The sequence below is a fragment of the Janthinobacterium sp. SUN176 genome, assembly GCF_030587335.1.
GTDB lineage: Bacteria > Pseudomonadota > Gammaproteobacteria > Burkholderiales > Burkholderiaceae_D > Janthinobacterium > Janthinobacterium kumbetense.
This window is the reverse complement of the sequence record NZ_JAPWIA010000001.1, coordinates 397,433-453,794: the sequence shown is the minus strand read 5'-3', so window position 1 is coordinate 453,794 and position 56,362 is coordinate 397,433. Positions and strand designations below refer to the sequence as shown.

At 63.4% G+C, this 56,362-nt stretch carries 50 protein-coding genes and 10 tRNA genes (2 of these 60 cut by a window edge); 24 read left to right on the top strand and 36 right to left on the bottom strand.

Going from position 1 to position 56,362, the window contains the following annotated elements; all coding sequences use genetic code 11:
* Positions 1 to 952: the 3' end of a TonB-dependent receptor domain-containing protein gene (locus O3299_RS02190; RefSeq protein WP_305061391.1), read on the top strand. 1,193 nt of this gene lie to the left of the window's left edge; the window shows 952 of its 2,145 coding nt (coding positions 1,194-2,145); its start codon lies beyond the left edge, outside the window; its stop codon occupies positions 950 to 952.
* A 61-nt stretch (positions 953 to 1,013) separates the two neighbouring features.
* On the opposite strand, the gene O3299_RS02185 is transcribed toward O3299_RS02190, so the two are convergent.
* A complete protein-coding gene (locus tag O3299_RS02185; protein WP_099664720.1) occupies positions 1,014 to 1,682 on the bottom strand; it encodes a response regulator in 669 nt (222 codons plus the stop codon).
* Between the two features lie 23 nt (positions 1,683 to 1,705).
* On the bottom strand, positions 1,706 to 2,077 hold the full coding sequence (locus tag O3299_RS02180) for a YajD family HNH nuclease (protein WP_034755042.1): 372 nt from the start codon (positions 2,075 to 2,077) through the stop codon (positions 1,706 to 1,708).
* 282 nt (positions 2,078 to 2,359) lie between these two features.
* On the opposite strand from O3299_RS02180, the gene O3299_RS02175 reads away from it, so the two are divergent.
* The 3 genes from O3299_RS02175 to O3299_RS02165 all read left to right on the top strand — a co-directional run bounded on the left by O3299_RS02175 (position 2,360) and on the right by O3299_RS02165 (position 10,464).
* On the top strand, positions 2,360 to 5,380 hold the full coding sequence (locus tag O3299_RS02175) for a PAS domain-containing protein (RefSeq protein WP_305061390.1): 3,021 nt from the start codon (positions 2,360 to 2,362) through the stop codon (positions 5,378 to 5,380).
* Positions 5,381 to 5,462: 82 nt separating this feature from the next.
* Complete coding sequence (locus O3299_RS02170; protein ID WP_305061389.1) at positions 5,463 to 6,689, top strand: exonuclease SbcCD subunit D C-terminal domain-containing protein; 1,227 nt, start codon at positions 5,463 to 5,465, stop codon at positions 6,687 to 6,689.
* A gap of 16 nt (positions 6,690 to 6,705) precedes the next feature.
* A complete protein-coding gene (locus O3299_RS02165; protein ID WP_305061388.1) occupies positions 6,706 to 10,464 on the top strand; it encodes an AAA family ATPase in 3,759 nt (1,252 codons plus the stop codon).
* Between the two features lie 177 nt (positions 10,465 to 10,641).
* On the opposite strand, the gene O3299_RS02160 is transcribed toward O3299_RS02165, so the two are convergent.
* A complete protein-coding gene (locus tag O3299_RS02160) occupies positions 10,642 to 10,809 on the bottom strand; it encodes a hypothetical protein (RefSeq protein WP_305053374.1) in 168 nt (55 codons plus the stop codon).
* Positions 10,810 to 10,987: 178 nt separating this feature from the next.
* Here O3299_RS02160 and O3299_RS02155 point away from each other — a divergent pair, with 178 nt between their 5' ends.
* From O3299_RS02155 to O3299_RS02135, 5 genes are all read left to right on the top strand, one after another.
* A complete protein-coding gene (locus tag O3299_RS02155; protein ID WP_034755039.1) occupies positions 10,988 to 11,197 on the top strand; it encodes a hypothetical protein in 210 nt (69 codons plus the stop codon).
* Positions 11,198 to 11,257: 60 nt separating this feature from the next.
* Positions 11,258 to 12,133 carry a hypothetical protein gene (locus O3299_RS02150; RefSeq protein ID WP_305061387.1) on the top strand — a complete coding sequence of 292 codons (876 nt, stop codon included), beginning with the start codon at positions 11,258 to 11,260 and terminating at the stop codon, positions 12,131 to 12,133.
* A 58-nt stretch (positions 12,134 to 12,191) separates the two neighbouring features.
* Entirely contained in the window at positions 12,192 to 13,370 is a 1,179-nt protein-coding gene (locus tag O3299_RS02145) for a class I SAM-dependent methyltransferase (protein WP_305053376.1), read from the top strand.
* A gap of 56 nt (positions 13,371 to 13,426) precedes the next feature.
* Positions 13,427 to 13,503, top strand: a tRNA-Met gene (locus O3299_RS02140).
* A 143-nt stretch (positions 13,504 to 13,646) separates the two neighbouring features.
* Positions 13,647 to 13,723, top strand: a tRNA-Met gene (locus O3299_RS02135).
* A gap of 64 nt (positions 13,724 to 13,787) precedes the next feature.
* Here O3299_RS02135 and O3299_RS02130 read toward each other — a convergent pair.
* Positions 13,788 to 14,456 carry a hypothetical protein gene (locus tag O3299_RS02130; RefSeq protein WP_305061386.1) on the bottom strand — a complete coding sequence of 223 codons (669 nt, stop codon included), beginning with the start codon at positions 14,454 to 14,456 and terminating at the stop codon, positions 13,788 to 13,790.
* Positions 14,457 to 14,673: 217 nt separating this feature from the next.
* On the opposite strand from O3299_RS02130, the gene O3299_RS02125 reads away from it, so the two are divergent.
* The 6 genes from O3299_RS02125 (at position 14,674) to dbpA (ending at position 22,546) form a co-directional block, all read left to right on the top strand.
* Entirely contained in the window at positions 14,674 to 15,192 is a 519-nt protein-coding gene (locus O3299_RS02125; RefSeq protein ID WP_305061385.1) for a sigma-70 family RNA polymerase sigma factor, read from the top strand.
* 1 nt (position 15,193) lies between these two features.
* Positions 15,194 to 16,201: a FecR domain-containing protein gene (locus O3299_RS02120; protein WP_305061384.1), complete on the top strand. Its 1,008-nt coding sequence runs from the start codon at positions 15,194 to 15,196 to the stop codon at positions 16,199 to 16,201.
* Positions 16,202 to 16,302: 101 nt separating this feature from the next.
* Positions 16,303 to 18,798, top strand: a complete 2,496-nt coding sequence (locus O3299_RS02115; protein ID WP_305061383.1) for a TonB-dependent receptor — start codon at positions 16,303 to 16,305, stop codon at positions 18,796 to 18,798.
* Between the two features lie 75 nt (positions 18,799 to 18,873).
* The gene (locus O3299_RS02110) at positions 18,874 to 20,565 is read left to right on the top strand and encodes an acid phosphatase (RefSeq protein ID WP_257218671.1); all 1,692 of its coding nucleotides are present in this window, start codon (positions 18,874 to 18,876) and stop codon (positions 20,563 to 20,565) included.
* A gap of 205 nt (positions 20,566 to 20,770) precedes the next feature.
* Complete coding sequence (locus O3299_RS02105; RefSeq protein WP_077402076.1) at positions 20,771 to 21,007, top strand: hypothetical protein; 237 nt, start codon at positions 20,771 to 20,773, stop codon at positions 21,005 to 21,007.
* Positions 21,008 to 21,118: 111 nt separating this feature from the next.
* Positions 21,119 to 22,546 (top strand): ATP-dependent RNA helicase DbpA, encoded by a 1,428-nt coding sequence (gene dbpA / locus O3299_RS02100; protein ID WP_099664730.1) that lies wholly within the window; start codon positions 21,119 to 21,121, stop codon positions 22,544 to 22,546.
* On the opposite strand, the gene O3299_RS02095 is transcribed toward dbpA, so the two are convergent.
* The 4 genes from O3299_RS02095 to O3299_RS02080 form a co-directional block, all read right to left on the bottom strand.
* Positions 22,533 to 23,075 carry a hypothetical protein gene (locus O3299_RS02095; RefSeq protein ID WP_305061382.1) on the bottom strand — a complete coding sequence of 181 codons (543 nt, stop codon included), beginning with the start codon at positions 23,073 to 23,075 and terminating at the stop codon, positions 22,533 to 22,535. The two genes, dbpA and O3299_RS02095, sit on opposite strands and share 14 nt — an antisense overlap.
* Complete coding sequence (locus tag O3299_RS02090; protein WP_305061381.1) at positions 23,068 to 23,601, bottom strand: hypothetical protein; 534 nt, start codon at positions 23,599 to 23,601, stop codon at positions 23,068 to 23,070. The genes O3299_RS02095 and O3299_RS02090 overlap by 8 nt, the downstream gene beginning before the upstream one ends.
* Positions 23,602 to 23,682: 81 nt before the next feature.
* Positions 23,683 to 25,059, bottom strand: coding sequence for a cysteine--tRNA ligase (cysS, locus tag O3299_RS02085; RefSeq protein WP_305061380.1), 1,377 nt, complete (start codon positions 25,057 to 25,059; stop codon positions 23,683 to 23,685).
* A 240-nt stretch (positions 25,060 to 25,299) separates the two neighbouring features.
* Positions 25,300 to 26,541, bottom strand: a complete 1,242-nt coding sequence (locus O3299_RS02080; RefSeq protein ID WP_370385263.1) for an MFS transporter — start codon at positions 26,539 to 26,541, stop codon at positions 25,300 to 25,302.
* Positions 26,542 to 26,668: 127 nt separating this feature from the next.
* Here O3299_RS02080 and O3299_RS02075 point away from each other — a divergent pair, with 127 nt between their 5' ends.
* On the top strand, positions 26,669 to 27,499 hold the full coding sequence (locus O3299_RS02075) for a helix-turn-helix domain-containing protein (RefSeq protein WP_305061379.1): 831 nt from the start codon (positions 26,669 to 26,671) through the stop codon (positions 27,497 to 27,499).
* A 37-nt stretch (positions 27,500 to 27,536) separates the two neighbouring features.
* Here O3299_RS02075 and aqpZ read toward each other — a convergent pair whose 3' ends face one another.
* The 18 genes from aqpZ to O3299_RS01985 all read right to left on the bottom strand — a co-directional run bounded on the left by aqpZ (position 27,537) and on the right by O3299_RS01985 (position 38,399).
* Positions 27,537 to 28,232 (bottom strand): aquaporin Z, encoded by a 696-nt coding sequence (gene aqpZ / locus O3299_RS02070; protein WP_289899133.1) that lies wholly within the window; start codon positions 28,230 to 28,232, stop codon positions 27,537 to 27,539.
* A 224-nt stretch (positions 28,233 to 28,456) separates the two neighbouring features.
* Entirely contained in the window at positions 28,457 to 28,867 is a 411-nt protein-coding gene (locus O3299_RS02065; RefSeq protein WP_251351827.1) for a GNAT family N-acetyltransferase, read from the bottom strand.
* The gene (locus O3299_RS02060; protein ID WP_180278591.1) at positions 28,867 to 29,325 is read right to left on the bottom strand and encodes an Ivy family c-type lysozyme inhibitor; all 459 of its coding nucleotides are present in this window, start codon (positions 29,323 to 29,325) and stop codon (positions 28,867 to 28,869) included. Before O3299_RS02060 ends, O3299_RS02065 begins: the two co-directional genes overlap by 1 nt.
* A 65-nt stretch (positions 29,326 to 29,390) precedes the next feature.
* The gene (locus O3299_RS02055; protein WP_143451341.1) at positions 29,391 to 29,801 is read right to left on the bottom strand and encodes a hypothetical protein; all 411 of its coding nucleotides are present in this window, start codon (positions 29,799 to 29,801) and stop codon (positions 29,391 to 29,393) included.
* Positions 29,802 to 29,830: 29 nt separating this feature from the next.
* Entirely contained in the window at positions 29,831 to 30,979 is a 1,149-nt protein-coding gene (locus O3299_RS02050; protein WP_305053385.1) for an amidase family protein, read from the bottom strand.
* A gap of 206 nt (positions 30,980 to 31,185) precedes the next feature.
* Positions 31,186 to 31,761 (bottom strand): elongation factor P, encoded by a 576-nt coding sequence (locus O3299_RS02045; protein ID WP_034758247.1) that lies wholly within the window; start codon positions 31,759 to 31,761, stop codon positions 31,186 to 31,188.
* Positions 31,762 to 31,896: 135 nt separating this feature from the next.
* A complete protein-coding gene (gene earP / locus O3299_RS02040; protein WP_305061378.1) occupies positions 31,897 to 33,066 on the bottom strand; it encodes an elongation factor P maturation arginine rhamnosyltransferase EarP in 1,170 nt (389 codons plus the stop codon).
* Positions 33,067 to 33,161: 95 nt separating this feature from the next.
* Positions 33,162 to 33,237 (bottom strand) — tRNA-Glu (locus O3299_RS02035).
* 57 nt (positions 33,238 to 33,294) lie between these two features.
* A tRNA-Glu gene (locus O3299_RS02030) sits at positions 33,295 to 33,370 on the bottom strand.
* A 123-nt stretch (positions 33,371 to 33,493) separates the two neighbouring features.
* Positions 33,494 to 33,569: transfer RNA gene (locus O3299_RS02025), tRNA-Glu, on the bottom strand.
* 241 nt (positions 33,570 to 33,810) lie between these two features.
* Entirely contained in the window at positions 33,811 to 34,848 is a 1,038-nt protein-coding gene (locus tag O3299_RS02020; protein ID WP_305061377.1) for a DUF5694 domain-containing protein, read from the bottom strand.
* Between the two features lie 369 nt (positions 34,849 to 35,217).
* Positions 35,218 to 35,293, bottom strand: a tRNA-Ala gene (locus O3299_RS02015).
* 50 nt (positions 35,294 to 35,343) lie between these two features.
* Positions 35,344 to 35,419 (bottom strand) — tRNA-Glu (locus O3299_RS02010).
* A 38-nt stretch (positions 35,420 to 35,457) separates the two neighbouring features.
* Positions 35,458 to 35,533: transfer RNA gene (locus tag O3299_RS02005), tRNA-Ala, on the bottom strand.
* A 134-nt stretch (positions 35,534 to 35,667) separates the two neighbouring features.
* A tRNA-Glu gene (locus tag O3299_RS02000) sits at positions 35,668 to 35,743 on the bottom strand.
* A gap of 67 nt (positions 35,744 to 35,810) precedes the next feature.
* Positions 35,811 to 35,886, bottom strand: a tRNA-Ala gene (locus O3299_RS01995).
* A 124-nt stretch (positions 35,887 to 36,010) separates the two neighbouring features.
* On the bottom strand, positions 36,011 to 37,417 hold the full coding sequence (gene gltX, locus O3299_RS01990; protein WP_305061376.1) for a glutamate--tRNA ligase: 1,407 nt from the start codon (positions 37,415 to 37,417) through the stop codon (positions 36,011 to 36,013).
* Positions 37,418 to 37,487: 70 nt separating this feature from the next.
* Positions 37,488 to 38,399, bottom strand: coding sequence for a LysR family transcriptional regulator (locus O3299_RS01985; RefSeq protein ID WP_251351870.1), 912 nt, complete (start codon positions 38,397 to 38,399; stop codon positions 37,488 to 37,490).
* A 101-nt stretch (positions 38,400 to 38,500) separates the two neighbouring features.
* Here O3299_RS01985 and lysA point away from each other — a divergent pair, with 101 nt between their 5' ends.
* Together lysA and O3299_RS01975 are read left to right on the top strand one after the other, a co-directional pair.
* Entirely contained in the window at positions 38,501 to 39,739 is a 1,239-nt protein-coding gene (lysA, locus tag O3299_RS01980; RefSeq protein ID WP_305061375.1) for a diaminopimelate decarboxylase, read from the top strand.
* 62 nt (positions 39,740 to 39,801) lie between these two features.
* Entirely contained in the window at positions 39,802 to 41,367 is a 1,566-nt protein-coding gene (locus tag O3299_RS01975) for a phospholipase D family protein (RefSeq protein ID WP_305061374.1), read from the top strand.
* A 15-nt stretch (positions 41,368 to 41,382) separates the two neighbouring features.
* On the opposite strand, the gene O3299_RS01970 is transcribed toward O3299_RS01975, so the two are convergent.
* From O3299_RS01970 to apbC, 4 genes are all read right to left on the bottom strand, one after another.
* Positions 41,383 to 42,345 carry a hypothetical protein gene (locus O3299_RS01970; protein WP_305053391.1) on the bottom strand — a complete coding sequence of 321 codons (963 nt, stop codon included), beginning with the start codon at positions 42,343 to 42,345 and terminating at the stop codon, positions 41,383 to 41,385.
* Between the two features lie 161 nt (positions 42,346 to 42,506).
* A complete protein-coding gene (locus O3299_RS01965) occupies positions 42,507 to 44,192 on the bottom strand; it encodes an alkaline phosphatase family protein (RefSeq protein ID WP_305061373.1) in 1,686 nt (561 codons plus the stop codon).
* Positions 44,193 to 44,357: 165 nt separating this feature from the next.
* Positions 44,358 to 44,765, bottom strand: coding sequence for a DUF4399 domain-containing protein (locus O3299_RS01960; RefSeq protein WP_034778045.1), 408 nt, complete (start codon positions 44,763 to 44,765; stop codon positions 44,358 to 44,360).
* 87 nt (positions 44,766 to 44,852) lie between these two features.
* A complete protein-coding gene (gene apbC / locus O3299_RS01955) occupies positions 44,853 to 45,941 on the bottom strand; it encodes an iron-sulfur cluster carrier protein ApbC (protein WP_034758315.1) in 1,089 nt (362 codons plus the stop codon).
* A 160-nt stretch (positions 45,942 to 46,101) separates the two neighbouring features.
* Here apbC and metG point away from each other — a divergent pair, with 160 nt between their 5' ends.
* From metG to panC, 5 genes are all read left to right on the top strand, one after another.
* A complete protein-coding gene (gene metG, locus O3299_RS01950; RefSeq protein WP_289906587.1) occupies positions 46,102 to 48,258 on the top strand; it encodes a methionine--tRNA ligase in 2,157 nt (718 codons plus the stop codon).
* 19 nt (positions 48,259 to 48,277) lie between these two features.
* Positions 48,278 to 48,757, top strand: a complete 480-nt coding sequence (locus tag O3299_RS01945) for a GNAT family N-acetyltransferase (RefSeq protein ID WP_305062941.1) — start codon at positions 48,278 to 48,280, stop codon at positions 48,755 to 48,757.
* A gap of 107 nt (positions 48,758 to 48,864) precedes the next feature.
* Positions 48,865 to 49,074 carry a DUF3460 family protein gene (locus O3299_RS01940; RefSeq protein ID WP_034778041.1) on the top strand — a complete coding sequence of 70 codons (210 nt, stop codon included), beginning with the start codon at positions 48,865 to 48,867 and terminating at the stop codon, positions 49,072 to 49,074.
* A gap of 17 nt (positions 49,075 to 49,091) precedes the next feature.
* Positions 49,092 to 50,024, top strand: a complete 933-nt coding sequence (locus O3299_RS01935; protein WP_077402012.1) for a ScpA family protein — start codon at positions 49,092 to 49,094, stop codon at positions 50,022 to 50,024.
* 54 nt (positions 50,025 to 50,078) lie between these two features.
* On the top strand, positions 50,079 to 50,918 hold the full coding sequence (gene panC, locus O3299_RS01930; RefSeq protein ID WP_099664747.1) for a pantoate--beta-alanine ligase: 840 nt from the start codon (positions 50,079 to 50,081) through the stop codon (positions 50,916 to 50,918).
* A gap of 65 nt (positions 50,919 to 50,983) precedes the next feature.
* On the opposite strand, the gene O3299_RS01925 is transcribed toward panC, so the two are convergent.
* A complete protein-coding gene (locus tag O3299_RS01925) occupies positions 50,984 to 51,436 on the bottom strand; it encodes a hypothetical protein (protein ID WP_099664748.1) in 453 nt (150 codons plus the stop codon).
* Positions 51,437 to 51,730: 294 nt separating this feature from the next.
* Between O3299_RS01925 and O3299_RS01920 the strand changes: the two genes are divergently transcribed.
* Positions 51,731 to 52,483, top strand: a complete 753-nt coding sequence (locus O3299_RS01920; protein ID WP_305061372.1) for an SDR family oxidoreductase — start codon at positions 51,731 to 51,733, stop codon at positions 52,481 to 52,483.
* Between the two features lie 73 nt (positions 52,484 to 52,556).
* Here O3299_RS01920 and cheY read toward each other — a convergent pair whose 3' ends face one another.
* The 5 genes from cheY to O3299_RS01895 form a co-directional block, all read right to left on the bottom strand.
* Positions 52,557 to 52,955 (bottom strand): chemotaxis response regulator CheY, encoded by a 399-nt coding sequence (cheY, locus tag O3299_RS01915; protein WP_010396677.1) that lies wholly within the window; start codon positions 52,953 to 52,955, stop codon positions 52,557 to 52,559.
* A 147-nt stretch (positions 52,956 to 53,102) separates the two neighbouring features.
* Positions 53,103 to 54,173 carry a chemotaxis response regulator protein-glutamate methylesterase gene (locus tag O3299_RS01910; RefSeq protein WP_034778028.1) on the bottom strand — a complete coding sequence of 357 codons (1,071 nt, stop codon included), beginning with the start codon at positions 54,171 to 54,173 and terminating at the stop codon, positions 53,103 to 53,105.
* A 109-nt stretch (positions 54,174 to 54,282) separates the two neighbouring features.
* Complete coding sequence (gene cheD, locus O3299_RS01905; protein ID WP_034758343.1) at positions 54,283 to 54,891, bottom strand: chemoreceptor glutamine deamidase CheD; 609 nt, start codon at positions 54,889 to 54,891, stop codon at positions 54,283 to 54,285.
* Positions 54,892 to 54,900: 9 nt separating this feature from the next.
* Positions 54,901 to 55,773: a CheR family methyltransferase gene (locus O3299_RS01900; protein WP_251351875.1), complete on the bottom strand. Its 873-nt coding sequence runs from the start codon at positions 55,771 to 55,773 to the stop codon at positions 54,901 to 54,903.
* A 71-nt stretch (positions 55,774 to 55,844) separates the two neighbouring features.
* Positions 55,845 to 56,362: the 3' end of a methyl-accepting chemotaxis protein gene (locus tag O3299_RS01895; protein WP_305053395.1), read on the bottom strand. The gene runs 1,204 nt beyond the window's last position; only the last 518 of its 1,722 coding nucleotides appear in the window; its start codon lies beyond the right edge, outside the window; it ends in the stop codon at positions 55,845 to 55,847.

The window sequence follows — 56,362 nt, the reverse complement described above, 5'->3', positions numbered from 1 at the left end:
CGTGGAAGACGAATGGCAGGTGCTGGAGAATGTCGCGCTGACCTTCGGCGCCCGCTATGACGATCACAGCATCTTCGGCGGCCAGACCAGCCCCCGTGCGTATGCCGTGTGGAACGCCAACCCGAGCTGGACCGTCAAGGGCGGCGTCAGCAAGGGCTACAAGACGCCGCGCGTGGAACAATTGTCGCCAGGAATCAACGGTTTCGGCGGCCAGGGCACGATTCCCCTCGTCGGCAGCCCGAACCTGAAGCCGGAAACGAGCACGACGACGGAAATCGGCGCGTATTTCGACAACCTGGCCGGCTGGACCGCCAGCGGCTCCCTGTTCAACAATCAATTCAAGGACAAGATCACGACGGGCACGGGCCTCGTCAACTGCGATTACCGTCCGTCGCCAAACCGTCCCGGCTGCGTCAGCTTCGGCAACTGGCCCAACGTCGATGCGTTCGGCCAGTCGGTCAACGTGGATGAGGCCGTCACGCGCGGCGTCGAGCTGAATACGCGCTTCCCGCTGGGCAAGACCTTGTCGGCCAGCGCCAACTACACGTACACGGAAAGCGAACAGAAGAGTGGCAGCAACGCGGGCAAGCCCCTGAGCGACACGCCCAAGCACGCCGTCAACGCGCGCCTGAGCTGGGATATCTCGCGCGAATGGAACGGCTGGCTGCGCGCAGAGTACCGCAGCGAGCGCTTCCGCGATCCGGGCACCTCCGCTTCCACGCGCGCCGCCAAGGCCGCGCTGGGCGACTACAAGGGCTACACCATGTTGCACCTGGGCAGCAGCTACCAGCTGAACAAGCGCGTCACCCTGAACGCGGCCGTGTACAACCTGCTCAACAAGGACTTCGTCGACTACCAGCCTTACCGCGCGCCAACGTTGACCTACGCCAACCGCTATGTCAACAGCCTGGACGGCCGCCGTCTGTGGCTGTCGGCCACCGTCGATTTCTGATGCGCTAATCCATCCGCATCATCGATGCCAACGGGCTGCCTCAGGGTAGCCCGTTTTTTCATCAGGCCGCTTGCGCTTTATCAATGCAATAGCCGATCGCATGCACGGTGCGTATCAAGTCCCGCCCCAGCTTCTTGCGCAGGTGGTGGATATGCACTTGCACGGCATTGCTTTCCACTTCATCGCCCCAGCTGTACAGGTTTTTCTCCAGCTGTTCCCGGCTCAGCACCCGGCCGCCGTGTTCCAGCAACAATTGCAGGATGCGAAACTCCTTCATCGTGAGCATCACGGGCAATCCCCCTTGCGTCACCTGCCGGTCCGCGATATCGAGCACCAGGTCGCCATGCACGAGGTGCTCGCGCAGGCGGCCCGCGGCGCGCCGGCAGGCGCTGCGGATGCGCGCGGCCAGCTCGTCGAGGTCGAACGGTTTCACGATGAAGTCGTCGGCGCCCGCGTCGAGCCCGGCGATGCGCTCGCCCACCTGGTCGCGCGCCGTGACGACCAGCACGGCGCCGCTGTAGCCATTGTCGCGCAGCACGCCCAGCGCCTGCATGCCATCCTGTCCCGGCAAGCCCAGGTCCAGCAAAATGCAGCCATAGTCGTGCAGGCGCACGGCCGTGTGCGCATGTTCGGCGCTCGTGACCCAGTCGACGGCGTGGCCGGCCTGTTCCAGGCCGATCTGCGTGGCGCGGCCCAGCTGCGGGTCGTCTTCGGTCAGCAAGATGCGCATGGGGTGGGAGGCGGACGGGCCGCTCAGTCCTTTTTCTTGATCAGGCCAGCGAGCGCGGCGAACGGATTGTGCGTGGCGGGCGCCACCTCGGCCGACAGCAGGCCGGCGCCACGGTCCGCTTCCAGGTAGCGCGAGTGCTCATTGTCGTGGCAATACAGGCACAGCAGTTCCCAGTTGCTGCCATCGGGCGGATTGTTGTCGTGGTTGTGGTCGCGGTGGTGCACCGTCAGCTGCTGCACGTTGGCGCGCGTGAATTCGCGCATGCAGCGGCCGCAGACCCACGGGTACATCTTCAGCGAACGCTCGCGGTAGCCGCTCTCGCGCTGGTCGGCGGCGCGGCGCGCTTCAGCCACGATCTTGTCCAGTCTTGCCGCGTCGGGCTTTTTACTCTGCATGACAACTTTCGATATGGGAGGAAGAAGCATCCATTTTAATGAGGATGGGGGCGCAATTGTACTTTTTCTGCCACGGCGCCAGCCCGTGTCGCCGCCGGCGTGCTTTTTTTAGCGTGCGCGGCACCACGGCTACTTGATTTAAAGCAAAATAAGGCCAGCGACAGACCGCGAACAGACGATGGCAGCGGCGGCAACACGCTGACGCGCAAGGCGGCCGATTTCGGCTATCATGCGCGCCACGCCGCCCCTCCCCTTTTCCATGAATATAGCCTGCAAGCGCCCGTGATAGCGATAACAAGACCCCTGCAACGCCTTGCCCGCCGCCTGTACCGTCTCAGCCTGGTGCCCCTGTTCGCGCTCATCCTGCTGCTGGCGCTGTGGGCGGCCGTCTTTTACCAGGTGGGCCAGGAGCGGGCCAGCGCCGTGCGCGACGCCGTGGCCGTCAGCCAGTCGCTGGCGCGCACCCTGGCCGACCATACCAGTTTCACCTTGCGCCAGACGGATCACGCCACGCAATTGTTCAAGCTCAAATACGAGGAAACGGACGGCGGCCTGCGCCTGAATGAATTCACGCGCCGCCAGGGCTTGCTCGACAGCGTGCTGCCGTCGAAACTGGCATTACCGATCGCCCTCGTCGATGCGCAGGGCAATGTGCTCGACAGCGCCAACGCCTACCTGCCGGAAAACCTGGCCGGCCAGGCATTTTTCAAGGCGCTGGCCGCGAATGCGTCCGACACGGTCCTGGTCGACACGCCCATGCTCGACGCGGGCGGCAAGCACTGGACCATCCGCCTGGCGCGCCGCCTGAACGATGCGCAAGGCCGCTTTGCCGGCGCCATCGTCATCCTCGTCGACCCCACGTATTTTGTCGACGACTACGACCGCCTGAACCTCGATGAACAGGGCGCGCTGATGCTGGTGGCGCGCGACAGCGGCTTGACGGCGGGGCGCATCGGCGAACAACTGATCCTCAGCGACCGCATCGACTTCCGCATGCCGGGACCGCCGCAGCACGCCGCCGAAGAACTGCTGATCGAGCCGCCCGTCGACGCGACGTCCCGCATCTACAGCTACCACGAGCTGCCGCGCTACCCGCTGCTGGCCGTGGTGGGCGTGAGCCGCGCCGTAGCTCTGACGCGCTTCGAACACCGCCGCCTGATATATGTCGGCGCGCTGCTCGCCGCCAGCGTGCTCATTGCCGGCTTTACGACCCTGCTGATGCGCCAGAGCGCGCGCCTGCGCCGCAGCATCCGCCAGGCCACGGAAACGCAAGCCTTGCTGCGCGCGGCGCACCAGGGCAGCCTCGATGCCGTGCTGCTGCTGAAAGCCTGGCGCGCCGCGCCGGGCAAGCCGGTGGAAGACTTCACCTTTGCCGACATCAACGAACGCGCCGCCGACATGCTGGGCAAGCCGCGCTCCGAACTGCTGGGCCAGCGCGTGCTGCCGCTGATACCGCTGCTGCGCGGCGAGCGTTTCTTCAAGCGCTTCGTGCTGGTGATGGAAACGGGCCAGCCGCTGGAAGATGAATTCGAACTGCCGCTGGCCTCGGGCGGCACGCGCTGGCTGCGCCACCAGGTGGTGCCGATCGCCGACGGCGTGGCCGTCACCTCGCGCGACATCAGCGCGCGCAAGCACGACGAACTGGCGCTGCAGGACAACCGCAGCTTCCTGCAGTCGCTGATCGACCATTTGCCCGTGCTGGTCTACGTAAAAAGCGCGCGCCCGGAAAATTTCGGCCAGATGGAAGTGTGGAACAAGGCGGCCGAGGACATCACCGGCCACCTGGCCGCCGACGTCATCGGCAAGACCGATTGCCAGGCCTTCCCGCCCGACTTCGGCCTGCACGACGCCGAGGACGACCGCGCCATCCTGGCCGAGCGGGGCGTCATCGACCATACGGAAAAGCCGTTGCGCCTGTTCGATGGCAGCCTGCGCTACCTGCGCGCCGTCTCCGTGCCCGTGTTCGACGAGCGCCAGCAGATCGAACATATCCTGTGCATCGCCGAGGATATCTCGCAGCGCCGCCAGCAGGAACTGGAACTGCGCCAGAAACAGGCCGAACTGGCCGCCGTCAACGACGCTTCCCCGCTCGGCCTGGTGCGCCTGGACCGCCAGCGCCGCTGCACCTACGTCAACCGCACCTTCGAATCGATCACGGGCTTGCCGCGCGCGGCCGCCCTGGGCGCCGGCTGGACCAGCGCCCTGCACCCGGACGACTATCCGCTGATGCACGTGGCGCTGGAACAGCTCACGCGCAGCCATGCGCCATTCCAGTCCACCCTGCGCTGCCTGCACCGCGACGGCAGGCTGGTCTGGGTCTCCGTCAAAATTGCCCCCATCCTCATCGACGGCCGGATCGAAGGCTACGTGGGCAGCCTGGACGACATCACCATCCTGCGCGAATCGGAAGTGGCGCTGCTGGAAAGCGAAGCGCGCCTGCGCACCATCGCCGACACCCTGCCGGCCATGATCGCCTACATCGACGCCGACCAGGTCTACCGCTTCCTGAACATCGCCTATGAACGCGAATTCGGCCTGACGGGCCGGCAAGCGCTGGGCAAGAGCGTGCGCGACACGGTGGGCGAGGCGCGCTACCGCACGGTGGCGCCGTACATCGAAAGAGTGCTGGCGGGCGAAACCCTGAGCTTCGAGGAAGAAGACGACAAGGAAGGCATCGAGCGCTGCCTGGAAGTGATCTACATCCCGCAGATCGGCGAAGACAAGCTGCAGGTGGTGGGCTTTCACGTGATGCGCCAGGATATCACCGTGCAAAAGCGCGAAAAACAGCGCCTGCTGAAACTGGCCCAGGTCGATGCGCTGACGGGTTTGTCGAACCGCGCCGGATTCCAGCAAAAACTCAGCGACGCCATGCACGCAAGCCGCCAGCATCAGCACCTGATGGCCGTCATGTACATGGATATCGACCGTTTCAAGCCCGTCAACGACACGCACGGCCATGGCACCGGCGACGCGCTGCTGCGCGCCTTCGCCCAGCGCCTGACGCAGACCATGCGCGTCACCGACATCGTCGCTCGCCTGGGCGGCGACGAATTCACCATCATCATGGAACAGATCACCCGGCCCGAGGACGCGGCCGTGCTGGCGGAAAAAATCGTCGCCGCCATGCAGCAGCCGTTCGAACTCGATGGCATCACCGTGCGCATTTCCGCCAGCATCGGCCTGACTTTCTACCGCGACGAAGACATTTCCCCCGCCGTGCTGCTGCAGCGGGCCGACGTGCTGCTGTACAAGGCCAAGCAGGATGGCCGGAATACCTATCGCGCCGGGATGCTGACCACTTGATATGGCCGCTGGCGCCTGGCGCGGGTCTGACCCCTATCATTCCTGCTATATTGGCGCCTGTCTTCCCTACCCTTGGCCCACCATGCGCCTGCTGCACACTTCCGACTGGCATCTGGGCCAGACCCTGCACAATTACGAGCGGGGCTACGAGCACCAGCGCTTCCTCGACTGGCTGCTCGACACGCTCGTGGCCGAAAAGGTCGACGTGCTGCTAGTGGCCGGCGACGTGTTCGACAACGCCAACCCGTCGGCCGCCTCGCAAAAGCAGCTGTACGTCTTCCTGCAGCAGGCGCGCGCGCGCCTGCCCGCGCTGCAGCTGGTCGTCGTCGCCGGCAACCACGATTCGGCCGGCCGGCTCGAAGCGCCCGGCCCCCTGCTGGCCGCGCACGGCACGCACGTGATCGGCCATCTGCTGCGCGACGAAGATGGCCAGATCGACCTGGAGCGCCTGCTGCTGCCTTTGACGGGCGCCGATGGGCAAGTGCAAGCCTGGTGCCTGGCCGTGCCCTTCCTGCGTCCCGGCGACGTGCCGAAACTGCCGGCCGGCGATACCCAGGACGCCTACCTGGGCGGCATCGCCCTGCTGTACCGGCAATTGACAGACCTGGCGCTGGCGCGCCGCCAGCCCGGGCAAGCCATCCTAGCCATGGGCCACTGCCACATGGTGGGCGGCGAAATGTCGAACGATTCCGAGCGCCGCATCGTCATCGGCGGCACGGAAATGCTGCCCTCGGGGATTTTCGATACGGCCATCGCCTATGCGGCGCTGGGCCATCTGCACAAGGCGCAGGCCGTGGGCGGCCAGGAGCATATCCGCTATTGCGGCAGCCCGATTCCCCTGTCGTTTGCGGAAGTGCACTACCGCCACCAGGTGCTGTGCCTGGACATCGACGGCGAACAGTTGAAGGACGTGCGCACCATCGAGGTGCCGCGCGCCGTGCCCCTCTTGCGCGTGCCCGCCACACCGGCGCCGATCGACGAGGTGCTGGCGCAGCTGGCCGCCCTCGACGTACCCGCCGCCGCACCGGAAGCGCAGCCCTTCCTGGAAGTGCGCGTGCGCCTCGATGCGCCGGAACCGGGCCTGCGCACGCGCATCGAAACGGCGCTCGACGGCAAGCCCGTGCGCCTGGCGAAGATCGAAACGTCGAGCGCCGCGCGCAGCAGCGCGCCCGACAACATGACGCTGGACCAATTGAGCCAGCTGCAGCCCGACGACATCTTCCGCCGCCTGTACCTGCAAAAATACGGCAAGGAAGCGCCGCCCGAACAATTGTCGGCCCTGGCCGAACTGCTGCTGCCCGGCGCCTGAGTGCACCTGAAGAACCATGAAAATACTGAAAATCAGCGGCAAGAACCTGGCCTCGCTGGCCGGCGAATTTGAAGTCGACTTCCAGCAGGAACCGCTCGCGTCTTCCGGCCTGTTCGCCATCAGCGGCCCCACGGGCGCGGGCAAGAGCACCCTGCTCGACGCCCTGTGCCTGGCCCTGTACGACGCCACGCCGCGCCTGCTGAAGGTGCTGGGCCGGGGCAGCGCCCTGCCCGACGTGGGCAAGGAAACCGTCAACGCCCAGGATACGCGCACCCTGCTGCGCCGTGGCACGCCGGACGGTTACGCGCAAGTGGACTTCGTCGGCAACGACGGTGCCAGCTATCGCGCGCGCTGGAGCGTGCGCCGCTCGCGCACCCGGGCCGAAGGGGCGCTGCAGGCGACCGCCATGAGCTTGCACCAGCTGCCAGCGCTGCAGCCCATCGGCGGCACCAAGACGGAAGTCAAGGAAGAGATCGAAAAGCGCATCGGCCTGTCGTTCGACCAGTTTACGCGCGCCGTGCTGCTGGCGCAGAACGAGTTTTCCACCTTCCTCAAGACGGAAGACAATGAACGGGGAGAATTGCTGGAAACCCTGACGGGCAGCAGCATCTACACCGACATTTCCATGCGCGCCTTCGAGCGGGCAAAAAAGGAAAAGCAGGTCCTCGAACGCCTGGGCGAAAAACTGGCCGACCAGCGGCCCCTGTCGCCGGAAGAACGGGCCGAGACCGAGGCGCTGTGCGGCGCGGCCGACACCGCCCTGCAAACCATCGACTTGCGCAAGGCGGTGCTGGAGCTGCAGCAGCGCTGGCACCAGGAGACGCACAAGCTGCAAAGCCAGATAACGGCGGCGCAAGAGACGCTCGATAGCGCGGACACCGAACGCACCGCGTCCGAAGGACGCCGCGCGGCGCTGGCGCAGTGGGAATTGCTGCAGCCGGCGCGGCCCCTCATCGACGACGTGGCGCGCCTGGCGAACGACATCGCCGGCACCGGTGCCGCGCTGGAAGCGTCGCGCGCGCAGGCGGCGCAAGCCGTGACCAGCGAAACGCAGCTGACCGCCAGCGTGCAACTGGCGGCGGCAGCCTTGCAAGCCAGGGAAACGGCGCAACGCGACGCGGCGCCCCGGCTCGATCAAGCCAAGGCGCTCGATGCCGGCATTGCGGCACACTTGCCCGCGCACCAGCAGGCCAGGGAGGGTGCGCTGGCGGCCGACCGGGCCAACGAGACGGCGCGCGCCACCTTACACGAGCTGCAGCAGCACCAGCACGCCATGCAGGCGGAGCAGGAAACGGGCCGCCTGTGGCTGGCGTCGCACCAGCACTGGCAAGCGCTGGCCGCGTCATGGCAATTGTCGGACCAGCTGTTCGCCCAGGCCGGCCAGGCGGCCGCGCAAGCCGATGCGGCCGACGCCAGGGCGGCCGACGCAGCGCAGCTGGTACGCGCGGCAGGCGTCGCGGGCCAGGAGGCACAGGCCGCGTTGACGGCGGCCGCCGCCACGCTCGCCGCACACGATGCGCAGCGGCGCGAGGCGCAGTGCGCCGTGCAAGCCATCGATGGTCAGCTGCTGCAGCAACAGCGCGGCCAGCTGGAAGACCATGCGCGCCAGTTGAATGCGGCGGAAAAGACGTGGACGGAACTGGCGCGCAAGCAGCAGGAGCTGGCGCACGGACAAGCGAGGGCGGCGCAACTGGCGCAAGCCGCGCAAACGGAAACGACGGCCCTGGCGGCACAGGCGGCACAAACGGCGCTGCTGGAAGCGGGCCTGGCGCAGGCGGAAAAATCCTTGAAAAGGGCGGAAGCGGCATGCGCGGCCAGCGTGGAGCAACTGCGCGCCACCTTGCAGGACGACCAGCCCTGCCCCGTGTGCGGCGCGCTGGAACACCCGTACACCCACGCCGACGACGCTTTGCAGGCAATGCTGGCCAGCTTGCAGGACGAAGTGCTGGCCTGCCGCACGCAGGTGCGCAGCAATCTGGAGCAGCTGGCCACGCACAAGGCGGCGCTGGCCGCGACCGCGCGCGAACAGGCGCAGACGGATGCGGAACTGGCCATCCTGCCGCCCGCCATCGATAGCTTGAACACGCAATGGCAGCCGCATGCGGACACCCTGCACCTGCCGCCGGCAAACCAGCGCGCGGACTGGTTCGCGCAGCAGCTGGCGGCCAATGCGGCAGCCCTGCAAGCGCTGGCGCAGCAGGAGGCGGCGCTGCGCCAGGCCGGCGCGCGGCGTGAGCAAGCGCAGGCGGCGCACGAACTGGCCGGCGCCGAACATGCGCGCTGCACAAGCGCCGTCGCCGAAACGCAGACGCGTCTGGCGCAATTGCAGGCACAGCAGGCGGCCAGTCTGGACAAGGCGGAAACGTCGCGCGGCGCGCTTGACGGCTTGCTGGCGCAGCTCGATGCCGCGTTTGCCGACGTGGAAGGCGCCGAAGGCTGGAAAGACAGCTGGCGCGCCGGCCCCGCCGCCTTCCGCGCGGCGCGCGAAACGGAAAGCCGGCAGTGGCTGAAACAGCAGGCGGACCAGGACCAGCGCGGCCACGCGCTGGCGACCCTGGCCGCGCAGCTGGAAGCGGCGCAGCTGGCCGCCGGCAAGGCACGGCAAACGGCGCAGGAATCCCACGCCGCCTTTGCCGCCGCCGACAAACAGCGCACGGCACTGCAAACGGAGCGCAACGCGCTGTGGCAGGGCCAGAGCGTGGGCGAGGTGGAACGCAGCCTGGCGGCGGCCATCGCGCAGGCCAAAGACCAGCTGGCGCAGCAGCAGGCGGCGGCCCACGCGGCCAGCGCGCAGCGCACGCGCCTCGACGAAGCGTGCGCGCAGCTGGCGCAGCGCCTGGCCGCCCTGCGCGAACAGGAGCACGGCGCCACCGTCGCCCTGCACGACTGGCTGCAGCAATTCCGGCAGCGTCACTCCGGCCACGCGCCCGACACGCTCGACGAGCTGCGCGCGCGCTTGGCCATCTCCATGGACGCCATGCGCGCCGAGCGCGACGCCCTGCAAGTAATCGCCGACCGCCACACGGCGGCCGTTTCCGTGCTGGCCGAGCGCCGGCAGCAACTGGCCGCGCACGTGCAGCAGCCGCCGGAAGCGCTGGAAATGGACGAGGCCGTACTGCAGGCGGCGCTGGACGCGCTGGGCGCCGAACGCCAGGCGGCCAACCAGGAAGCGACGCGACTGCGCCTGGCCATCGCGCAGGACGACGCCAGGCGCCACAGCGCGCAAGCGATGCTGGCGCAGATCGAGGCGCAAGCCGTGATCGAACGGCGCTGGGCCAGCCTGAATGAATTGATCGGCTCGGCCGACGGCAAGAAATTCCGCAACTACGCGCAGCAATTCACGCTGGAAGTGCTGCTCGGCTATGCCAACGCGCACCTGAACCACCTGGCGCGCCGCTACCAGCTGGAACGCATCGACAACCCGAACAACCCGTCGCTGGGCCTGATGGTGCGCGACCAGGACATGGGCGGTGAGCTGCGCTCCGTGCACTCGCTGTCGGGCGGCGAATCGTTCCTCGTTTCGCTGGCCCTGGCGCTGGGCCTGGCCTCGCTATCCTCGAACCGGGTGCGCGTGGAATCGCTGTTCATCGACGAGGGCTTCGGCAGCCTGGACACGGAAACCCTGCGCGTGGCCATGGATGCGCTCGACGGCTTGCAAGCGATGGGACGCAAGGTGGGCGTCATCTCGCACGTGCAGGAAATGACGGAGCGCATCGCCACCCGCATCCTCGTGCAGCCTGGGTCCGGCGGCAAGAGCGTGGTGACGGTGCGCTAAGAGCTTATCCCGGTAGGGAGCGTCTTCTGCTGGCAGCGCATCAGGAGCGCGGACAAGGCGTGAGGAGGACGCGTGGCGAGCCACGCGACGACGAGCAACGCAGTCCCCGCTTCTGAGGGGCGCCAGCAGGGGATGTATTCATCTACCGGGATAGGCTCTAAGGGCGTGGCAAAGGCGTCATCGAGGTAGCGGTTCGCGTCCCAGCCTGAGCAGATCCCAGCCCAGTTCGCGGCGGATCTGCTCGGGGTCGGGCGGGGGCCGGCGCTGTTCCAGCTCCGCTTTCAACCATTTTCTCACCAGCTCCTTGGCGGGCTGTACAGGCTTTTCCTTGTCACGCTTGTCCATGGTGCTACCTCTTCAATGGCGGTCAGACGACCTCCTATATACGTTCAACGTCACGGCGCGGATTCAGTTGACGTGCGCGTGGCGCAGATGCAACAACGTGTAACGGTGGCCGGAGTGCGTTAAAATCGCCGCCTTCGCGTAGACGAACTCTACGCCCCGCAACAGTTCAAGGAACCCCATGAAAGCCGCCCGCAGCCTCACCTTCAAGTGCGTAAAATGTCACAAATCCATGCAGGTTTACCTGCAAAAAGTCTCCGCCTGCTCGCATATCCAGCCGTATCAGGGCATTTGCGCATGCGGCGAACTCAAGCGTCACGCCACGGGCCAGGCCGATGCCGTCAAGTCCTACCTGGAATCGGCAGACGGTAGCTGGTCGCACCACCACTAATGGTTAAAGAATGGGGCGATATTGCCGTTAATTCGCCTATCTTCCCCATTTGAACCGACCATGTCCCAGCTCCCCGCCCTCCTTTCCGGCTCGCGCCAGCCCGCCGCCAATCCCCTGGCAGGACAGGCGCCGCCAAAAGCAGGCGCTGGCGCGTCCGGCCTGGCCGCTTCGCCCCTGATGCAGCGCACGGCGCAAGACGTGGTGGCGCTGTCGAAAAATGGCCTGGACCTGTCTGCCAAGGGATTGTCGCAACGGACCGATGCGCTGGGCAACGCCACCGTCGATGTGGCGCAGGATTTTCTCTCCACCATGACGCGCCAGCTGTTCGGCGACGGCGCCACGGTTGCCTTCGATTCCGTCGACCTACAGGCCGGTTCCAGCTTCAGCAGTGGCAGCGCCAGCGTCTCGGGCGCCAACGGCAGCAGCCACGCAGCCGCCTTCAGCCTCGATGAAAACGCGCATTTCATCGGCAAGGGCAAGATCACGACGGCCGATGGTCAGACCTTCGACTTCGAAGTGGAAGTGCAATATCAATCGAACATCAGCGCGGGCGTCCTTGAGCAAACGCAAGAAACAGACGAAGAAGCCGACGAAAAAGCCAGCTCCGCCGACGACGCCAGCCCGCCCGCCAGGGAGTTGCCCGCCACGCACTTCAGCGGCAACCTGCATGACCTGTTCAAGCTGCTGGGCCAGCAATTGCAAAGCAATCTCTATCAGGGCACATCCGATGGCGCCAGCGCCAGCGGCAAGGATGGCGACCTGGCGGGCAGCCTGAGCTTGCGTTTGCTCAAGCTGGTGCAGCCGGAGCATGCCACCGAGACCGCCAAAGTCGACAGGAAAGCCGTGGAAACCACGCCGGAAGAGCAGGCGCGCGCCCGCGCGCTGGCACTCGCCTATGGCACGGACACGGCAAACAGCACGGCCGTCGACGTATAATGGAAGACGGCCTGCGCAGGCGACCATGCCGCGCGCCCCCTTCTATCGATTGAATCCCATGTCCGACACATCTTCACCTACCGTCCACCCGCAGATCCACTGGAGCGAAAACGGCGCCGAGCATTCGGCCCGCTGGCGCTCGGAAAGCGGCATGCCGCCGCCCAAGCGCGTCGTCATCGCCGACGACCGCACGACGGCCGACCAGGCTTACCGCCTGGCCTGCGAAGGCACGGCCATGCTGTGGCGCGGCGACTTCCAGAACGCGCGCCAGTTGCTGCAGGCGCTGGCGCGGCGCGCCGACCACAAGAACGACAAGCCGAGCAAGAAGGCCAAGGCCGCCAAGCTGGCGAAACCCGAACCGACCGCCACGGAAGCCTTCCATTTGCACCGCCAGGCCCAGTCGCAGCGCGCCCGCACCCTGGCCATGCTGCTGCTGCCCTTCGACGCCGACTACACGATCCCGCTGCGCCGCGCGCCGGACGTGAAACTGGCTTGCAATGAAGCGTATGGCCGCGGCGAAGAGCCGTTCGTCGCCTCCTTGCGCGAGTTGCTGGGCCTGATCGGCGCGCACGAATGGCGCCGCACGGGCGTGGAACTGCCGGCCCTGGGCCAACGCATCCATCCGCATTACGGCGTGTTCGCGCCCATCCGCGGCGAGTACGTGGGCCTGGTGGCCGATGCACCGCTGCCCGCGCGCGCCAAGCTGGCCTTCGATATCGGCACGGGCACGGGCGTGCTGGCCGCCGTGCTGGCGCAGCGCGGCATCGAACGCATCGTCGCCACCGACCAGGACCCGCGCGCCCTGTCCTGCGCGCGCGAGAACCTGGCCCGCCTCGATTTGCAGGGCAAGGTCGACGTCGTGCAGGCCGACCTGTTCCCCGCCGGCCGCGCGCCGCTGGTCGTGTGCAATCCGCCCTGGCTGCCGGCCCGTCCCAGCTCGCCGATCGAATACGCCGTCTACGATCCGGACAGCCGCATGCTGCGCGGTTTCCTCGCCGGCCTGGCCGACCACCTGGAGCCCAGCGGCGAAGGCTGGCTGATTTTGTCCGACCTGGCCGAGCACCTGGGCCTGCGCCCGCGCGCGCAATTGCTCGAATGGATAGCGCAAGCGGGCTTGAAAGTCGTCGACCGCCTGGACGTGAAACCCACGCACCCGCGCGCGCAGGATGCGACGGACAGCCTGCACGCGGCCCGCTCGAAGGAAGTCACGTCGCTGTGGCGCCTGGCGGCGGCATAATCGAGGGTCTGAAACCCGGCCATTGCGCATTGCAGCAAACCCCGCTATAATTCGCCTGCGGGGTGGAGCAGTCTGGCAGCTCGTCGGGCTCATAACCCGAAGGTCACAGGTTCAAATCCTGTCCCCGCAACCAATATTTGAAAGCCGCTGATTCTTGCAAAGGGATCGGCGGCTTTTTCCATGGCGGCGCGGTATGCCAATGCCCCTCATGCAAGCCAAATGCCCCCGGTTGCGATCCGCTCTTTCGCAATGCAACAAACTCGGTTATAATTCGCCTGCGGGGTGGAGCAGTCTGGCAGCTCGTCGGGCTCATAACCCGAAGGTCACAGGTTCAAATCCTGTCCCCGCAACCAATACATAAAAACCGCTGACTCCTGCAAGGGATTCAGCGGTTTTTTCATTCCAGGCCTGGCCCGCTCACGCGGCGACGCTGGCCCTGATCTGCCTGGCCGCCGCATGCAGGCTGGCCGCCACCCGTTCCAGCTTGTCGGCACCCGCCGTTTCGGCCAGCGCGGCAAAGGCGCTGATATGAAACGTGGCCACCATCGCCGGCGACACTTCCAGTTCCAGCGCGGTCTTGCTCAATTCCGTCGACGCTTCGAGGTAAGGCTCGCTGCCCGCCTCGAACGCCTGCTTCGTTTCCAGCAATTCCTGGCCGCCTTCCGCCTTGGCCAGGCACGCATCGACCTTTTGCTGGAAGGCCGGCAAGGTATCGCGCACGGGGCCGGCGTCCGGCGCCGCGTCGGGTTCCAGCTCCGCAGGTGCAGGCGCGGCCGCGGCCGGCTTGTCCGCCGGCGGCATGTCGCGCAGGGTCAGCCAGCGTTCGACGGCGAGGAAATCGGCAAACGGCTCGGCCACCTTGGGATTCATCAGCCAGACCTCGCCCGTGCGCCAGTCGATCCGGGCGCCGCGCTCATTTCTCGCCAACAGAATATCCTTGCCGCCATCGGCATTCGACACCCGGCCGATGTCGAGCCAGTTCATCAGTTCCGCCTGGCGCGACATCGCGTTGACCCGGTGGAAAAAGGCCAACCATAAGAATCGGGCGACCAGGAGAACCAGGGCACCGCCAACCATCCACATCATTTTTCGCTCCGCACCACATCGACAGCCCGCATTTTCTCACATGAAAGCTTGCGCCAAGGAAACTTTTACATCTGCCGTGCGCGGGCGCAAATCCACCGCCGCACACGACTTGGCGCGCAGTCGCATTTCAGCAACGCCGCGTTTTCCCGATTGCCTGGCGGACGCCGCTACGCTATTATGAGAACAATTCTCATTTAGATTAAGCCATCCCGTACGCATGCTGTCCGCCCCTTCCCCGCCGTCCGATTTCCAGTCGCTGTATGCCGAGCACCACTCCTGGCTGCTGCATTGGCTGAAGCGCCGCCTGCACGATGCCGGGCTGGCGGGCGACCTGGCGCAGGATACCTTCCTGAATATCTTCGTTGCGCGCAGCAGTGCCGGGATCGCGCAGCCGCGCCCTTTCCTGGCTACCATCGCCAAACGCCTGCTGGCCAACCACTGCCGGCGCGAAGCGCTCGAACGGGCCTACCTCGACGCCCTGCTGCACCAGCCGCATGCCTGCACGCCGTCGCCGGAAGCGATGTCCCTCCTGCTCGAATCGCTGCAACTGGTCGACCGCGCGCTGGACCAGCTTTCCGCCAAGGCCAGGGCCGCCTTCCTGCTGGCCCACCTGGACGGCATGACCTATGCCGAGATCGCCGCCGAACTGGATACCACCACGCATTCCGTCAAAAAATACCTGAGCAAGGCCAACCTGCTGTGCTTTTTTGCCGTGCCCGATTTTGCCGTGCCCTGAGATGCGCGGCGCCACCGTCTACGCCCAGGGCCAGCCCATCGACCTGGCCATCGCCATGCAGGCGGCCGAATGGCTGGCCACCCTGATGAGCGGTGCCACCACGCCGGCGGAAAAAACGGCCTGGCAGCAGTGGCGCCAGGCGCACCCCGACCATGAGCGCGCGTGGCAGCACATCGAAAGCGTCAGCGGCAGCTTGCGGGAACTCGATGCGCAGGCCAGCCGCAAGGCGCTGCTGCAACGTCCCACCGCGCTCCCGGTCTCGCGGCGCAGCAGCCTGCGGTTGCTGGCGTGGGCATCGACCATCGGCCTCACGGGCTGGTTCGGCGCGTGCTCGGAATACGCGCCCGACTTTACCCGCGCCGCGCTGGCCGACCTGTCCACTGGCGTGGGCGAACGCCGCGAGCTGACCCTGCCCGACGGCACCCGCTTGCACCTGAACAGCGGCAGCGCCGTCAACATCCGCTACACGGTCACGCAGCGCCTGCTGCAGCTGGTGCAGGGCGAAGTCTTCATCGCCACCGCCCGCGAAACGGGCATGCCCTACCGCCCCTTCCTCGTCGAAACGGCGCACGGCCGCGCGCAGGCGCTGGGCACGCGCTACTCGGTGCGCCAGGCGGACGGCAGCACCGAGGTCGCCGTCGAAGAAGGCGCCGTCCGGCTGCTGCCGCGCCAGGGCGATGGCAATCTGCTCCTCCGCGCTGGCCAGGGCGGCGGCATGACGGCGCAACAGGTCTTGCCCGCGCACGCCGTTTCGCCCGACATCTGGGCCTGGCGCCAGGGCTTGCTGCTGGCCGACGCCATGCCGCTGCGCGACTTCCTGCATGAACTGAGCCGCTACCGCCACGGCTTGCTGGGCTGCGACGACGCCGTCGCCGGCCTGCGCATTTCTGGCGTCTTCCCGCTGGCCGACCTGGACGCCGTGCTGCTGTCGCTGCCCGACTCCCTGCCGGTGGACGTGCGCCTGCGCACGCGCTACTGGGTGCAGGTGGAAGCGCGCCAGCAGCGCTGACCATTTATTTTGAGGCCGACGCAAAAAAAGGTACCCGTTTCCGTTTCTCGCGTGACCTGTGTAGGCAACGTCCTTTTTGACGACTACACCACAAGGTAACCATGTCTCTTGCCATTCACTCCAAGCCGCGCATCAAGCGCATGGCGTATGCCATCCAACTCGTCTTCATCGGTTCGGCCCTGCTGCTGAACGCCCAGGCGCCAGCCCTGGCGCAGGAAAGCGCAGCAGCGCCAGCGGCCAGCCTCGACTTCCAGGTGCCGGCCGGCGACCTGGCGACGGCGCTGCGCCAGGTCGCCAGCCAGTCGCGGGTCATCCTCAGCTTCACGCCGGAGCAGACGCGCGGCAAGACGTCGGCCGGCTTGAGCGGCCGCCACGACGTGCTGGCCGCCCTGAACGGCGTGCTGCGCGGCACGGGCCTGAAGGCCGAGCGCAGCGCCAACGGCAGCTATGTGCTGCGCCCGGCCGATGCCGCGGCGGGTGGCGAAGCGCTGTCGATGATGCCGGAAGTGTCGGTCAAGGCGCAGCAGGATGCCACCGAAGGCTCGGGCGCGTATGTCTCCACCCTGCCGATCGCCACGGCCACGCCACTGGGCCTGTCGATCCGGGAAACGCCGCAGTCGGTCAGCGTCATCACGCAGCAGCGCATGCAGGACCAGGGCTTGAGCACGATCGCGCAAGTGATGGCGCAAACGCCGGGCATCACGCTGTATTCGCTGGGCAGCGAACGCACGGGCTTTACTTCGCGCGGCTATTCGATCACCAATTACCAGCTCGATGGCGTCAGCACGCATTCGGAAAACCTGGGCCTCGATGCAATACCGTCGCAAAGCCTGGCCGACATGGCGCTGTACGACCGCATCGAAGTGCTGCGCGGCGCCTCGGGCCTGATGACGGGCGCGGGCGATGCCTCGGGCGCCATCAACATGGTGCGCAAGAAGCCGACGGCGCAATTCCAGGCCTCCGTCGAGGGCGAGCTGGGTTCCCACGATGAGCGGCGCGCCATGGCCGACGTTGCCGGCCCGCTCAACGACGCGGGCACGGTGCGCGGCCGCCTGGTGACAGTGTACGAGGAAGGCGACAGCATCGTCGACGGCTACAGCCGCGACAAGAAAGTGGTCTACGGCGTGCTCGAGGCGGACCTGTCCGCCGACACGAAACTGACGGCCGGCGTCACGCACCAGCGCAAGCGCTCGAACGGATCCCTGTCCTACCTGGGCTTTCCCCTGTTCTACAGCAATGGCAGCATGACGAACCTGCCCCGCTCCTTCAGCCCGGCGGCCACGTCGAATCGCTTCGACACCAATTCGACCGACGTCTTCGCCACTGTGGAACACACGCTGGCGAACGACTGGAAGCTGAAAATCTCGGCCAACCGCGTGCAGTCGTCGCAGGAAGAGCGCTCCGTCTACCTGAACGTCAGCGGCGGCTTGCCCGACCAGACCACGGGCGATGGCCTGCGCCTGAACGCCGACTACCGCGACTACCAGCTCCAGGTCAACAGCGTGGACGTCAACGTGCGCGGCCCGTTCAGCGCATTCGGCCGCCAGCACGAACTGGTGCTGGGCATGGACTACAACGAATTTCAAAGCACGACGGATGCACGTTTCGACAATGGCATCGAGCGTACGCCTGTCAACCTGTACCGCTGGAATCGCACGGCGACGCCCGTGTTTGGCAGCACCAGCACTCCCTACGACAGCACGCGCCGCCAGGCCAGCGCGTATGCCGCCACGCGCCTCAATCTCTCCGAGCGCCTGAAACTGATCGCTGGCGCCAAGGTGCTGCGCTACAGCGAGAATTACATTTTTGGCGTGCCTTCCGACCAGTTTTACAGTACATCGCCAGCCTCGGAGAGCCGCGTCTTCACGCCATATGGCGGCCTGGTGTTCGACATCGACGGCACGCACAGCGCCTACGCCAGTTATTCCACCATCTATCAGCCGCAAGCATCGCAGGACCGCTACGGCAAGCTGCTGGCGCCGCGCGAAGGCAAGACCCTGGAAGCGGGCGTCAAGAGCGGCTGGCTCGATGGCCGCCTGAACACGGCTGCCGCGCTGTACCAGATCCGCCAGGACAACCTGGCCGAATCGGATCCGGGTTATTACGTGCCTGGCACAAAGATTTCCGCCAACCGCGCCATCAAGGGCGCCAGAACCCAGGGCGTGGATCTGGAAGCGACGGGCGCCCTGACGCCGGACTGGAACATCTCGGCCTCGTGGTCGTACAGCCAGACGGAAGACAATACGGGCAAGACCATCCTGGCCACCTTCCCGCGCCACCTGGTGAAACTGTGGACCACTTACCGCCTGCCCGGCGCATTCAAGCGCCTGACGGTGGGCGGCGGCATGAACTGGCAAAGCCGCGTGTATTCCGACATCGATGCGTGGCAGGTCGAGCGCACCCTGCATTGGGAACAGAAGGCGTACTCGGTGGCCAGCCTGATGGCGCGCTACGACGTCAGCGACAAGCTGTCGGCCACCGTCAACGTGGCCAACCTGTTCGACAAGCAGTACACGGCTTCCGTGTCGGACTGGTGGTTGTCGGGCATGCATGGTCCGGCGCGCAAGGTGGCGTTGACCGTGCGCTACCAGTTCTGATGCGCTGAAGGGGGGCGAATATTTCACACTATCGAGGGGCCGGTGATACAATTTTCCGCTTCACGGGCACAGACCATGGCCCGTGCCACCCAAGGAGAATGTGTGAAGGACCTCGCCCCCGCCCTGCCAGCCGATCCGGCCGACCAACCCGCCAATCCCTCGCGCCGGCGCATTTTCCAGGCCGCTTCCGCAGTCGGCCTGGCCGCCAGCCTGCCCGCGCTGGCCGACGCCGCGCCAGCCAGGAAGACCATCGCCAAGGGTTCGCTCGACGCGAAACTCAAGGCGCACGTCAAGAACGTGGTCGTGATCTACCTGGAAAACCGCAGTTTCAACAACCTGTTCGCCAACTTCCCCGGCACCAGCGCGCCCCTGTCCGCCGTCACGGCGGAACAGGCGCAGCAGCTGGACCGCGACGGCAAGCCGCTGGCCACCCTGCCGAAGATCTGGGGCGGCCTGGTGCCGAACCAGCAGAATATCGGCGGCATCGATTACCTGATCAAGGAAGACCAGATTTCCGGCCTGCCCAACGCGCCCTACAAATTGAGCGACGCGGCCGGCAAGCCCCTGCCCGAGAGCATCATCACGCGCGACCTCGTGCACCGTTTCTATAACAATCAGATGCAGATCAACGGCGGCAAGAACGACGGCTTTGCCGCGTGGGCCGACAGCGGCGGCCTGGTGATGGGCCACTACGGCGAAACGTCGAAAAACCTGAACCTGTGGCAGATCGCCGAACAGTACACCTTGTGCGACAACTTCTTCATGGCGGCCTTCGGCGGCTCCTACATGAACCATCAGTTCCTCGTCACGGGCCGCGCCAACGAATATTTCAATGCTTCCGAGACGGCGGCGAAGAAAAAGATCGCCGTGCTGTCCGACGGCCCGCAAGGCGTGCGCCTGGCCATCTCGCCCGACTGCCCCGCCTCGGCGCTGGACGGCAAGCCGAAATACGTCAACGACGGCGCCCTCACGCCGGATGGCTATGCCGTCAACACCATGGCGCCGCCATATCAACCGAGCTACATCCGCCCGGCCTTCGACGGCGACCCGCTGCATGCCGACCCGGCCGACGCGAATACCCTGCCGCCGCAAACCTACGACACCATCGGCGACCTGCTGTCGCGCAAGGGCGTCAGCTGGGCGTGGTATGGCGGCGGCTGGCAAGCGGCGCTCGACCACAAGGGCGGCGGCAGCAAGCCGAACTTCCAGTTCCACCACCAGCCGCTGAACTACTTCAAGCAGTTCGCCCCCGGCACCGCCGCGCGCGCCGAACACCTGCGCGACGGCGGCACGGGCGACAGCCCGATCTCGAACAAATTCCTCGCCGCGGCCGTGGCGGGCAAGCTGCCGGCTGTGACCTTCTACAAGCCGCAGGGCAACCTGAACCTGCACGCCGGTTATTCGGACATCGAATCGGGCGACCAGCACGTGGCCAACGTCATCCAGCATCTGAAGGAATCGCCGCAGTGGAAAGACATGATCGTGGTGATCACGTTCGATGAAAACGGCGGCTGGTGGGACCACGTGGCGCCGCCGAAGGGCGACCGCTGGGGGCCGGGCACGCGCATTCCCGCCATCGTCGTCTCGCCGTACGCGAAGAAAGGCGCCGTCGACCACAGTTTTTATGACACGACGTCGATCCTGCGCCTGATCACGCGCCTGCACGACTTGCCGCTGCTCGAAGGCTTGAAAGTGCGCAACGACGCATTCGCGTCACGCGGCGCGCTGCCGCCAGGCGACCTGACGGGTGCGTTGAGCTTCCGCTAAGCCCCACACAGTGCGGCACGCCTGTGATACACTGCGTGCCGCACTTAAATCCGCAGGACAAGTTTTCCTGCAGGTTATCCCAACAATGAGCCCGACTCCAGTAGCCGGGCTTTTGTTTTGTGGATGAAGTTAAAGCGTATAGACATAGGCGGGCAGCACCTTGCCCGCCCCCTGGCCATCGCAAGCCAGGGACAGAGGTTAGCAAATGAGAGATAAAAAAGACAACGCCACCATCGACTTGCCCGGCTTCGGCCCGCCGCCAGCGCCCGAGGCGCCAGAGCCGGCGCCGGAACCGCAGCGCCGCGCGCGCGCGCGCAAGGTGGCCTTGAAGCAGGTGCAGCTCGAATTGCTGGAGCCGACCGATGCCACGGGCCTGCCCGTGTGGACGCGCGACGCCGGCCTCGATCTGACCGGCTTGCCCATCTGGGCACCCGACAATTAACACCCCATGCCGGCGGCCGTTTGCCGCCGGCTTCCACACCACCATCCGCACAAGGGCGTAGAACGCCTGTAGACTGTGCCCATCCACCCGCTTTTTACCGGCTCCGCCCCTATGAACACCACCACTGACACCACCACTTCCTTTTCCAGCCTGCCGCTGACGCCCGCCTTTTTGGCCAACCTGGACTCGCTCGGCTACCACGAGATGACCACCATCCAGGCGCAAAGCCTGCCGGCGGTGCTCGATGGCCGCGACCTGATCGCCCAGGCGAAAACGGGCAGCGGCAAGACGGCCGCCTTCGGCATCGGCATCCTGCACAAGCTCAATCCGGCCTGGTTTGCCGTGCAAGGCCTGGTGCTGTGCCCGACGCGCGAACTGGCCGACCAGGTGGCCAATGAATTGCGGCGCCTGGCCCGCGCGGCCGGCAACATCAAGATCCTGACCCTGACGGGCGGCGCGCCGATGCGCCCGCAAATCGCCTCGCTGGAACACGGCGCCCACATCGTCGTCGGCACGCCGGGCCGCCTGCGCGACCACCTGGGCCGCGGCACCATCAACCTGAATCACGTGCAGACGCTGGTGCTCGATGAAGCGGACCGCATGACGGACATGGGCTTTTACGAGGAAATCGCCGGCATCGTCAGCGCCTGCCCGGCGCGCCGCCAGACCCTGCTGTTCTCGGCCACGTATCCGGAAGACATCCGCCGCGCCACGGCCTCTTTCCTCGTCAATCCGCTGGAAGTGACGGTCGAAGCGCAGCACGACAACGACAAGATCGAGCAACGCTTCTATGAAATCGGCTTCGACGAGCGCAACAGCGCCGTCGGCAAGCTGTTGAAGCACTTCAAGCCGGAATCGACCCTGGCCTTCTGCAACACCAAGGTGCATTGCCGCGAACTGGCCGAAGAACTGCGCCAGCAGGGCTTTTCCGCGCTGGCACTGTACGGCGAGCTGGAACAGCGCGAGCGCGATGAAATCCTGGTGCTGTTCGCCAACCGCAGCTGCTCCGTGCTGGTGGCCACCGACGTCGCCGCGCGCGGCCTCGATATTTCCGACCTGGGCGCCGTGATCAACGTCGACGTGTCGAAGGACACGGAAGTGCACATCCACCGCATCGGCCGCACGGGCCGCGGCAGCAAAAAGGGCCTGGCCCTGTCGCTGTGCGCGCCGAACGAGAAAAAATGGGTCAAGCTGATCGAGCAGTACCAGAACAGCGCCGCCGAATGGCACGACCTGAAGGAACTGGCGGAAGATGACGGGATGGAGGCGCTGCCGGCGCCGATGGTCACCCTGTGCATCATGGGCGGCAAGAAGGACAAGCTGCGCCCGGGCGACCTGCTGGGCGCGCTGACGGGCGACGCGGGCCTCACCAAGGAGCAAGTGGGCAAGATCAACGTGTTCGAGTTCATGACCTACGTGGCGCTCGACCGCAAGGTGGCCGAAGCGGCCTTCAAGCGCCTGAACGCAGGCAATACGCTGGGCCGCGACTTCGGCAACATCAAGGGCCGCAGCTTCAAGATGCGCTTTATCGAGGCGTAAGCCGCTGTAATGCCCGCAGGGCCGCCATGGCCCTGCACCCCGGATAATCGTCCCACGCGGGATATTGATGGCGGTAGTAGCAGCTCCAGTAACTGACGGCGCGCCGCTGCAGCGTATCCACATACGCGGGGTTCTCCCGCAGGTAGCACGCCAGCGCCTGCGCATTCCAGGCCGGCAGCGCCGCCCCGATTCTCTCGACGATCTCCAGCACGTATTCACCGCACAGGTGCACGACGAACGGCACCGTCCACGCCCGCTCCTGCAGCAACAGCTGTTTTAAACACGCTTCGCGCAGATGGCCATCGTGATGGCGCGTGCCCAGGCACAGGGCGATCACGCCCGCGTCGCCGGGCAGCTGCGTACAGGCCAGCAATCGCTGGCGGTCGTAATACGTGCGCGTCGGGATCAGCAAGGCCTCGCCATCCTGGCATACGGCAAATGGCGGGTGTGCCTGGCTGCTCCCCAGCGCGGGCAGCAGCTGCGCCACAGTGCCGGCCAATGCCGCCGGAAAGGCGCCTGCTTCAAGCATCGCGCTCCTCCTGGCACACTTTGCGCACGCCCAGCGCAGGTTTATCCACCTTTTCAAAGATCACATTCGAATACCATGCGGCCGGGTCGCCTTCGGTGGGCTTGCCCAGCGAAATATAGTAAGCGCCGTAGGTGAACAGGGCCGTGGTTTCCTTGCCTGGCCTGGCCCCCTGCAGGAAGGCCGGCCAGGCCGCCTTGTCGACTTGATTAAAACGCGCGGCCAGCAGCGCCAGCAGGCGCGCGTGCGAGGCCGGCGCATACGGGAACAGATACAGGTATTCGACCAGTTCGCCGCCGTCAGCCAGGCGCGTGACGGCGGCCGTCGCCGCCTCGACCTCACCACCAAAACTGCACAGCACTCCGCCGCTGTAGGCGAAATCGATGACGGTCGCCGGCGCACACGCCTGCCGTTCGCGGTCGACGCCGACGGGCGGCAGTGCGCGCACTTGCGCCAGCAGCGCCTCGCTCGATGTAGCCAGCGCGGGAAAACCGGGGCAGGCGCTGGCCGCCTGGACGGAGTTAGACAAGGCAAGGCAACAACTCAATAGCAGCAAACGACGCTTCACGGCATCTCCAGTTTCATCAGGCGGCCATTATGCAGGACATCTTCACAAAGGCCGCGCCTGTTGCCCCTGCGGCGTATCGTCGATCTCATAGCCGGCCGCGCGCGCCAGTGCGCGCAAACGGTCCGCCTCGGCCCACTGGCGCTCCAGGCGGGCGGCAGCCCGTTCCGCCATCCACGCCTGCACCTGCTGCGGCACTTCCACCTGCGCCGGCTGCCAGGCCAGCAGATCGAGCCCCAGGACCGTATCGAAGCGGGCCATCGTGGCCTTTTTCACGGCGTCGGGCAGCTCGCTTTTCAGCAGCTCCCAGGCCACGGCCAGCGCGCGCGGATAGTTCAGGTCGTCGTTGACGCAGGCCGCAAAACGCGCCAGCCACGCGGGGTCGGCCTCGCCATCCGCCTGGCCCAGGCCGTGCACGGCCACGCGCAAGCGCGCCAGGCCGCTGGCAGCAGCGCGCAAGGCGTCGTCCGTGAAATTGAGGCTGCTGCGGTAATGGGCGCCCAGGCACAGGTAGCGGTAAGCCAGCGGATCGACGCCCTGCTCCACCAGGCTGTGCAAACGTAAAAAGTCACCCGACGACTTCGACATCTTCGCATCCTGCGTTTTCAGGAAAGCGCCATGCAGCCAGAAGTTGGCCAGGCGCGTGCCATGGCGCGCTTCCGTCTGCGCGATCTCGTTGCTGTGATGGACGGCCACATGGTCTTCGCCGCCGCAATGGATGTCGAAATAGCTGCCCAGGTGTTTTTCCGCCATGGCCGAGCATTCGATATGCCAACCAGGGAAACCCAGGCCCCACGGACTGTCCCACTCCATTTGCCGCAGGCCCGGCACGCCGCTGAACTTCCACAGCGCGAAGTCGCAGATGTCGCGCTTCTCGCCCAGGTCTACCCTCTTCCCTGCCTGCAGGCCGTCGCGGTTCAGGCGCGCCAGCTTGCCATAACCGTCCTGGCGCGTCGTGTCGAAATAGATACCGTCATCCGTGCGGTAGGTGTAACCCTTCGCTTCCAGGTCGCGGATGAATGCGATCTGCTCCGCGATATGGTCCGTGGCGCGGCACCAGACGGTGGGCGGCAGGATATTCAACTGGCGCAGATCGCCCTCGAACGCGCGCGTAAATTCGGCGGCGATATCCCAGGCGGACTTGCCGCTGCGGGCGCTGCGGGCCTCGATCTTGTCGTCGCCGCTGTCCGCATCCGACGTCAGATGGCCCACGTCCGTGATGTTCATCACGTGGCGCACCTGCAGGCCACTGAACTCGAGCGCACGGCGCAAGCCGTCGACAAACAGATAGGTGCGCAGGTTGCCGATGTGCGCGTAGTCATAGACGGTGGGACCGCAGGCATACAGGCCCGCCTGGCCCGGGGCGAGAGGGTCGAAGGGGCGCAGGCTGCGGCTATACGTATCGTACAAATGAAGTGTCATGCGGGGCTTTCATGCGCGTTGCGGAAAAAGAAAATGGCCACAGGTTTTTCAACACTGTGGCCATCGGAATGAGGAGTAAAAGTTTAACGGCGCCGGGCCGCTTCCTCACGAAGCCAGGTACACGGACACAGCGCAGCGGCGGCGCGGCGGTATGCAAGGACTGGATGGAAGATGGAGGAAATCATGATGAGAATATCGCATGCACGCGGGCGGGCCGTCAAGCCCTCCCGCAATGCGCGCTTATTTTTTCGCCTGCTCGATATGCGGCAGCAGCACCGTCAGGATGCCCAGCAGCGGCAGGTAGGAGCAGATTTTATACACATAGGCGATGCCCGACACGTCGGCCAGGTGGCCCATGGCGGCGGCGGCGATGCCGGAGACGCCGAACATCAGGCCAAAGAATATCCCCGCGATCATGCCCACCTTGCCCGGCACCAGCTCTTGCGCAAACACAACGATGGCGGAAAACGCGGAAGAAATGACGAAACCGATGATCACCGTCAATACAGCCGTCCAGAACAGGTCGACATACGGCAGCAGCAGGGTAAATGGCGCGGCGCCCAGGATGGAAATCCAGATCACGCGCTTGCGGCCGATGCGGTCGCCGATGGGACCGCCCATGAAGGTGCCGGCCGCCACGGCGGCGAGGAAGAGGAACAGGTACAGTTGCGCCGCGCCGATCGACAGGTGAAACTTGTCGATCAAATAAAACGTGTAATAGCTCGACAGGCTGGCCATGTAGATGTATTTCGAGAACACCAGCAAGGCCAGCACGCCCAAGGCACCCATCACCTTGTTGCGCGACAAGTTCGGTCCATGGCCGCCCGCCTTCGGCTTGAAGCTGGCCAGGTGGCCGCTATACCAATGGCTGACCTTGTACAGCACGCCGATGGCCAGCACGGCAAGCAAGCTGAACCATGCGATATTGCCCTGCCCGCGATTCACGATGACGGCGGCCGCCAGCAACGGACCCAGGGCGGAGCCGACGTTGCCGCCCACCTGGAACAGCGACTGGGCAAAGCCATAGCGTCCGCCCGACGCCATGCGGGCCACGCGCGACGCTTCCGGGTGGAAAGTCGACGAACCGACGCCGATCAGGCCCGACGCGATCAACAGGGTCGGGAAGGTCGAGACGATGGACAGCATCAGCACGCCGGCCAGGGTAAAACACATGCCGACAGGCAACAGGAACGGCAGCGGACGACGGTCCGTGTACAAGCCGATCCAGGGCTGCAGCAACGATGCCGTGCACTGGAACGTCAGGGTTATAAGGCCGACCTGGGTAAAGCTGAGTGAAAACTCGGCTTTCAGCATCGGATAAATCGACGGCAGTAATGCCTGGATCAAGTCATTGAGCAAATGCACGAAGGCGACGGCGCCCAGGATGTGCATGGCCAGACCGGATTGTTGTTGGGAACTAGGAAGCGTGGGCGCCGCCGGCACGGGCGTAGCCAATGCTGGGGCAGGTGTGGTTGTGTGCATGTCTCATCCGCAATAATCGGGCACGGCGGGCGGCCCGGCAAAGAAGCCAGTATAGTATGGTCACTGAACTGATAACTTCCAATAATCGTCGCCCAAGTGACAACCAAGAGACAAGCCCGCACCCCACATGTACACCCAGCAACCCGCCCAGACCCATCCCGATGGCGTGCCGTTCAGCCGCAGCACCAGCTCACACGACTACCAGCACGTGCCGCGCCCCGTGACGGCCATGTCCAGGCAATATGCGGCGGGCGACTATACGGCGCCGCACAGCCACGTGCGGGCGCAGCTGCTGTATGCGACGGAAGGCGTGATGCGCGTCTCCACCGAGCACGGCGTGTGGATATTGCCGCCGCGGCGCGCCCTGCTGATCCCCGTGGGCGCGGTGCATGAAGTCCACATCTTGAGCGAACTGAGCATGCGCACCGTGTACATCGATGCGCAGGTGGCCGCCCCGTATGGCGCCGATTGCAAGGTGCTGGAAGTGAGCCGGCTGTTGCGCGAGCTGATCTTGGCCTTGCTGGCCGAGCCGATCGAATATGCGCTGGCGGGCCGCGGCGACTGGCTGGCGCATTTGATCCTGTCGGAGCTGACGGCGGCCGATACCGTGCCCATCGCCATCCCCTGGCCGCGCGACCGCCGCCTGGTGGCCGTCTGCTCGGCCATCATGAGCGCGCCCGGCAGCCGGCGCAGCATCGAGGACTGGGCGCAGGACGCGGGCGCCAGCGCGCGCACCCTGATCCGCTTATTCCCCAAGGAAACGGGCTTACACTACCGCCAATGGCTGCAGCAAGTCCACCTGGCCGAGGCCTTCTGCCGCCTGGACCGGGGCGAAGGCGTGGCGGCCATCGCCTATGCGCTGGGCTACGCCAGCCCCAGCGCCTTCAGCGCCATGTTCCGCCGCATCCTGGGCCGCACGCCGCAGCATTACCTGAGCGAGTGGCGCGCCGCCGACTAAATGAAAAAGCAGCCCGCGGGCTGCTTTTTTTACATGTTCAAGCTGATTCTTTTTCGCCGGCAATCAAGCGGTAGGCCAGCGCGCCCAGCAAGGCGCCGATGATGGGTGCCAGCCAGAACAGCCACAGCTGGCTGGTGGCCCAGTCGCCCACGTACAGGGCCACGCCCGTGCTGCGGGCCGGGTTGACGGAGGTATTCGTGACGGGAATGCTGATCAGGTGGATCAGGGTCAGCGCCAGGCCGATCGGCAGCGGGGCGAAGCCGGCCGGCGCGCGCTTGTCGGTGGCGCCCAGGATGACGATCAGGAAGAACATCGTCAGCACGATTTCAATGACCAGCGCCGACAGCATCGAATAGCCGCCCGGCGAATGGGCGCCGAAGCCGTTCGAGGCAAAGCCCTTGCTGACATCGAAACCGGCCTGGCCGCTGGCGATCACGTACAGCACGCCGCCGGCCACGATGGCGCCCAGCACTTGCGCAATGATGTATGGCAACAGTTGATTGGCGGGGAAGCGGCCGCCGGCCCACAGGCCGATCGAGACGGCAGGATTCAGGTGGCAGCCCGAGATGTGGCCGATGGCGTAAGCCATGGTCAGCACCGTCAGGCCAAAGGCCAGCGCTACGCCGGCAAAGCCGATGCCAAGGCCGGGAAAGGCGGCGGCCAGCACGGCGCTGCCGCAACCGCCGAAGACCAGCCAGAACGTGCCGAGAAATTCGGCGCCATATTGTTTCATGATGTATTCCTTTAAAGTGACGAGAAAACGTGCCAGGGACGACCAATCGGACCGCTCACCACCTTTGCCCCGCCAGATAGCGACGGCAAAGCACAGCACCAGCAACGCACCGCTGCGTAAGCTGCAGAGCGCGCATAATGACATGATGCCATTATCAATGCAACATTATTGCGTACAATAATGTTAATAGTTCTCTTGACACCTAAAGGTTGTTTTGATAATTCTCACGCCGCAGGACGGCGCATGTACTTGTGTGGCGCCTCCAGTGGCGCAAAACCAAAGCTTGCATACAGGCCATGCGCGTCATCGGTGCCCAGCATCCAGACGACATCGCGCACACGCGCATCGTCGAGCGCGGCGGCCACGATCTGCTTGCCATAGCCGCGCCCCTGGTATTGCGGCAGCACAAACACGTCGCGCAGGTAGGCAAAATCCGTGTAATCGGTGATGACCCGGGCGAACGCCACTTGCTGGCCATCAACATAACCGCCGAAACACAGCGCGTTGGCGATGCCCTTGCGCACCGTTTCCAGCGCCACGCCGCGCTTCCAGTACGACTGCTCGCTCAGGTAGCGGTGGATCATGGCCACGTCCAGCTCGCCGCGTTCGCTGGAAATGCGCAGTGGCGCGTGCATCAGTTCTTGAACAACATGTCGGCTTCGGCGATGCTGGGTTCGCCGAAGTAGACGGTGCGCGAGCCGCCCTTGCCATCGCTGCCGATATACACGCCCGTCATGCTGCGCTCGGCCGGGTCGTACAGGATGGAGTAGCGGTGGCCGCAATTGTGCGGTTCGCAGACACTGCTCAGCAGACGCGCCTTGCCGTCGATCTCGACGGGCTTGAGCGGGCTCGCCACACCATTCGGCACCCAGCGCTGCCGCTTCAGGCCAGCCTTCTTCAGGCCGATATTGAAGGCCTTGCGAAAGGCGTAGTCCGCCTTGTAGACGTCGGGGAAGTACGGGCAGGTGTGGCCGCCGTCGCAGCTTTGCGCCTGCTCGATCAGCGACAGTTGCGGCGTACGCGCGTGCGCCGGCAGGGTGGCCAGCGCCACGGCGGCGCCCAGGAACAGGGGCAGGAACAAACGTGCGGACATGCAATCTCCTAAAAGCATTCAATAATGCGGGCAGCATAGCAGAATGGCATGCTTGCGCGCCCGCCTCAGGGAGAACAGCGGATACCGACGACCCCGTTGACCTTGCCTTCCGCCCATCCCGTCTCGCGCCAGCGGTACACGCCGGGCGCGACGATGATCAACTGCCACTCCACCAGCTTGCCAGCGGCATTGAGGCGGGTTTCATTGTCATAGCGCAAAGTCAGGCTGTGCTCCGTTTCCGCCACCACCGTCGCGGCAAAGCGGTTGGTTTCCCCCAGCTTGCTTTTCCACGTCCGGTCGCTGAAGATCGCCAGCCGCCGATGATCGTCAGACAGCTGCATGCGCGTAAAGTGCCGCGCTTCTTCGCAAACGCTATTCGTATTGACGCTGTCGGACCAGCTGCCAGACAATTGCGCGGCATCAAAAGGAGTCGGAATGGCCGTCACGGCCGCAGTCAGCAGCAAGGTTGCAAGCATAGTTTATCGAAAGAAAACGAAAAAAATCATCATGGCAGGCGCAACGCCAGGGTAATGCTCGACGGCAGCGCGGGCGTGCGCCGGTGCAAAGTCGCCTGCTCATAGGCATACGCCATCGCGATGAGTTGCATGTCGCCGTGCGCAGGGCCGATGAAGGACAAGCCGACCGGCAAGCCCCCGGCCACGCCGGCCGGCACCGTAATATGCGGCAAGGCCGACGGCGCCTGCGCTACGCCATGGCAGGTGGGTCCCACCAGCGCATCGAGGCTGTGCGAGCCCAGCAGCGCTTCGATGCCGCCGGGCCCAGGCGCGGGCGGCATCTCGATCAATTCCGCCCCCTGCTCGCGCAACGCCAGCAGCGCCTGCCCGATCACGGCATCGGTCCCGGCGCACAGGCCGAACAGGCTGCGCGCCACGCCGATGCGGCGCCCATGCAAGCCGGCGGCATCCAACACCACGCCATCGGCCAGGCGCTCGCCGCTCAAGGCCGCGAGCAGCCAGGCCGCCTCGCGCACGCTGGGCGCCATCGGTCCGGCCGTGGCCGGCTCGCCGCCCTGCCCCGCTGCAGTCCTGCCCGTGGGCTTGATGGCGACCAGGCCGCAATTTGAAGCCGGCGCGACGATGGAACCGTCCGCCGCGCTGTCGACGGCGAGGATGGTCAGCCCGGCCCAGCTGGCACTCGCATGCGGCACGCTGACGGCAGCCCATTGGCGCAAATTGCTTTTGCCGATGATGACGGCGCCGGCTGCGCGCAAACGCGCCGCCACAAAGGAATCGCAGCTGGCATGCGTGGCCAGGGGCGCCTGCGTGCGCGTCTTCATGCGGTCGCCCGTGGCGATATTGTCGCGCAAGACGACGGGAATGCCGTGCAAGGGGCCGCGCACCTTGTGCACCTGCCGTTCGCGGTCCATTTCCAGGGCGATTTTCAGCGCATCGGGATTGATTTCAATGCCGGGATAGGCGCGCGCGCCGATGCTGCACAGGGAACGGATGCGTCCCAGGTACTGCGACGTCAGCGCATGGGAACTGAGTTTGCCTGCCTGCATCATCTGCTGTTGCGGCAACACGCCCGCATCGAGCAGATGGGCCATGGGGCTGGCGGGCGCCGTGGCACGGGCCAATACGGGACGCGCCACGCCCCGGGACGCGCCACTGCGTAACATCTGACTGCGCTGCATGCTATCTCCAGGAAACTTCAATGTTTCTACCGCAATAATGTTCTAGCCATAGCATAGCAGTCCTTGCAACACAATTGTTGTTGAAGGGAATTATTTTTTAAGCAAAAAAAACGCCGCCCGAAGGCAGCGTTTCTTGGTGATCCAGCACTGAGGCAAACCAGACCGGCATCTGCCGGGCCATGCGCGCAGCGCAGTGCAAGAATCTATCAGTTGCGTACGACACGCTTGTATTCGTTGGTACGGGTGTCGATTTCGATGACGTCGTCCTGTGCCACGAACAGCGGCACTTGCACGGTGTGGCGGTGTGCGTCGATGGCGTTTTCGATCTTGGCTTCTTTCAGGACGTTGCCCGAAGTATTGCCCTTGACCGCTGGCTCCGAGTACACCACTTGACGGGCGATGGTCGTAGGCAGTTCAACGGAGATAGCTTTGCCGTCGTAGAAAATGGCTTCGCATTCCATGCCATCTTTCAGGTAGTTCAGCGCTTCGCCCAGGTTTTCTTCTTCGATTTCATACTGGTTGTACTCGGTGTCCATGAACACGAACAGCGGATCGGCGAAGTACGAATACGTCACTGGCTTTTTATCCAGAACAACAACGTCAAACTTGTCGTCGCCGCGGAACACGTTTTCCATCGGGGTGTTCGTCAGAAGATTTTTCATCTTCCATTTGTAGGTGAAGCCCGTGCGGCTCGAACCGTTGACATCAGAACGCAACACGATCATTGGCTTGCTGTCGACCATGATGATATTGCCAACACGAATTTCTTTTGCGGGTTTCATAGGAATGTACGTAAAAAGTGGGTTGCATGAAGACCATCTGCCGCCTGTGCGCCATCGGCGCCGCAAGCTTGCGTTTGATCGGTTAAAAATACGTTAGAAATAACCGGGCATTTTACCTTAATTTTTGGCAAGCGCCTATCTCGTCGCGCCAGCGAACGCCAGCAGGTTACTTGCCAGATCGCCATTGGCCTGCATCTGCCGCTGCCAGGCCTGCGCGCGCGCCCGGATGCGCGGCAGGTCGGCTTGCAGGGCGGGCCATAGCTGCGCCCATGGCAAGGCGTCCGCGCTGGCGCCATTCCAGGCCAGCGCCGCCTGCACCAGGCTGTCGATGGCGCCGTCCGCATCGGCCGCATAGCGCTGCAGGAAGGCGCGCAATTTCACGTGATGCAAGTTTTCATCCTGCAGATAGATATGCCAGAGAAACGGCTGGCCCGCCCATTGCGCGCGCACGAAGGAATCCTCGCCGCGTACGAAATTGACGTCGCACGCCCACAGCAGGCGGTCGTAATCGTCTTGCGGCACGAAAGGCAGCACGCGCACGGTGAGCGCGCCGCGCGTGCGCGCCGCGCCGGCCACTGCCGCATCGTCGCCGATAAACGCCTGAACGGCATCGAACGCGACGCCTTCCGGCACCAGGCACGTCACGGGCTCGCTGCCCGCCTGCCAGACTGCAAACAGTTCGGCGACCGGGGCGGACGGGTAGCAGAACAGCGACACCTTCAAGGCGGACATTTCCGCCTCCGTCACGCCGAATTGCCCGAGGAATGCCGCCATGGCGCCCGTATCGGCCTGGAACGCCAGCCTTTTCTCGTCCAGCGCCGCTTCGCGCAACAGGCCGCCCGTCTTGTTCGTGAAGCCGGGAAAGAAGAAATGCTTGATCATGCCGTGGCGCGGCGACGTCAGCGCGTGGCAACCCTCGACCCACTCTTCCGCCGTCAAGCCTTCCAGGTTCAGCCACACGGGATGCGGCGCGCATTGCGCCATGGCGGCGATATAGCCGGGCGGAATGTCGCAGGCAAAGAATTCGATGACGATGTCGGCGATGTCGGCCGGCGCGAATGCGCCATCCTGATCGCGCCAGTGGCGCACCGTGACGCCGGACGCCTGCTGCAGCTCCGCCGCCACATTGATAGCGGGGCAAATGCGCCGGAAACTCGGCAAATCGTCGACCCACAGGGTCACGGCCACGCCATGCTCGCCGTTCAACTGCCGCGCCAGGCGCCAGCAAATGCCGATATCGCCGTAGTTGTCGACGACTTTGCAGAAGATGGCCAAGGTTGGCGCGCGATCGGTAGCTAATGGCATATTCAAAGGGGAAGAGAAAAATGTGGCATGGCAGCCCATAACAAAAAAGCCGCACTGTTACCAGGCGGCTTTTTTGTTGGCTGATTCAGCCGGTCTGGCGTCCCCAAGGGGATTCGAACCCCTGTACTCACCGTGAAAGGGTGATGTCCTAGGCCTCTAGACGATGGGGACAGAAAATCTGTCCTGAATGCACTATTCCGCATCCCGACCTGTTACTGCTTGCGAATCTGGCGTCCCCAAGGGGATTCGAACCCCTGTACTCACCGTGAAAGGGTGATGTCCTAGGCCTCTAGACGATGGGGACAGAAATCTGTCCTGAATGCACTATTTGCATCCTGACCCGGTACTGCAGCAATATTGCAGAAACAAAAAAAGCCTGACTTGTCAGGCCCATTCAGCACTGCACTCTTACTTTACAACTAAATCCTGGCGTCCCCAAGGGGATTCGAACCCCTGTACTCACCGTGAAAGGGTGATGTCCTAGGCCTCTAGACGATGGGGACCTGTGCTGGCTTTACTCTCAGCGGACTCTTCGTTGAAGGCTTTGCTTAGCCCCTCAAAAAAGCGTGCGCGAAGTTTAACACGAAGCGATTCACGAAATCAACTGCCGGCCTTCTTTTTTCCACCTTATTTGTATCATCGCCCCCTATGAGGACAGGATGATGACAGGAAGATATGGAAGCGGCGGTACGCCAGGCACGCAGGGAAAACCGCGCCAACCGTCTGGCGCGGCAAAAGCATTCCTTAACGCAAGATATCGCCCGTACTGGCGATGCGCACGTCATGCATCTGACCCAGATACGCCTCCAGGTAGCCCTTGTGGGATGCGCCGACGATGACCAGCACGCGCATGCCCGGGCGCGCCGCCATGATTTCGCGGATATTCGACGCCATGCGCAAGTTGCGCACCTCCCAGGAGGCCACGTAGTTGCGGCCATAACGCTGCGGCGACGGCTCTTCCAGCGCCGCGCCAAAGTCGCCGCGGAAGGCCAGGTCCGCCTCTGCGGGTCCGTTGTACGCGCGGTAGATCGCCAGCACACCGGCGGGCGTATTCCATTGCCCCTCAAACCCGGCATGGATGCGCTTGCGCTCGGCCGAAGAGGAATTATTCCAGGCCGCCCTGATCGCCTTGGCATACGCCTTTTCATCATCGACAGGCATATCGGACGTATGGTCATCCATGGCATGCACCCGCTCGTGCCCGCCCTTCGCCGCCAGTACGGCAGCAATCTGATAGCTCTCGTTGCGCTGCCCCAGCAAGGAATTGAGGTTCACGGCCAGGGGCTCGCTCACGCCGTCACCGGCGCGCCGCTCATCCGCGGGCAGGCGCAGCCATTGCACCAGCGCCGATGCACGCTCGCCACCGGCCAGGAACAGGGAAGCCAATGCGCGCCGCTGGGCGGCGGACGGCGCCGCCGGCCAGGCGGCCAGCAAACGTTCGGCCTGCGCCGTGGCCGCCACCACATCGAGCCCCGTGGCGGCCCGCGCGGCGGAAGTGTCATAGCAATAGGTTTTCACCGTATCGTCATAGCGCTGCGGATAGGCGCGCAAGTAAGCGCATTGCAAGCCGGAAAGCGCCTCGATCGCGATCGCATCCGGCCGCCAGCCCGCCAGGCGCTCGTTGAGCAAGCTCAATTGAGACGGATCAAACGGCTTTGGCAATTGCGCCAAATGGGGCGAACCGAGCACCAGCACGTCATTGAACGGCCCCTTTTGCAACTTCAGCGCACCGGGATCGAATTTCGCCGCAGGCGGCGCCTCCGCGTGCGCGGGAACGTGCATAACGGCAGCAAGAAAAAAACTGGCAAATACGCGGTGCATCCTGTCTCCTCAGTGTAATGGTCCATTTTTTATCCGCGGGCATGATGAAATCAAGCCGCCTGCCAAATGTAACCACTCCGCAAATCACTGTCAGTTATATCCATGCAACCAATAGGCACAAAAAAAGCCGCCCGAGGCGACTTTGATTTATTCACTACCTGTTTCTGCACTGTTGGCGGAGGTTTGCGGGAGCCAACCACTGACCTCTTGCATGCCATGCAAGCGCACTAACAGCTTAGCCATATTCCCTCGAGCGAAGAAACCACCAGCACAAATAAAAAAAGCCGCTCAAGGCGACTTTGATTTATTTACTACCTGTTTCTGCGCTGTTGGTGGAGGTAAGCGGGATCGAACCGCTGACCTCTTGCATGCCATGCAAGCGCTCTCCCAGCTGAGCTATACCCCCCGGGCGCAGAAACACTGCTACTTCTTTACAACCACAACACCAGACTGAACTGGCGTCCCCAAGGGGATTCGAACCCCTGTACTCACCGTGAAAGGGTGATGTCCTAGGCCTCTAGACGATGGGGACCTCGGTACTACAGTTTTACCACCTTACTTCTGCGCTGTTGGTGGAGGTAAGCGGGATCGAACCGCTGACCTCTTGCATGCCATGCAAGCGCTCTCCCAGCTGAGCTATACCCCCCGGGCGCAGAAATAATAAAAGCCGCACTTGGCGACTTTGTTCCACTACTTGCTTTCCATCCAGATTCCGCTTTTTACGGGCCTGAACTTACAACAATCAGTACAAACAACTGCCACTACTATACCACAACTACCTGGCGTCCCCAAGGGGATTCGAACCCCTGTACTCACCGTGAAAGGGTGATGTCCTAGGCCTCTAGACGATGGGGACCGCGGAACTTCCAAACAACTACTGCACCACTTCAACGACCAACAAAACCTGACTGCGATTTTGCTGCTGGTGGAGGTAAGCGGGATCGAACCGCTGACCTCTTGCATGCCATGCAAGCGCTCTCCCAGCTGAGCTATACCCCCGTTGGTGCAGAAACAAGAGTATAGCAAAGAAGTTTCACTCTGCAAATACCCTTTTTCGTCTATGAGCAACTTTTCATAGGGGAGGTTTCCGCACCGTATTTACACGCTCAATTCGGCGCGGCGATTACAGCCACTTTGCCAGGCGCGCCAGCACGGTCTCGCGGCCGAACATCACCACCACCTGGTCGATGGCCGGCGTCTGCAGCTGGCCCGTCAAGATCAAACGCAAAGGCATGGCCAGCAGCGGCATCTTGATGGTGTTCGCGGCCAGCACTTCCTTGATCATGGCGGCGACGGCTTCCTTGCTCCACTCCACCGTGGCGATACGCTCGGCAAACTGCGCCAGCACGGGCTTGATGGCATCCGTGATGTGCTGCGTGACCAGTTCCGCTTCCGGCTGCGGTTCGCGGAAGAACAGCATCGAGGCGGCAGCCAGCTCATTGACGGTGTTGGCGCGCTCTTTCATCATGCCCAGCACTTGCGCCAGGTCCGGCGCGCCTTCGAAGACGGCGCCGGCGGCGACCATTTGCGGACGCGCCAGGTCGGCCAGGCGGGTATTGTCGGCCTGCTTGATATAGTGGTTGTTCAGCCAGGCCAGTTTTTCATTATTGAACTGGGCCGCCGATTTCGACAGGTGGTTCAGGTTGAACCACTCGCAGAACTGCTCGGTCGAGAACACTTCATCGTCGCCATGGCTCCAGCCCAGGCGCGCCAGGTAGTTCAGCATCGCTTCCGGCAGGAAGCCCTGCGCCGGGTAATCCATCACGCTGACGGCGCCATGGCGCTTCGACAGCTTTTCACCGTCCGCGCCCAGGATCATCGGCAGGTGGCCATACAGCGGCAGCGGTGCGCCGATGGCGCGCAGGATGTTGATCTGGCGCGGGGTGTTGTTGACATGGTCGTCGCCGCGGATCACGTGGGTGATCTGCATGTCCCAGTCATCGACGGCCACGCAGAAGTTGTACGTCGGCGTGCCGTCAGGGCGGGCGATCACCAGGTCGTCCAGCTCGCGGTTGGAAATCGTGATCGTACCCTTGACCACGTCGTCCCACGTCACGTCGCCGTCGAGCGGGTTCTTGAAACGCACGACGGGCTTGCGGTCGGCCGGCACGGCCGGCAGGGTCTTGCCAGACTCCGGACGCCAGGTGCCGTCGTAGCGCGGCTTTTCACCGGCGGCGCGCATGCGCTCGCGCATCGCTTCGACTTCTTCCGGCGACGAGTAGCAGTGATATGCCGTGCCCTCAAGCAGCATCTGCGCCACCACTTCGCGGTAGCGGTCCATGCGCTGCATCTGGTAGAACGGGCCTTCGTCGTGGTCCAGGCCCAGCCACTTCATGCCTTCGATGATGGCTTGCACGGCTTCCGGCGTGGAACGCTCCACGTCCGTGTCTTCGATGCGCAGCACGAAGGTGCCGCCGAAGTGGCGGGCATACGCCCAGCTGTACAAAGCGGTGCGGGCGCCGCCCAAGTGCAGATAGCCGGTCGGGCTGGGAGCGAAACGGGTACGGACGGGAGTAGCGGTTGTGGTCATCGAAGTAATCAGGCTTGAATAAGTAAAACGCCATTTTACTCTGTTGACCGCCGCCGCTCCACAAGCACCGTCACAGCTGCAGCAAGCGCCTTTTCACCTCCGCCGCCTGCGCATGCAGCGCCTGCTCGAACAGGGCGACCAGTTGCGACAGGGGCCGGTGCAAAGGTTTCACGAGATTCACCGTAAATGGCAGGGAAACGCCGAAGCGGCGGATCTGCAAGCCCTGCCCCGCGTAGTCCAGCGCCGTGAGCGGATTGACGATGGCCAGGCCCACGCCTTCGCGCACCATCGCGCACACGGAGGCAGCGCTGTGCGTGTCGAGCGCCATGCGCCGCTCCACGCCCGCCTGCGCGAAGATGGCGTCGATCTGCTGGCGGTAGGGGTCGACGGCAGCCAGGCTGATGAAAGGCTGGCCTGCGAAGTCCGCCGGCTGCAGCACGGCCTTGCCGGCGAGCGCATGGCCGTCGGGCAGCACGCACACTTCGTCGACGGACATCAAGGTATCGAGCGCCGTGCCCGGCGGCGCATTGCCCACTTCCGTCAGGCCGATATCGTGGCGCTGTGCCGACAGCCACTCTTCCAGCAGCGGCGACTCCTGCGGCGTGATGCTGATGCTCACCTTGGGGAAATCGGCGACGAAACGCTTGCACGCCTGCGGCAACAGCGACTGGGAAAACACGGGCAGGCAGGCGATCGACAGCTGCCCCTGGTCGAACTGGCGCAAGGCCGCCGCCGTGCTGATGATGCGCTCCAGGCCGAAATACGCGCGCTGCACTTCCTCGAACAGCTGCAGCGCCTGGGCCGTGGGGCGCAGCCGCCCCCGCTCGCGCTCGAACAGGGTCAGGCCCGTCAAGTGTTCGAGGCGCGCCAGCTCGCGGCTGACGGTGGGCTGCGACGTATGCAGCATGGCGGCGGCGGCCGTCACGCTGCCCGTCGTCATGATGGCGCGGAAGACCTCGATATGGCGCAGGGAGATAGTCATGGCCATATCATAAATGAATAAGGTAGCCTCAAATAGATATTTTATAGTCGGAGCACAATCGGCCATCATGCGCTATCTCCTCATTCCACCGAAAGCACACGATGAAGCCCGTCACCGACCAGACCCTCGCCCAACTCGCCCAGGAACACGGCACGCCCCTGTGGGTGTATGACGCGGCCACCATCCGCGCGCGCATCGCGCAGCTGGCGCAGTTCGACACGGTGCGCTTCGCGCAAAAGGCCAATTCGAACATCCACCTGCTGACCCTGATGCGCGAAGCGGGCGTGCACGTGGACGCCGTCTCGCTGGGCGAGATCGAGCGCGCGCTGCAGGCAGGCTTTGCGCCGGCGCAAACGAATGGCGCAGCCGGCGTGGTCTTCACCTGCGACCTGTTCGACCGCGCCACCCTGGCGCGCGTGTCAGCGGCGAAGATCGAAGTCAATTGCGGCTCCGTCGACATGCTGCGCCAGCTGGGCCCAGTGTCGCCCGGCCACCGCGTCTGGCTGCGCATCAATCCCGGCTATGGCCATGGCCATAGCAACAAGACCAATACGGGCGGCGAAAACAGCAAACACGGCATCTGGCACGAAGAGCTGCCGGAGGCGCTGGCCGTCATCCGCGCGCATGGCCTGCACCTGGTGGGCCTGCACATGCACATCGGCTCGGGCGTCGACTACAGCCACCTGGAAACCGTCTGCGGCACCATGGTCGACCTGGTGAAAAACATGGGCCATGACATCGAAGCCATTTCCACGGGCGGCGGCCTGTCCGTGCCCTACCGCGAAGGCGAGCAGCCCGTCGACACGGATCACTACTTCCAGCTGTGGGATGCGGCGCGCAAGCAGATCGAGGCGCATCTGGGCCATCCCGTGCACCTGGAAATCGAACCGGGCCGCTTCCTCGTGGCCGACGCGGGCTTGCTGGTGGCCGAAGTGCGCGCCACCAAGCAAATGGGCGGCAACCATTTCACCTTGCTCGATACGGGTTTCAATGAACTGATGCGCCCTGCCATGTACGGCAGCTACCATGAAATGTCGGTCATCGCGCATGACGGCCGCGCACTGGATACGCAGCGTGCCACCGTGGTCGGCGGCCCCCTGTGCGAATCGGGCGACGTCTTCACCCAGCGCGATGGCGGCGTGGTCGAAACACGCCTCTTGCCCGCAGCGCAGGTGGGCGATTACGTCGTCTTCGAAGGCGCGGGCGCGTATGGCGCATCGATGTCGTCGAACTACAACAGCCGTCCCCATGCGGCCGAATTCCTGGTCGACGGAGAACAATCCCGCCTGATCCGCCGCCGCCAGACGGTGGCCGAGCTGATCGCGCTGGAACAACTGTAACACCTCGCCCCGTGCGGGCATGCGCATCTGCTAACATCGGGGCAACTCGATGAAAGCCCGCCATGCCCGCCCAAGCACTTCCCTTCCGCAGCGCCACCCGGCTGCTGCTGCCACTGCTGCTGTCCGCCGTCCTCGCCGGCTGCGTCTCGCTGCCTTCGCTGGAAGGCCGCGTGGCATCCAGCGTCATCGCCGACACAAAGCACACCCAGCTGGCCACGGCCATTGCACCCATGGTGGCGCAGCATCCCGGCGTGTCCGGCATTTACCCGCTCGCCGACGGACGCGACGCCTTTGCCGCGCGCGCCCTGCTGGCCGCCGCCGCCCAGCGCAGCCTGGACGTGCAGTACTACATCTGGCACAAGGACATCACGGGCACCCTGCTGTTCGACGCCCTGCGCCAGGCGGCCGAGCGGGGCGTGCGCGTGCGCCTGCTGCTCGACGATAACAACACGGCGGGCCTGGACCAGACCCTGGCGATGCTGGGCAAACAGCACAACCTGGAAATCCGCCTGTTCAACCCCTTCGTGCCCCGCTCTCCGCGCGCGCTGGCCTTTGCCACGGATTTTTCCCGCCTCAACCGGCGCATGCACAACAAATCGTTCACGGCCGATAACCAGGCCACCATCGTCGGCGGGCGCAATGTGGGCGACGAATATTTTGGCGCGGCCGGCGACGTGCTGTTTGCCGACCTGGACGTGCTGGCCGTCGGCCCCGTCGTCGACGACGTTTCGCGCGATTTCGACCGCTACTGGAACAGCGCCTCGGCCTACCCGGCCAAGCTGCTGCTGACCAGCCCTGTCGAGGGCGACGCGGCCACCATCGCCGCCGAAGCGGACCGCATCGACGATACCAAGGCAGCCGAGGAATACGTGCAGGCGCTGCGCACCTCACCCTTCGTCAGACAAATGATGGAGCGCACCCTGCCCTTCGAATGGGCCAGGACGCGCATGGTCAGCGACGACCCGGCCAAGGTGCTGGACAAGGCCAGGCCAGGCACGGGCGTGGCGGACAACCTGCAAAACCTGCTGGGCGTGCCGGAAAAGGAAGTGGACCTGGTGTCGCCGTATTTCGTGCCCGGCAAAGCCGGCACCCAGGCCTTTGCCGACCTGGCAGGAAAAGGCGTGGGCGTGCGCATCCTGACGAATGCGCTGGAAGCGACCGACGTGGCGGCCGTGCATGCCGGCTATGCGAAGTGGAGAAAGCCGCTGCTGCAAGCGGGCGTGCTGCTGTACGAGTCGCGCCGCTCGTGGGAACGGGGCGATGCGCGCGAACAGCCGGGCCGCTTCGGCAGCTCCGCATCGAGCCTGCACGCGAAGACCTTTGCCGTCGACGACCGGCGCATCTTTGTCGGCTCGTTCAATTTCGACCCGCGTTCGATCGAATTGAACACGGAAATGGGCCTCGTCATCGACAGCCCCGCGCTGGCCAGCCAGCTGGGGCAAGCCATGCGCACCACCATCCCGCAGCGCGCCTACCAGGTACTCCTGGGCGACGACGGCGCGCTGTACTGGATCGCCCGCGACGCCAGCGGCGCCACCACGCGCTACGACACGGAGCCGGGCACCAGCGTGTGGAAGCGCCTGGGGGTGGCGATTCTGTCGGTGCTGCCGATTGATTGGCTACTGTAAAGCACGCAGCCTATGTCATTTCCCGCGAAATGGCCGACAATATTTAAGGTCGGGGTATGGTTTCTCACCATCAAAAAATATCATTCTCAAACCAATAACCGTATCTGAGTAGTGACAATAAAAATTGGGATAATCCGGTACTGGCAACAGAGGTGGCGCCGGTGTGGTCTCAAGCCGGAACATCGTGCTCTGTAATCGGACGACCTCGGACAAGCGCACGGTCTTGCGCGTACTTTCATTCGGGAGATCAGCATCCCGTAAAACCGTGCGCGGTTGACCAAAATCTGACTGACCTACCACGCTGGAGCTGAGGTAAAACAGTTTCATCGGTTTACGCAAAATAGCATTAAACTGATCGCTGTCCTCAAAGTTCAATATATCAAGCGGGGCGAAATCGGCCTGCAGATCCTTTCGGCAGTCTGATTCATACTCCGCAAATACCCATATATTATCGGCATCAAAGACAATAAGGCGTGGTACAGGCTCATCCGTTCTACATAATGCGTTTGGCCGCAAATCGATTGCAACAACACCAGCGTCGTTTCCCTCCAGTGATCGGCGCTCGTCACCGCCAAACCCAGGCCGAAGCAAATATATTTTGCGTGATTCTTCTTTAACAAGACTAACTGCACGATACGTCGTGTTGGCATAGGCCGAAAGCATTGGTTGAAACTGCAACTTGCCGGGATGCCACACGCTCACTCTGTAGCGACCTATCTCATGCCAATCCGGCTTCTGCGGTCGCTCCATCACCCAAAAACCCGGCGGGTCACATTTTGGCGGCACTTCACTATGCTCACATTTGTTATAGGCATGCAGATCAAGCCCGTTGCTCAGACTTAGCCACGGCTTGTCGGCCTTCAAGGGAACGGCATAATAATAGTCATATGAGGCATGATCGAAGTGTGGCACGACGCACCCCGGCAGCAAAATCCACATCAATGCCATACAACAACATTTGAATAGTGAACTGTTCATTGACGTCCTCATCGTGAAATAAAGAAATTTCACTATCCGTCAAGAACTTTGCGTGCCTATTGATATTTGTCGACTTACAACTCTTAAATCAATAAAAAAAACAGGCTTCCGTGAAAACGCAAGCCTGGCCTTTACATCAACGATACACCTCTATGCCTGAACTACCGCACCACCTCCATCAACACCCGCCCTTCCGACGCCGACGGCTGGCGCACGCGCAGCAGGTGCGCCAGGGTCGGGGCGATATCGACCACTTCCGCATACTGGCCATAGGCGCCCGGCTTGATCCAGCGGGGGCCGAACACCATCAGCGGCACGTTGGTGTCATACGTGTAAGGCGTGCCGTGCGAAGTGCCGCCCGCGCCCTTGCCGAAGTACCAGGCCGGCTTTGTCACGACCATCAGGTCGCCCGAGAGCTGGCGGTTCCAGGCGCGGCGCATCAGGGTGTCCATGCGCGTGGCAACGGCGCCCGTTTCCATCTGCGTGCGCGTGTAGACTTGCGCCAGGCCGTCCTGCTGCAGCAGGAAGCGGGCCGCCGCGTCTTCCAGGGCGGCGCGATTGACGCCGCTCTTTTCCGCCAGCGCGTAATCGAGGTAGATATTCGGCAGCGACGACGTCGTCACCAGCTTGTCGATGCCCAGGTTGGTCGCCAGGTGCTGGTTCAAGGCATCGACCAGTTTGGCGCCATCGATGCGTTTGGCCGAGAAGCCCCGCGTTTCGGCAAATTCCGGCACGTTGGCAAAGCCATGGTCGGCCGTCAGCACCACCAGCACGTTGTCCATGCCGACTTTTTTATCGAGGTCGGCAAAGAAGCCGGCCAGCATGCGGTCCAGGCGCTGCAGGTGGTCGTGCGACATCTTGCTTTCCGGGCCATAGGCATGGTTCACATAGTCGTGCGCGGACAGGCTCACGCCCAGGATATCGGGCACGCCGGCCGGGTTGTGGCCCAGGTTTTCGCCATCGATGGCGGCGCGGGCGAATTCCAGGGTCAGTTCATCGAGGAAGGGACCGGCCTTCAGGCGGCTGTAGTACTCACCATCGAGCTTGCCGCTGTCGCTGTAATAGGCAAACGGGAAGGTGTTGCGCGTGCCCGGCTTGGCCGGCACCAGATCATCGCGGGCATCGCGGGCATAGGCGGAATCGGCCAGCAGCGGCGTCCAGCCCTTGCCATAATAACGGTCTTGCGGCTTGGCGGCCTGGTAGCGCTGCACCCATTGCGGATGCTGCTGCATATAATAGGTGCTGCTGGCGAAATTGCCCGTCTTTTCCATGTACATATACGCCGTGCCCGTTTTCCCGGCCAGCAGGATGGCGCCCCGGTCCTTGCCCGACACCGTGACGACCTTCGCCTTGTCGCCCGTGGAATAGCGCAACTCGTCGCCCAGGGTGCTCACGCGCAGCTTGGTCGGCGCCGTGCCGTCGTCGGGCTGCGTGTCTTCGCCGATGTAATGGAAATTGCCATCTTCGGTGCAGTACACGGATTTTTTCGTGACGGGATCGATCCAGTTATTGCCGATCACGCCATGCTGATAAGGGTAAGCGCCCGACAGCACGGCCGAGTGGCCGATGGCCGTGACCGTGATGCCATGCGCCTGGTGCGCGTCGCTGAACCACGCGCCCTGTTCCAGCAGACGGCGGAAGCCGCCCTGGCCGAACTGGTCGCGGTAGCGCGTCACCTGCTCTTGCGGCAAGCCGTCCACTACCAGCACCACCACCAGCTTCGGCTGCGCCGCACCGGCAGCAACAGCAGGAACGGCCTTGGCCGCATGCGCCTGGCTCGCCGCCACGCCAGCCGCCAGCAGCAGCGCCTGCGCCAGTTGCCGGGAAAGGGAGAAATGTTTCGTCATATCCGCTCATCAAAAGTTAGGCCACCGGCCAGCATACGCCGACTATATGACACAATAATGACAAGAGGCAACAATATGAAAAAGGCCAGGCTCCATCGCTGGAACCCGGCCTTTACTGAAACGGATGAATTTGCCTGACTTATTTGCCTGGCTTATTTGCCTGACTTACTTGACCGTCACCTTGATGCTTTTACTCAACTCCGGCCCATACGACTGGTGCGCGCCGTTGGCAAACTGCATCGTCAGGGTGTACTGCCCCGGCGGCAAGGTGACGTCCGTTTCCGTCTGTCCTTTGCCAAAATGCAAATGTTTGTCATCCATGGGTATCATCTCGCCCGCCTTCATCGGCCCCATATTGATGAGCAAATGATGGTGGCCCGTCTTGGCCGTCATATCGCCGGCCGGCTTGACATCCATGCCGCTGACGGCAAATTTCACTTTGAACGGGCTGGTCACTGTCGCGCCATCGACGGGCTCGACGAACGAGACGGATTGCGCAAACGCGCTGGCGGCCAGCAGGCTGCCCGCGATCACGGCTGCGGCTTGGCGCAGGAATACGGTGGTCAATTGCATGATGTCTCCTCTTGTTTAATAACAACACGGACTGCATGAAACCATATTCCTGCTGACAATGGCGCGTGGCAGCGCCAAGCCCAACGTTTAATCGTTCTTGATGACGATCGACGGGAACTTGCTGGTCATATCCTTCGCCTTTTCCGCCACTTTAATCGCGATGGTGCGGGCAATCTGCTTGTAGATCACGGCGACGGGACCTTCCGGCTCGGCCACGACGGTCGGCGTGCCGGAATCCGTCTGCTGGCGGATCGCCATGGTCAGCGGCAAGGCGCCGAGGAATTCCACGCCGAAGTCCGCGCACATCTTCGCGCCGCCGCCGGCGCCGAAGATTTCTTCCGCATGGCCGCAGTTCGAGCAGATGTGCGTGCTCATGTTTTCCACCACGCCCAGGATCGGAATGCCGACTTTCTCGAACATTTTCAAGCCCTTGCGCGCATCCAGCAGCGCGATGTCCTGCGGCGTCGTGACGATCACGGCGCCCGTGACGGGCACTTTTTGCGACAGGGTCAACTGGATGTCGCCCGTGCCCGGCGGCATGTCGACGATCAGGTAATCGAGGTCGCGCCAGTTGGTCTGGTCCAGCAATTGCTGCAACGCTTGCGTGACCATCGGGCCGCGCCATACCATCGGCTCGTCCGGATCGATCATGAAGCCGATCGACGACACTTGCAGGCCGTGATTTTCCATCGGTTCCATGCTCTTGCCGTCGAGGGTCTTCGGCTGGCCGCTGATGCCCAGCATCATCGGCTGCGACGGGCCATAGATATCGGCGTCCAGCATGCCGACGGTGGCGCCTTCGGCCGCCAGGGCCAGGGCCAGGTTGACGGCCGTGGTCGATTTGCCGACGCCGCCCTTGCCGGAAGCGACGGCGATGATGTTTTTCACGTTGCTCATCGGCTTCAAGCCGCGCTGCACCGTGTGCGAAATGATTTTCGACGACACGCCCACACTGACGTTGCCCACGCCCGGCAGCACGCGCAGGGCGGCCAGCACGGATTTGCGGATCAGGTCGATCTGGCTTTTAGCGGGGTAGCCCAGTTCGATGTCGAGCGAAATATCATCGCCATCGACCTTCAGATTCTTGACGGTTTTGCTGGAAACGAAATCTTTATGTGTATTTGGATCAATAACCTGGGCCAGCGCGGCCTTGACGTCTTCTACTGTGATGCTCATGTAAATCTCCGTGTGTACTACATATGTGCAATACGCGCAGTCTAGCGCAAATTTGCATGGCGCGATGGCGGCAAAAGCATCACTTGCCAGCGCTGCATCTGCTCATATTGCCTTTCCGCTGTTAAAATGACCTATTATCCATCCCAAAAGTGCATCAATCATGACTCGCAAGCTGTTCGTCACCACTGCCCTGCCTTACGCAAACGCCGCTTTTCACATTGGCCACATCATGGAATACATCCAGGCCGATATCTGGGTCCGGTTCCAGCGAATGCAACGCGATGGCGCAGCCGGCCGTGAAGTGCACTTTGTGGGCGCCGACGATACGCATGGTACGCCCATCATGATCGCCGCCGAAAAGGAAGGCATTACGCCGCAGCAATTCGTCGCCAACATCGCGGCCGGCCGCGCCCAGTACCTCGATGGCTTCCATATCGCCTTCGACAACTGGTATTCGACCGATTCGCCGGAAAACGTTGATCTGTCGCAATCGATCTACCGCAAGCTGCGCGATACGGGCCTGATCGTCACGAAAACCGTCGACCGCTTCTTCGATCCGGTCAAGGGCATGTTCCTGGCCGACCGCAACATCAAGGGCGAATGCCCGAAATGCGGCGCCAAGAACCAGTACGGCGACAATTGCGAAGTGTGCGGCGCCGCTTACCAGCCGACCGACCTGGTCAACCCGTTCTCCGTGTTCACCAACGCGACGCCCGTGATGAAGCCGTCGGAACAGTACTTCTTCAAGCTGTCCGACCCGCGCTGCTTCGAATTCCTCAAGGATTGGCTCAACACGCCAGGCCGCCTGCAGCCTGAAATGGTCAACAAGGTCAGCGAATGGCTGGGCGAAGCGGGCGAAAAGCTGGCCGACTGGGATATCTCGCGCGATGCGCCCTATTTCGGCATCCCGATTCCCGATGCGCCGGGCAAGTTCTTCTATGTGTGGATGGACGCGCCGGTCGGCTACCTGGCCAGCCTGAAAAACTATTGCGACAAGAAAGGCCTCGATTTCGACGCCCTGCTGAACGATCCTGCCACGGAACAAATCCACTTCATCGGCAAGGACATCGTTTCCTTCCATTTGCTGTTCTGGCCCGCCATGCTGAAATTCGCTGGCCACCCGGTGATCGACAAACTGAAAGTCAATGTGCACGGCTTCCTGACGGTCAACAATGAAAAGATGTCGAAGTCGCGCGGCACGGGCATCTCGCCGCTGCGCTACCTGGACCTGGGCATGAACCCGGAATGGCTGCGCTACTACATCGCCTTCAAGCTGAACTCGAAAGTGGAAGACCTGGACTTCAACGGCGACGACTTCGTGGCCCGCGTGAACAGCGACCTGATCGGCAAATACGTGAACATCGCCAGCCGTTGTGCCGGCTTCATCGCCAAGCGTTTCGACGGCAAACTGGCATCGACGCTGTCGGAAGGCGCGCAAAGCTGGATCAACCGCGCGCTGACGGTGGACGCCAACGGCGTCATCGTCGAGCGCCAGGCCAGCATCGCCGCGCACTTCGAGAACCGCGAATTCGGCAAGGCCTTGCGCGAGATCATGGAAATCGCCGACATCACCAACCAGTACGTCGATGAAAACAAGCCGTGGATCCTCGCCAAGGATGCGGACAAGACCGCCGAACTGCACGACGTGTGCACGACGGCCCTGATCCTGTTCCGTCAGCTGACGATCCTGCTGTCGCCGGTCTTGCCGGGCGTGGCAAAGAACGTGGCCTCGTTCCTCAACGACGAGCAATTCACCTGGGCCGATACGCAAGTGTTCGGCGACGCCGTCTCGAACAGCATGCTGGGCCGTACCATCGGCGCCTACAGCCACTTGATGACGCGCATGGATGCAAAGATGATCGAAGCGCTGTTTGACGCACCGCAAGCTGCCGCCATCGCCGCGCCGGCTGGCGATGCCGCGAACGACGCCGCACCGGTCGCTGAAACACCGGCCTCCGCCATCGAGGAACTGGCGCCCGAGATCAAGATCGACGACTTCCTCAAGGTCGACTTGCGCATCGCGAAAATCGTCAACTGCGAACTGGTCGACGGCTCGGACAAGCTGCTGCGCCTGACCCTGGACGCGGGCGAAGGCCGCTTGCGCAATGTCTTCTCCGGCATCCGTTCGGCCTACCAGCCGGAAGAGCTGGTCGGCAAGCTGACGGTGCTGGTGGCCAACCTGGCGCCGCGCAAGATGAAGTTCGGCATTTCCGAAGGCATGGTCATGGCCGCATCAAGCGCCGACGAGAAGGCGAATCCGGGCATCTACATCCTGAACCCTTGGCCAGGCGCCGAACCTGGCATGCGCATCCGCTAAGCCCGCACAAGGACCGATGATGAATATCGTGGTGCGCGAAGCAACAAATGCCGATGCACAGCTGATAGCCGACCTGACCCGCGCCGCGTGGGCCGGCAAGGTGGCGGCCTCGTCCAGTGGACACCACGAGACGGCGCAGCAGGTGGAAGAGCAATTGCGCCACGGCGGCGGTTTTCTGTTGCTGATCGACGACATTCCAGCCGGTTCGCTGCGCTGGATGCCGCTCGACAGCGATCCCGCCATCTGGAAGATTTCACGCATGGGCGTGCTGCCCGCCTACCGGGGCAGCCATGTTTCGCAACATTTGCTGGAAGCCATCATTCATCACGGCCTCTCGTGCCAGGCGGAGGAATTGCGCCTGGCCGTGCGGCGCGACCAGCGCAAGCTGATCGATTTTTATGCGGCCTTCGAATTCGACCTGGCCGAAGAACTGGAATATTCGCACGCCAACCCCGCCGAACCGGCGCCGATGGTGATGCGGCGTTTGTTGCGTTATTGATTTTTAGCAATTTCGCCCCGGACTTGCCGATACAACAACCCGCCAGGCGGCACGGCGCGGTAAAATACGGCCGGCTGACCTTACCTATAAGACACTCAGAAGAGAATATGAAACTGCCTGCAAAACACAACAACTACGTATCCGACCACACCTTGTTCATCGCTGAACTGAAGGCCAAGAATCCTGGCATGGAAGCGGGCCAGCAAGCGGGCCGCGCCCTGCTGTGGGACAAGCCGGCCGTCAGCATCGATGAGCAGGAGCGCCAGCTGGCGTCGGCCGTCAAGCAACAGGCTTACGTTTACCAGAACAAGAACTAAGATCTGGAACCGGCACGATGTTGCCTGAAGAGTCTGCAGTCACGCCGGAAGCCGACGCTTCCGGCGCCGGCGCAGTCATCGAGTCGCCCGAACCCGCCGCTGGCGGCGACGGCAGCGGCGACCCTGCAGCATCCGCCACGGCAGTAACGGACGCGGCGCCCGCCGCCGACCCGCTGGGCATCGCCCGCCTGTATGGCGAGCCGATGATGCGCATGCCGACGGATTTGTACATTCCGCCGGACGCGCTGGAAATCTTCCTCGAAGCCTTCGAAGGCCCGCTCGACTTGCTGCTCTACCTGATCCGCAAGCAAAATTTCAACATCCTCGATATCCCGATGGCGCAGGTGACCCTGCAATATCTGAAATATGTCGACCAGATCCGCGTGCGCAACCTGGAACTGGCCGCCGAGTATTTGCTGATGGCGGCCATGTTGATCGAAATCAAGTCGCGCATGCTCTTGCCTTCGCGTAAGAGCGACGTCGAGGAAGATGGCGGCGACCCCCGTGCCGAACTGGTGCGCCGCCTGCTCGAATACGAGCAGATCAAGCTGGCCGCCTACGACCTGAACGCCATCCCGCAGTTCGAGCGCGATTTCGTGCGCACGCAGATTTTCATCGAGCAAAGCCTGACGCCCACCTGGCCCGACGTGGAACCGGTGGACTTGCAGCAGGCGTGGCTCGACGTGCTGAAACGCGCCAAACTGACCCAGCATCACCGCATCAGCCGCCAGGAACTGTCCGTGCGCGAGCACATGTCCAGCATCCTGCGCCACTTGCAGTCGTCGCGCTTCGTCGAATTCAGCGAGCTGTTCGACATTGCCGGCGGCGTGCCCGTGGTGGTGGTCAACTTCGTGGCCCTGCTGGAACTGGCCAAGGAAACCCTGATCGAAATCACACAGGCAGAACCGTTTGCCCCCATCTACGTCCGGCTGGCCTATTCGCCCGCCTGACTCCTTCCCTTTGTCACTGACCACCGTACAACGGGGTTTTAGCGAAAGCAATCCATGAAAATTATTTCCGACATCGAAGAATTGCGCGACCAGCTCAGCGGACAGCTGCGCACGGCGTTCGTCCCCACCATGGGCAACCTGCACGAAGGCCATCTGTCGCTGATGCGCCTGGCGCGCAAGCATGGCGACCCCGTCGTCGCCTCGATCTTCGTGAACCGCCTGCAATTCGGCCCGAACGAAGACTTCGAGAAATATCCGCGCACCATGGCGGCCGACATCGCCAAGCTGGAAAAGGAAGGCGTGTACGTGCTGTTCGCGCCGACGGAAAAGGAACTGTACCCGGAACCGCAGGAATACCGCGTGCGCCCGCCCGATGACCTGGGCAATACCCTGGAAGGCGAATTCCGTCCCGGCTTCTTCGAAGGCGTGTGCACGGTCGTCACCAAACTGTTCTCGTGCGTGGGGCCGCGCGTGGCCGTGTTCGGCAAGAAGGATTACCAGCAGTTGATGATCATCCGCAACATGGCGCGCCAGTTCGCGCTGCCGACGGAAATCATCGCCGCCGAAACCTACCGCGCAGACGATGGCTTGGCCTTGTCCTCGCGCAATATGTACCTGTCAGAAAGCGAACGCGCGGAAGCGCCGGAACTGTTCAAGGGCCTCAATTTCGTCGCCGAGGAAGTGCGCAAGGGTAACCTTGCCGTCGGCGAACTGGAACAGGCGGCCATGCAGCTGCTGGACGGCCGCGGCTGGAAATCGGACTACATCGCCGTGCGCAAGCGTGCCAACCTGCAGGCGCCGAACGCCGCCGAACTGGCCGCCGGCGAACCGCTGGTGGTGCTGGCCGCCGCCAAGCTGGGCCAGACCCGTTTGATCGACAACCTGGAAATTTAAGCGCCATCTCCAAGCGTCACCTCGACGGGGCCATTCGGCCCCGTTTCTGTTTCTTTTTCTTTTCCTTACTTCTCCATCCCCACCAGCTTGAGTTCGGCAAACAGCGGCCTGTTGCTGCCGCGTGCCGCTTGCAACATGTCATAGCTGGCCGCATCGAGCACGATTTCCTCTCCCGCCCACAGCTTGCGCTGGTTCGCAGGCAGCCTCAGGCTGCGCAGGATGGCCCGCGCCTGGGCCGGATCGGCCGCCAGCAGGCGGATGGCGTGTGCATGGCGCTGCGTACCCGTGAGTATCGGCAAGCCGCCCTGCGGGCCATGCTGGCTCAGGCTGACATAGTCATGGCCGCCCACGCGATGCAAATAGGCATGCCGGCCATCGGCTTCGGCTACCGGCTGCGCGGCAGGCTCCTGCATCTCGACCGACGCGACGGGCGCAACGGCGGTTTGCTCCAGGCTCACGCCGCAGGCCGTTAACAGGGCCGTGCCCAGGGCGAAAAATAATACGGGTGCTCGGCGCATCGTGCGCTCCTTCTTGTCGGGGTCGGGGACAAAGGGGAAATACTGCAGCGATCATGGGCCAAATTATTTGACGTGTAAAGTTAACTTTGGGAAATATTTCATTCCTTTGCGCAATTATCTGCAGGCAGCGGGATCCTCTCTGTCCGTACCCGGCAAGCCTGGGACAATTGTTAAAGTAATTTGCACACTGAAATCATCAAGCCCATCTTTATCCATCAATCAATAAAGATGACAATGGCTGCACTGGTTCGCAGCGACAGCATGCGGGCCTCCCACCACGACAGGAGAACACCCATGAACACAGCAGCTATACCGGCCAAGGTCGCCATCGTCACGGGCGCTTCGCGCGGCATCGGCGCGGCCATCGCCCGCCGCCTGGCGCGCGACGGCATGCGGATCGTCGTCAATTACGCCAGCGGCAACGTGGCAGCGGAGCAGCTGGTGGCGGCCATCGTGGCCGACGGTGGCGCCGCCATCGCCGTCAAGGCCAACGTCGCCGACACGGGCGAGGTGCAAGCCCTGTTCGATGCGGCCGAGGCGGCCTATGGCGGCGTCGACGTGCTGGTCAACAATGCCGGCATCATGCCGCCCGCGCTGCCGGCCCTGGCCGACACGGACGACGCCACCTTCGACAGCCTGTTCGCCATCAACGTCAAGGGTAGCTTCAACACCATGCGCCAGGCGGCGACGCGCTTGCGCCACGGTGGCAGCGTCGTCAACTTTTCCACCAGCGTGATCGGCCTGGCCCTGCCCGGCTATGCCGTCTACGGCGCCACCAAGGCGGCCATCGAGACGATGACGAATATCTTTGCCAAGGAATTGCGCGGCAAGAACATCACCGTCAACGCCGTCGCCCCCGGCCCCACGGCCACGGCGCTGTTCTTGAACGGCAAGACGGAAGAAACGATACAGCGCATGGGCAAGATGGCGCCATTGGAGCGCCTGGGCACGCCGGACGACATCGCCGCCGCCGTGGCTTTTCTGGCAGGGCCGGATGGCCGCTGGGTGAATGGCCAGACCCTGCGCGCGAATGGCGGGCTGGTCTGAGTTTTTTGCGGACGAAAAAAAACGCTGCCAATTCGCATTGGCAGCGTTTTTCTTGATCGGTATCAAGCCGTGATCAGGCGCCGGCTTTTTCCAGCTTCTCGAAAATCTTGTTCAGCTTTTCATCGAGGGTCGCGGCCGTGAACGGCTTGACGACATAACCGCTGGCGCCAGCCTGGGCGGCGGCGATGATGTTTTCTTTTTTCGCTTCGGCGGTGACCATCAGCACGGGCAGCTTGGCCAGTGCGGGATCGGCGCGGATATGCTGCAGCATCGTCAGGCCATCCATGTTTGGCATGTTCCAGTCCGACACGACGAAATCGTACGATTCCGCGCGCAGCTTGGCCAGGCCCATCACGCCGTCTTCCGCCTCATCGACGTTGGCATAACCCAGTTCCTTCAACAGATTCCGGACAATGCGGCGCATCGTCGAAAAATCGTCAACGACTAAAAATTTCATCTTTGGATCAGCCATGAATAACTCCGTTGTTTCTGTAGCGGTTTGTTAATAATATCGACATGAATGCCGACATTATGGTCGACACTACGGCAGCAAGTTGTAGGATAGCATTTTCGTTGCTTTTAGGCGAACAAACTTGCCTCAGATCATATAAAACGTGGCTTACACGCGCAAAGCACGCATGCCATGCGCAGCCAGGTGTCCCAGCACCATGCCAGGCAGCGCCGTCAGAGCGCCGACCTCATGCGTAGCACCGACGGCGATCGCCTCGCGCGGCATGCCGAACACCACGCAACTGGCTTCATCCTGCGCAAAATTATACGCTCCTGCAGCCTTCATCTCCAACATGCCTTGTGCGCCATCCTTGCCCATGCCGGTGAGGATCACGCCGACGGCATTTTTACCGGCCGATTGTGCGGCCGAACGGAACAGCACGTCGACGGACGGGCGGTGGCGGTTTACCGGCTCACCCTGGTCGATCTTGGTCATGTAGTTGGCGCCGCTGCGCGTCAGGGTCAGGTGCGAATGGCCGGGCGCGATGTAGGCGTGGCCGGGCAGCACCCTTTCGCCGCCCGCCGCTTCCTGCACCGATATCTTGCACAGCGAATCGAGGCGACGCGCAAACGAGCGCGTAAAGCCTTCCGGCATGTGCTGCGTGATCAGGATGCCGGGACAATCGGACGGCATCTGCATGAGGAATTCGCGGATTGCTTCCGTGCCGCCCGTGGAGGCGCCGACGATGATCAGCTTTTCGCTCGACGTCAACGGGCTGCGCAGCGCAGGCAGCGGCGCGGCCACCTTGTCGCTGGCCGACGGCAGGGTGCGCGCGCGGATGCGCGCCTTCGAGGCGGCACGGATCTTGTCGGCGATCATGTCCGTGTACTCGCGCATGCCGCTCTGGATGGAAATCTTCGGCTTGGTGACGAAATCGACGGCGCCCAGCTCCAGCGCGCGCATGGTGATTTCCGAACCGCGCTCGGTCAGCGACGACACCATCAATACCGGCATCGGGCGCAAGCGCATCAGTTTTTCCAGGAAGTCGAGGCCATCCATCTTCGGCATCTCGACGTCGAGGGTCAGCACGTCGGGGTTGGTCTGCTTGATCATCTCGCGCGCCACCAGCGGATCGGGCGCAGCGCCCACCACTTCCATGTCGGGCTGGCTGTTCACGATTTCCGTCATCACGCTGCGGATCAAGGCCGAATCATCCACGATCAATACTTTGATCTTCATAGTTATCCTTCCAGGCCTTGCGGCCCTTATTCTTTATTAAATTAGTACACCGGACAAAATCGCCGCAAGCCGCACGGCGCGACGCGCAGCAGGTTTGGTCTGGTGTTTGTCAGAACAGCTCAACTTCGCCGCCCACCGGCGCGACTTTGAGACGGCTTGCGTAATCGAGTTCGCGGCGCACCAGCGTATCGTTATGCGTCTGCATCAGCTTTTTCACCAGCACCTTGCCGCTGCGGGGGAAAAAATACACCTTGCGCGGGTGGATGTCATTGAGGTCTTCCGCCACCACGCGCATCTTTTCCGCCTTCAGATAATTGATGACGAAGGCCGCATTGCGTTCGCCCACATTGATCGCCGTGAAGCCGCGCAGCACGGCGCCGCCGCCGAACACTTTCGCTTCCATGTTCTCGCGCCGCGCGCCCGCCTTCAGCAAATCGTTGATCAGGATCTCCATGGCGTAGGTACCATAGCGCATCGACGCGGAAATCGGGCTGTTCGGATCGCTGCCGCCGTCGGGCAGCATGAAGTGATTCATGCCGCCCAGGCCCGTGACGCGGTCGCGGATGCAGGCCGAGACGCAGGAGCCGAGCACGGTGACGATCAGCATGTCCTTGTTGGTAAAGTAATACTCACCAGGCAAGATCTTGGCGGCGTCACAATTGAACGTCCTGTCGTAATAGACGTTAGTGGCGAATTGCTCTTTGGATTCCAGGCTCATATTTCACTCTCATGTACGATGCGACGATGCCTTGGGCGCGGTGCCCCGAGGCTGATCGAGCTCATAGACTGTTTTACCGCGCAGCTTCAATGAATCCGACACGTACAGAAAATTCTCCGAATGGCCCGCAAACAGCAGGGCATCCGGCTTCATCAACGGCACAAAGCGCGACAGGATCTTGCGCTGCGTCGCCTTGTCAAAATAAATCATCACGTTACGGCAAAAGATGACGTCGAACTGGCCCGTCACCGGCCAGCTGTCGGCCAGCAGGTTGAGCGGCTTGAAGGTGATCATCTGGCGCAGTTCCGGGCGCACCCGCACCTGTCCCTCGCGATCGCCCTTGCCGCGCAAGAAAAAGCGCCGCGCACGGTCGGCCGGCATCTTGTCGAGCCGGTCCAGGTTGTAGACGCCATTGGCGGCCGTGGCCAGCACGTTCGTGTCGATGTCCGTGGCGATGATGGTGACGGGCGGCGTGAGCGTATTGAATGCCTCGCACACCGTCATGGCGATCGAATACGGCTCCTCGCCGGTGGAACTGGCCGAACACCAGATGGTGATCGGCCCGCTCAGTTTTTTCACATGCTCGGCCAGCAGCGGAAAGTGATGCGCCTCGCGGAAGAACGACGTCAGGTTGGTCGTCAGCGCATTCGTGAACGCTTCCCACTCATCGCCCATGCGGCCCGCTTCCAGGTCGTCCAGGTAGCGGACGAACGAGGAAATGCCGGTCGCGCGCAGGCGCCGCGCCAGGCGGCTGTAGACCATCTCCTGCTTGCTGTCGGCCAGCGCGATGCCGGCCCGCTTGTAAATCATGGCGCGGACCCGTTCGAAGTCCTTGCCAGTGAAATCAAATTCCTTGACCGAATCCGTTTTAGTTTGCGGCATTTTGTTTTTACCTCTCTATGACTACTCTGACCAATGCCTTTGCAAGTATAACTAGCGGGACCGGGTTGGCGTCAGAACTCTTCCCAATCGTCGCCGCCGGCCGCCGCCAGCTTTTTCGCGGGCGGTGGCGTGCCGGCTTGCGCCGTCTTTGCCAACCGCCGTGTATTTGCCGCCACACTCGGTACCGGCCGTGCAGCCATCTTGACTACTGGCGCGGGTGCGGGCACGGCCGCCTGCGCCGCGCTCTCGCCATCGAGCTTGAAGATGCTGACGGCATCGGCCAGTTTCTGCGCCTGGTCCTGCATGCTTTCGGCCGCCGCCGCCGCTTCCTCGACCAGCGCCGCGTTCTGCTGCGTCATCTGGTCCATCTGCGCGATGGCCTGGTTCACTTCCTCGATGCCATGGCTCTGTTCCTGCGTTGCCGCCGTGATCTCGCCCATGATGTCGGCCACCTGCCGGATCGACGTGACGATCAGGCCCATGGTCTGCCCCGCCTCGTCCACCAGGCGGCTGCCAGCATCGACCTTGTCGACCGAGTCGCCGATCAGGCCCTTGATCTCTTTCGCCGCACCAGCCGAACGCTGCGCCA

Excerpts from the sequence above, each read along its gene's own strand:
- O3299_RS02105 (WP_077402076.1), top strand. The coding sequence starts at position 20,771 with ATGAGAGATAAAAAAGACAACGCCACCATCGACTTGCCCGGCTTCGGC.
- metG (WP_289906587.1), top strand. The coding sequence starts at position 46,102 with ATGACTCGCAAGCTGTTCGTCACCACTGCCCTGCCTTACGCAAACGCC.
- O3299_RS01960 (WP_034778045.1), bottom strand. The coding sequence starts at position 44,765 with ATGCAATTGACCACCGTATTCCTGCGCCAAGCCGCAGCCGTGATCGCG.
- O3299_RS02080 (WP_370385263.1), bottom strand. The coding sequence starts at position 26,541 with ATGCACACAACCACACCTGCCCCAGCATTGGCTACGCCCGTGCCGGCG.
- O3299_RS02170 (WP_305061389.1), top strand. The coding sequence starts at position 5,463 with ATGCGCCTGCTGCACACTTCCGACTGGCATCTGGGCCAGACCCTGCAC.
- O3299_RS01985 (WP_251351870.1), bottom strand. The coding sequence starts at position 38,399 with ATGACTATCTCCCTGCGCCATATCGAGGTCTTCCGCGCCATCATGACG.
- gltX (WP_305061376.1), bottom strand. The coding sequence starts at position 37,417 with ATGACCACAACCGCTACTCCCGTCCGTACCCGTTTCGCTCCCAGCCCG.
- O3299_RS02065 (WP_251351827.1), bottom strand. The coding sequence starts at position 28,867 with ATGCACGCGCCACTGCGCATTTCCAGCGAACGCGGCGAGCTGGACGTG.
- O3299_RS01965 (WP_305061373.1), bottom strand. The coding sequence starts at position 44,192 with ATGACGAAACATTTCTCCCTTTCCCGGCAACTGGCGCAGGCGCTGCTG.
- O3299_RS01925 (WP_099664748.1), bottom strand. The coding sequence starts at position 51,436 with ATGCGCCGAGCACCCGTATTATTTTTCGCCCTGGGCACGGCCCTGTTA.
- dbpA (WP_099664730.1), top strand. The coding sequence starts at position 21,119 with ATGAACACCACCACTGACACCACCACTTCCTTTTCCAGCCTGCCGCTG.
- O3299_RS02145 (WP_305053376.1), top strand. The coding sequence starts at position 12,192 with ATGTCCGACACATCTTCACCTACCGTCCACCCGCAGATCCACTGGAGC.
- aqpZ (WP_289899133.1), bottom strand. The coding sequence starts at position 28,232 with ATGAAACAATATGGCGCCGAATTTCTCGGCACGTTCTGGCTGGTCTTC.
- cysS (WP_305061380.1), bottom strand. The coding sequence starts at position 25,059 with ATGACACTTCATTTGTACGATACGTATAGCCGCAGCCTGCGCCCCTTC.
- O3299_RS02050 (WP_305053385.1), bottom strand. The coding sequence starts at position 30,979 with ATGCAGCGCAGTCAGATGTTACGCAGTGGCGCGTCCCGGGGCGTGGCG.
- cheY (WP_010396677.1), bottom strand. The coding sequence starts at position 52,955 with ATGGCTGATCCAAAGATGAAATTTTTAGTCGTTGACGATTTTTCGACG.
- O3299_RS02185 (WP_099664720.1), bottom strand. The coding sequence starts at position 1,682 with ATGCGCATCTTGCTGACCGAAGACGACCCGCAGCTGGGCCGCGCCACG.
- O3299_RS01945 (WP_305062941.1), top strand. The coding sequence starts at position 48,278 with ATGAATATCGTGGTGCGCGAAGCAACAAATGCCGATGCACAGCTGATA.
- O3299_RS02075 (WP_305061379.1), top strand. The coding sequence starts at position 26,669 with ATGTACACCCAGCAACCCGCCCAGACCCATCCCGATGGCGTGCCGTTC.
- O3299_RS02055 (WP_143451341.1), bottom strand. The coding sequence starts at position 29,801 with ATGCTTGCAACCTTGCTGCTGACTGCGGCCGTGACGGCCATTCCGACT.
- O3299_RS02150 (WP_305061387.1), top strand. The coding sequence starts at position 11,258 with ATGTCCCAGCTCCCCGCCCTCCTTTCCGGCTCGCGCCAGCCCGCCGCC.
- O3299_RS02125 (WP_305061385.1), top strand. The coding sequence starts at position 14,674 with ATGCTGTCCGCCCCTTCCCCGCCGTCCGATTTCCAGTCGCTGTATGCC.
- O3299_RS01940 (WP_034778041.1), top strand. The coding sequence starts at position 48,865 with ATGAAACTGCCTGCAAAACACAACAACTACGTATCCGACCACACCTTG.
- O3299_RS02180 (WP_034755042.1), bottom strand. The coding sequence starts at position 2,077 with ATGCAGAGTAAAAAGCCCGACGCGGCAAGACTGGACAAGATCGTGGCT.
- O3299_RS02155 (WP_034755039.1), top strand. The coding sequence starts at position 10,988 with ATGAAAGCCGCCCGCAGCCTCACCTTCAAGTGCGTAAAATGTCACAAA.
- O3299_RS02110 (WP_257218671.1), top strand. The coding sequence starts at position 18,874 with ATGGCCCGTGCCACCCAAGGAGAATGTGTGAAGGACCTCGCCCCCGCC.
- O3299_RS01920 (WP_305061372.1), top strand. The coding sequence starts at position 51,731 with ATGAACACAGCAGCTATACCGGCCAAGGTCGCCATCGTCACGGGCGCT.
- O3299_RS01935 (WP_077402012.1), top strand. The coding sequence starts at position 49,092 with ATGTTGCCTGAAGAGTCTGCAGTCACGCCGGAAGCCGACGCTTCCGGC.
- lysA (WP_305061375.1), top strand. The coding sequence starts at position 38,501 with ATGAAGCCCGTCACCGACCAGACCCTCGCCCAACTCGCCCAGGAACAC.
- panC (WP_099664747.1), top strand. The coding sequence starts at position 50,079 with ATGAAAATTATTTCCGACATCGAAGAATTGCGCGACCAGCTCAGCGGA.
- O3299_RS02130 (WP_305061386.1), bottom strand. The coding sequence starts at position 14,456 with ATGATGTGGATGGTTGGCGGTGCCCTGGTTCTCCTGGTCGCCCGATTC.
- O3299_RS02060 (WP_180278591.1), bottom strand. The coding sequence starts at position 29,325 with ATGTCCGCACGTTTGTTCCTGCCCCTGTTCCTGGGCGCCGCCGTGGCG.
- O3299_RS02095 (WP_305061382.1), bottom strand. The coding sequence starts at position 23,075 with ATGCTTGAAGCAGGCGCCTTTCCGGCGGCATTGGCCGGCACTGTGGCG.
- earP (WP_305061378.1), bottom strand. The coding sequence starts at position 33,066 with ATGCCATTAGCTACCGATCGCGCGCCAACCTTGGCCATCTTCTGCAAA.
- apbC (WP_034758315.1), bottom strand. The coding sequence starts at position 45,941 with ATGAGCATCACAGTAGAAGACGTCAAGGCCGCGCTGGCCCAGGTTATT.
- O3299_RS01900 (WP_251351875.1), bottom strand. The coding sequence starts at position 55,773 with ATGCCGCAAACTAAAACGGATTCGGTCAAGGAATTTGATTTCACTGGC.
- O3299_RS02165 (WP_305061388.1), top strand. The coding sequence starts at position 6,706 with ATGAAAATACTGAAAATCAGCGGCAAGAACCTGGCCTCGCTGGCCGGC.
- cheD (WP_034758343.1), bottom strand. The coding sequence starts at position 54,891 with ATGAGCCTGGAATCCAAAGAGCAATTCGCCACTAACGTCTATTACGAC.
- O3299_RS02045 (WP_034758247.1), bottom strand. The coding sequence starts at position 31,761 with ATGAAACCCGCAAAAGAAATTCGTGTTGGCAATATCATCATGGTCGAC.
- O3299_RS01910 (WP_034778028.1), bottom strand. The coding sequence starts at position 54,173 with ATGAAGATCAAAGTATTGATCGTGGATGATTCGGCCTTGATCCGCAGC.
- O3299_RS01975 (WP_305061374.1), top strand. The coding sequence starts at position 39,802 with ATGCCCGCCCAAGCACTTCCCTTCCGCAGCGCCACCCGGCTGCTGCTG.
- O3299_RS02160 (WP_305053374.1), bottom strand. The coding sequence starts at position 10,809 with ATGGACAAGCGTGACAAGGAAAAGCCTGTACAGCCCGCCAAGGAGCTG.
- O3299_RS02120 (WP_305061384.1), top strand. The coding sequence starts at position 15,194 with ATGCGCGGCGCCACCGTCTACGCCCAGGGCCAGCCCATCGACCTGGCC.
- O3299_RS02115 (WP_305061383.1), top strand. The coding sequence starts at position 16,303 with ATGTCTCTTGCCATTCACTCCAAGCCGCGCATCAAGCGCATGGCGTAT.
- O3299_RS01970 (WP_305053391.1), bottom strand. The coding sequence starts at position 42,345 with ATGAACAGTTCACTATTCAAATGTTGTTGTATGGCATTGATGTGGATT.
- O3299_RS02020 (WP_305061377.1), bottom strand. The coding sequence starts at position 34,848 with ATGCACGTTCCCGCGCACGCGGAGGCGCCGCCTGCGGCGAAATTCGAT.